The following is a 47831-nucleotide window of genomic DNA, read 5'->3' on the forward strand; positions in this document are numbered from 1 at the left end:
GACCCGCGACTCCGGCGAAATGGACCGCCTCCGCCAGACCCTGGACGACGCCGGCGATGGCGATCTGGTTGACCATCTTGGTCAGTTGACCTGCCCCTGACGGGCCCATGTGTTTGACGGCCTTCGAATAGGCCATGATCGCAGGCTCGGCTGCCTCGAGCGCGGCTGCATCGCCGCCGGCCATGACACTGAGCTGGCCGTTCTCGGCCCCGGCCTGGCCGCCGGAGACCGGCGCGTCGATGAACGCGTGGCCCCGCCCGGCCGCCAGGGCCGACATTTCGCGCGCGACTTTCGCCGAAGTCGTCGTGTGATCGACGATGATCGCGCCCGCATTCAAATGCGGCAGCGCTTCGGTCACGACCTGACGCACATCGTCGTCGTTGCCAACGCACAGGAACAGCAGATCCGCCCCGGCCGCCGCCTCGGCGATCGTCGCCGCGAAGCGGCCGCCATTGGCCTGTGCCCACGACCGCGCCTTGTGCGCGGTGCGGTTGAAGCCGACCACCTCATGTCCTGCATGAACCAGATGCCGCGCCATCGGCCCGCCCATGACGCCCAGGCCCGCGAAACCGATCTTCATTCTTCAGGCTCCGGAGCGACACCGTATCGGCCGCGATAATAGACAAGGGCAGCGCCGGGCGCGGTTTCAAAACTCCGCACGGCGCCGACGATGGTCAAGTGGTCGCCCATGACGATTCGCTCGGTCGCGACGCAGTCAAGCCGCGTCAGGGCGTTCTTCAGCCGCGGAGGCTCGGCGCTGGAGCTGTCGAACTCGTCCGACGACAGGCGGCAGACGCCCCAGGCGAACCGGTCCGACATCTCGCGGTCCTCGGCTGGTAACATATGCACGGCGAACCGGTCGGCAGACGCGAAGGCGTTGTGTCGGTCGGAGGCGCGGTCAAGGCACCACAGCACCAGCGGCGGCTTCAGCGACACCGAGGTGAAGGAGTTGATCGTGATGCCGAAGGGCCCCTCCTCCGTGTGCGCGGTCACCACGCACACGCCGGTCGCAAAACCGCCCAGCGCGCGGCGGTAGGCCTGGATGTCGAACGCGGGATCGGAAGGCGTGCTCACACCGCGACGACTAGGCGACGGCCCGCCCCGGGGCAAGACCGGGTGATATGGGAAACGCCGTCTTAACCTTGCGCCGTCCATCGTCAGCCGGAGTTCGACTGTCGAGGCCGCGTCCCATGTCCATGAGCGATCGCCCGATCCTCATCAAGAAGGTGAAGAAGGTGGTTGGCGGCGGCCACCATGGCGGCGCATGGAAGGTGGCCTATGCCGACTTCGTGACGGCGATGATGGCCTTCTTCCTGCTGATGTGGCTGATCAACACGACCGACCCGGAACAGAAGCGCGGCATCGCCGAGTATTTCGCGCCCGCCAGCGTTTCGCAGACCACATCGGGGTCCGGCGGGATACTGGGTGGGACGTCGCTGGGCGACGACGGCTCCAAGGGTTCGGGATCCCAGTCCGTCATCAGCGAGCTGGCGCCGGAGGCGCCGCAGGACGCGCCGCCGGAAGCCGGCCAGAGCCAGAACCTGGCCGCCGCCAGCGAAGAGGCGCTTCGCGAGGAGATCGCGCGGCGCGAAGCCGCGGAGTTCTCGTCGGCCGCCGAATCGCTGCGCCAGGCCATGCAGTCGATGCCCGAACTGGCCGAGCTGTCGAAACAGCTGATCATAGACCAGACGCCCGAAGGCCTGCGTATCCAGCTGGTCGATCAGGAAGGGCGTTCGATGTTCGAGCAGAACTCGGCTCGCCCCAACCCCAGGGCCCAGTTGCTGCTGCGGACGATCTCGAAGGTCATCACCCAACTGCCCAACCGGATCTCGGTGACGGGCCACACCTCGGCGGCCCCGGGATCTAGCCGTGCGACCGGGCCCAACGACTGGACCCTGTCCTCGGCGCGCGCCAACGCCTCGCGGCTGATCCTGCAGGCCGCGGGTGTTGACGCGGATCGAGTCTACCAGGTCTCGGGCAAGGCAGGCTCCGATCCGCTCTATCCCGACGACCCGACCCTGGCCGGCAACCGCCGCATCGCCATCGTTCTGTTGCGCGAGGCGCCGGTCCTGCCCACGGACACCAGCCTGTGACCGCCCGCCCCGCACGCGCGTGTGGGGTGAACGGGCTTGCCCCGCGAGGCGACGCGGGCGCAAATCATCCCATGACGGAACGGCTGCCAAATTGTCGGCGAAATTGGATGCGGATCTGACGCCGTGACCTTTGTTCCCCAGCGCCAACTTCGCTTCTACATGACCTCGGTGGCCCCCTGCCCCTATCTGCCGGGACAGACCGAGCGGAAGGTGTTCGCCAATCTGCCGTTCAGCGAGGGCGCTCACGTCAATGACGAGCTGACCCAGGCGGGGTTCCGCCGCAGCCAGAACATCGCCTACCGCCCGGCCTGTGAAGCCTGCGACGCCTGCGTCTCGGTGCGGCTGCCGGTGCCGGAGTTCGCCTTCTCGCGGTCGCAACGCCGCGTGCTGAAGCGCAACGCCGACCTGTCGCGCGATCTGGTCGAGGCCGAGGCCACGACCGAGCAGTTCGACCTGCTGCGGCGATACCTGAACGGCCGCCACCCCGGCGGCGGGATGAGCGCCATGAGCTGGCTCGACTATGTCGCCATGGTCGAGGATACGGCCGTCCGTACGCACCTGATCGAATACCGCCTGCCCTCGCCGGACGGCGGCCCGGGCGATCTGGTGGGCGTGTGCCTGACCGACCTGCTCGGAGACGGGCTGTCGATGGTCTACAGCTTCTTCGAGCCGGCGATGGAGGCCCGCAGCCTCGGCCGGTTCGCCATTCTGGACCATGTGCGGCAGGCGGCGGCGGTGAACCTGCCGTTCGTTTACCTGGGCTACTGGGTCCGGGGCTCACGCAAGATGGACTACAAGGCAGATTTCCGGCCGATGGAGCAGCTGACGCGGCTAGGCTGGGAGCGGCTGGTCGATCAGCCCGCGGCGGGCACCGAGGTGTTGTAGTCGGGCGGCGTCGGAGCGAAGGCGCCGCCGCTCCAGGGGCCCGGGTCCACCCCTCCCCCGAACCGGATCAGGGCGTCGACCCGCTTCTGGATGGGCGGATGGGTGGCGAACAGGCCTTCGAGGCCGATGCCATTCGGCTGGTTGTCCAGGAACAGCTGCTGCAGTTCGTCCGGGCCCTTCAGTGACGAGCGGCCCTCGACCTTGCGCAGGGCCGAGATCATGGCGTCGGGGTTCTTGGTCAGCTCGACCGCGCCGGCGTCGGCCACGTACTCGCGGGTCCGGGACAGCATCATGCGGATGACAATGGCGAGGGCGAAGCCGACGGCGGCGAAAGCCAGGCCGATCAGGATCAGCGGCATGGCGTTCTTGTTGTCCCGCCGGCCGCCGCCGCGCGAATAGATCAGGCCCCGGAACACCAGTTCGGCGATGACGCTGATGATGCCCGCGAAGATCGAGGCGATCACCATGGTCCGCACGTCCTTGTTGATGACGTGCGTCAGCTCGTGAGCCAGCACCGCCTCGAGCTCGTCCCGGGTCAGGGTGTTCACCAGACCCCGGGTGACGGTGACGCTGTACTGGCCCTCGTGCAGGCCGGTGGCGAAGGCGTTGAGGCTGTCGTTATCGATCACGCGCAGGGTCGGGGTGCGCAAGCCACGTGAGATCGCGAGGTTTTCCAGCAGGTTGTAGAGGTCCGGCTCAGATTTCCTCTCAACCTTCCGGGCCCCCGTCATCAGGTCGATCATGGTCTGGCTGCCGAAGTACGAGATGGCGAACCAGATGCCCGCGACGACGAAGGCCAGGGGCACGGTGCCGCCCAGCCAGGAGGCGGCCAGGGCCATGTCGTCGCCCAGGCCGCGGCCCGTGCCAGGCAGGAAGCCCAGCCCCATCAGGATCAGCTGCACCCCGTAGATGATGAAGATCATCAGGACCGGGAAGGCGGCCAGCAGCAGGACCGAGCGGGTGTTGTTCGCCCAGATGTGGGTCTGGAGCCCGACGGCGGCCATCAATACGATCCCCTACGCCGTGAAGCTGACCTTGGGTGGGGCCGCGGTCATCGTGGCGCGCTCGCCTTCGCCCAGGTCGAAGAAGGGCTTGTCGTGGCCGAAGCCGACCATGCCCGCGAACAGGACGGTCGGGAACTGGCGCCGGACGGCGTTGAACTCGGAGACGGCGTTGTTGAAGAAGCGGCGGGCGGCGGCGAGCTTGTTCTCGATGTCCGACAGCTCGCGCTGGAGCTCAAGGTAGTTGGTGTTGGCCTTGAGGTCCGGATAGGCCTCGGCGACGGCGAACAGGCGACCCAGGGCGCCGGTGAGCATATTCTCGGCCTGGACCTTGTCGTTGACCGAGGTGGCGCCGGCGGCCGCCGCCCGTGCGGCGGTCACGGCGTCGAGAGTGCCGCGCTCGTGCGAGGCGTAACCTTTCACCGTCTCGACCAGATTGGGGATCAGGTCCTGACGCTGCTTCAGCTGCACGTCGATGTCGGCGAACGACTGGTCGGCGCGCTGGTCCAGGGCGACCAGCTTGTTGTAGGCGCCGACGATGACGAACAGCACCACGGCGACGATGACGGCGATGACGATCAGGGTGGTCAGCATGGCGGTCTCCAACCTCGGTCGATGATCGACCGTTCAGCGATTATCGGGCGCCACAACGGCGCTCGATAGTGAAATCGTCGTCACCTGAATTTACGCAACCCCCGCGGGCCCTGCCGCCCGGCTCCGGCGCGTTTGCCCAGCCAGTCCTTCCAGTCGGGCCAGTTGCGTCGGCGGGCGCCGCCGTCGACCCATTCGGGGCCGTGAGCGCTGTCGAAGACCGTGACGTCGGCGAGGCCGCCCTGTTTGTAGGACTGCAGTTTCACGCCCTTGCCGCGGCCCATCTCGGGCAGTTCGGCGATGGGGAAGATCAGCGCCTTGATGTTGTCGCCGATGGCGGCGACGTGGTCGCCCGTGACGCGCAGGGCGGCCAGCATCTCGCCGTTCAGCACCTGCTTTCCGCCGCGCTTCTGGGCCAGCAGTTCGTCCTCGGGCGCGATAAAGCCGTAGCCGGCTCTGGAGGCGATCAGCAGCCGGCCGCCGGGCTGGTGCATGAGCACGTTGACGATCCCGGCCTTTTCGTCGAGCTCGATCATCAGGCGCAGAGGTTCGCCGTGGCCGCGGCCCGAGGCCAGCTTGTCGGCCCCGACGGTGAAGATGCGACCGTCCGAGGCGGCCACCAGCAGCTTGTCGGTCGTATAGCCGGGGACGAGGAAGGCGAGGCTGTCGCCCTCCTTGAACTTGAGCTCGGACGGGTCCTCGACCTTGCCCCTGGCCGCCCGGATCCAGCCGCGCTCGGAGAGGATGACGGTGATGGCCTCGCGCGGGATGAAGGCCTCGACCAAGGCGTAGGCGGACGAGTCCACGGCCTCGGCGATCGTGGTCCGGCGCGGTGAAACCAGCGCCTTGCGCACGGCCTCCAGGTCCTTGCCCACCTGCTTCCACTGTTTGGCCGGCGAGGACGACAGCGATTGCAGCGCCGCAAGTTCGTCAGCCAGCGTCTTGTATTCCTTCTCGATCGTCATTTCCTCGATCCGCGCCAGCTGGCGCAGTCGGGTGTCGAGAATGAAGTCGGCCTGGAGCTCTGACAGACCGAAGCGAGCGATCAGGACGGCCTTGGGCTGTTCCTCCTCGCGGACGATGCGGATGACCTCGTCGAGGTTGAGGAAGACGATCCTCAGGCCTTCCAGCAGGTGCAGCCGCTTCTCGACCCGGTCGATCCGCCACCCGGCGCGCCGCACCAGCACTTCGCGCCGGTGATCGAGGAAGGCCTGCAGACAGGCCTTCAGTCCCATGACCCGCGGCGTGCCCGTGGCGTCCAGCACGTTCATGTTGACCGGGAAGCGGACCTCGAGGTCGGAGAGCTTGAACAGGCTCTCCATCAGCACCTCGGGTTCGACGGTGCGGGATTTCGGTTCGATGACCAGCCGGATGTCCTCGGCCGACTCGTCGCGGACGTCGCCCAACAGGGGCGCCTTCTTGTGCTCGATCAGGTCGGCCAGGTCGGCGATCAGTTTCGACTTCTGCACCTGATAGGGCATCTCGGTGACGATGATGCGCCAGACGCCGCGACCCAGGTCCTCGGTTTCCCAGCGGGCGCGCAGGCGCACCCCGCCGCGGCCGGTCTCATAGGCGTCGAGGATGGAGGCGTGGCCCTCCACGGCCACGCCGCCGGTCGGGAAGTCCGGCCCCGGCACGATCGTGGCCAGTTCCTCCGTGGAAGCTTCGGGCCGTTCCAGCAGCAGATGGCAGGCGTCGATCAGCTCGCCGACATTGTGCGGCGGGATCGAGGTGGCCATGCCGACGGCGATGCCCGACGAGCCGTTGGCCAGCAGGTTGGGGAAGCCGGCCGGCAGGACAATCGGCTCTTCGTCCTGATCGTCATAGGTGGCCTTGAAGTCCACCGAGTCCTGATCGATGCCCTCCATCAGCAGGACGGCGGCGGCGGTCAGCTTGCACTCGGTGTAGCGCATGGCCGCGGCGTTATCGCCGTCGATGTTGCCGAAGTTTCCCTGACCGTCGACCAGCGGATAGCGCTGCGAGAAGTCCTGGGCCAGGCGGACCAGGGCGTCATAGATCGAGGCGTCGCCGTGCGGGTGGTAGCCGCCCATGACCTCGCCGACGACCTTGGCGCATTTGCGCGCCGCCGCCTGCGGGTTCAGCCGCATCTGGTGCATGGCGTACATGATGCGCCGGTGCACCGGCTTGAAGCCGTCGCGCACGTCCGGCAGGGCGCGGTTGGTGATGGTCGACAGCGCATAGGCCAGATAGCGGCGCGACAGCGCCTCGCTCATCGGCTCGTCTATGATGCGTCCGCCTTCCGGCGGCGGGGTGTGAACGGTCATGGGGTCCGAATCGGCGGTCTGGAGCCGGAAGTCTAGCGCGGACCCGCTGGAACGGGAGACGTCTGCGCGTCAGCCTGTGGGCAAGCGTCCCCGGGCGCCGCGCACGGCCAGATCGTCGAGCCGGATCGCCTGTTCCAGCCGGACCGCGCCGGCGACGTCACGGATTTCGGCCAGGACGGTCGGCCGGGCGGCGTCCCAGCCCATGGTCAGCAAGCCGAAATTCTGGTCCCGATACGCCTCCCCCACCCGTCGCGCATTGGGCGGCAGAACGGGCCAGACCTCGGTGAGGCCGGACGAGGTGATGTCCCACAGCGGATAGGGGGTGTTGACGTCCAGCCGCGAAATCTCGGCGTAATGGGTGTCGCCCGACAGGCAGATCAGGCGGTCGGCCCGGCGCTCGCGGATGGCGGCGATCAGCCGCTGATGGTCGTGGGCGAAATTGATCCAGCCTTCCCAGCCGGGAAAATCGGCCACGACCTGCAGGCTGGATCCGAACAGGCGAAGATCGGCCGGGACCGACAGTTGTTCTTCCAGCCAGCGCCACTGGGTCTCGCCCAGTTGGGTCGCCATGGCTTCCGGGTTGCGGGCATAGGGGCCGGGCGTCGGCTCGCCGGCCTGGGCGCGCTTTTCGACCCAGTCGTGATAGTTCTGATCGCCCAGCTCGAGCGGGATCAGCGGGGTGCGGTTCCAGCGCAGGTCGGGCAGGATGACCTGCACCCGGCGTCCTGGCGGGCCGAAGACGTGGGCCGTATAGATGCCGTCGCGCGACCGGCGCGGGCTGTCGGCGGGCTCGCCGAAGAAGTCCAGGAACAGCCGGCGGCTCTCCTCCTTCATCGGATAGTCGACGCCGGCGTCATTCTCGCCGTAGTCGTGATCATCCCAGATGGCCAGGATCGGCACGCTGGCCTTCAGCCGCTGGAAGCCCGGCTGGGCGGCCAGTTCGGCGTATTTGCGGCGCATCACCTCTGGATCGCGGGTGTCCAGATAGACGTTGTCGCCGAGGAAGATGAACAGGTCCGGCCGGGTCGCGAGGACGGCGTCCCAGATCGGCTGGGGCTTGTCGCTCCTGGCGCAGGAGCCGAAGGCGATCCGGGTCAGGGTGCGTTCCGCCTGCGGGTGCGGATCGGGCGCCGCCCGGGCGGCGCCGGCGATCAGACCTGCGCCGGCTGTTGCAGCCATCAGGCCGCGTCTCGAGAGACCGTTCATCTCGTCATCCTTGAAACTGGAAAAGCAGACGGGGCGCACCGTCTCGATGCGCCCCGTCCTTGTACGCGATCAGAAATGACGGCGCAGGGTCACGAACGCCTGACGGGGCGCGCCCGGCAGGAAGGTCTGGCGACCGGCGCTGTTCTGGAAGCCGCCCGAACCGACCGTCGAGATGTGGTCTTCATCGAACAGGTTGGTCACGTTGAACTGGACTTCCGTCCCGTCCAGCCAGTCGCCGCGACCGATGAAGCGATAGCCGGCGGTCAGTTCGAACAGGGTGTAGGAACCGACCGATTCATCGTTCAGGTAGCTGGAGAAGCGTTCGCCGGTGAAGGCTCCCGCGACCGTGCCGTAGAGGCTGCCGTTGTCGTAGGTGAGCTCGGCCCGGGCCAGGGTCTCGGGCGTGTTCACCACGGTCTTGCCGGCGGTGGCCGCCACCAGCGCTCCGGTGCCGTCACGAACGTCGTCCTCATAGGTCGAGTCGTTGTAGCTGAACGAACCGAAGGCCGACCAGTTATCCGCGAACGACCAGACAGCGGCGGCTTCGAAGCCGCGGCTCTGGACCGAACCGACGTTCTGGATGCCGCTGCCGAGGCCCAGGATCGGGGCGCCGAGGGCGACGCCCAGCAGGCGATTTTCGAACTGGACGTCATAGACGGCGACCGAACCCTGAAGCTGGTCGAAGCGGAAGCGCCAGCCGGCCTCGAGGGTCCTGGAGCTTTCCGGCTCCAGAGTGGCCTGCAGGGCCGCGAAGCCGGCCGCCGTGGCCGAGAACGGACCGGACGTGGCCGAGGACTCATAGGCCCGCAGGTTTTCGGCATAGGAGGCGAACAGCTGGTGATCGCCGTTGACGTCCCAGGCGACGCCGACCTGGGGCAGGAAATTGTCTTCCGCCTTGATCGAGCCGGTCTTGTTGGCGCCCGTGACGGTCGTGGCCGTGTTCTCGACCGACAGCGACTTGAAGCCGGCGTTCAGCGTCAGGGCCTCGGTCAGCGACCAGCTGTCCTGGACGTACAGGAGCCGGGTCTCGGTCTCGAAGTCGTATTCCCACTGGGTGAAGAAGGGGTGGGCGAAGAACTCGAGCGAGTCGCGCGTGTTGGCCACGCGGGACAGGCCATAGAAACGACGGGCCTGGTTGAAGTCGTTGCTCTCCAGCCAGAAGCCGGCCTCAAGCGCATGGGCGCCCAGGTCCAGATTGGCCGAGCCGATCACGCCCCTGCGGTCGATGTCGTATTCGGTCGTGCGGACCGAAATCGGACTGGGGTTGGTGATCGGCGCGCCGTTCTCGTCGGGCGCGCCGACCGGCGTGGCGACATAGGGCGACCACCACAGACCCTGGCCTTCGTTCTTGTGGCCATAGCCGGTCAGCGAGAACGACAGCATGTCGTTGACCGGATAGTTCAGCGTCAGGGCGCCCAGGGTGTCGTCGCGCAGGCCCGCCGCGTTGAAATAGGCGTCGTCGACGGTCGCGATCGGCGTCGGATAGACCGTGCCCGCCGCCGCGTTGGTCACCGGCGCGCCGGTGTCGCCGCGGTTGTTGGCGATGTCGGCGATCAGCACCGCAAGGGCGTAGTCGCCCGAGACGTTGTCCCAGTCACGGCCGAGGCGCGCGATCTGCGCCAGCGACATGTCCTGGTAGTCGTTCTCGCGGCGCTCGGAGCGGTTCACGAAGCCGGTGATCTCGCCGCGGCCGATCGGCTGGACCAGGCTGAAGTTGATCTGCTGCTGGTTCTGCTCGCCGACGCCCTTCCACTTGTCCATGCTGTGGTCGACGACGGACAGCGACAGGGCGGTGTCGGCGGGGCCGAAGGCGCCCGAGTCGATGCGGACGAAGCCGCGCATCGTGTCCTCGCTGCCGTAGGTCCCGGCCAGGTCGAAGCCGAAATCGTCGGCCGGACGACGGCTGATGAACTGAATGGCGCCGCCCAGATTGCTGCTGGAGGCGGTGCCGAGCGCGCCCGAGCCCTGGGCTACGTCAACGCGGGCCACATTCTCGGAGATGATGGCGCGCGAGATGTGCAGGCCGTTGTGGGCACCGTAGCTCATGTCGCCCAGCGGCAGGCCGTCCAGGGTGAAGCCGAGCTGGTTCTGATTGAAGCTGCGCAGCACGATGCGCGCCGACCATTCATAGTTTCCGAAAGCGTCGGCCGACTGGAAGCTGACGCCCGGCAGGCGTTCGATGGCCTTCAGCGGGCTGGTGCCCGGGGCCTCGACGGCGATGGCGGCCTCGGTGATCGACGCCTGCTGGCGGCTCTGACCGCGCCCGAAGACGATGACGTCGTCAAGGCTTTCCGCAGGGTCGGGTGCGGCGACAGCAGCCTGCGCCAGGGCCGTGTCCGGCGCCAGCAGGCCGCAGGCGAGGGTGATGGCGAGCAGCGACGCTCCCGCCAGGATGCGGTGGTTGGTCAAGTTGAGCCCTCATTTGGATTTGGCGCGACAGCGCGGATCGCGAGCTAGGGCCGGCTCGCGACGGTACGGTAACCGACGTCCCGCGTTTTCGTGACGAGTGGCTCTCGGGGCGTCAAAGTCGGTCCGCCGTGGCCTTCCGGCTACGCTTGATCCGTCCACGCCTCATTCGCCAGCCGCTCCAGCATCCAGACCCGCGCCGGCGGCAGGGGCCGGTTGTGCGCGTGGAAGACGAACTGCTCGAGGAAATGCCCTGTCAGGGCCAGCCCGTCCCTGACATCGTTCCCGGAAAGCCCCGCCTGGGCTCCGAGCATGAAGGGCGGCAGCCTGAGCAGTTTGTCAGCATAGGGAGCGCCGGCCTCGCGGCTGACCGCGCGGCCGGTGCGGGGGCTGACCCAGACGAGGTCGTCCATGGTTCCGGTGACGGCGCAGCGAGACAGGTCGAGGCCGAAGCCAAGGTCCTCCAGGAGCCCCGCCTCAAAGCGCACGAAGATGGCGGGCCAGACCTCAGGCAGGGCGAAGGCGGCCATCAGCGCCTCGAACGCCAGAAAGGCGCCTGGGTGCGGTTCGCGTTCAGGCAGCGCCCCTTGCACCACGGCGGCGGCGGCGGCGAGGCCGGTCAGGGCCAGCGGATCGTCGAACAGGGCGCTGGGCCCCTCCCCCACCGGCTCCAGCCGGGCCGAACCGAGGTGGTCCGAGGTCCGGGCGCGATACTCCACCGTGACCCGCGCTCCGGCCTGGAGGAAGGGCTTCATCTTGCGCGAGGCCCCGCCAGCGACATAGGCGGCGCGGCGGCCGTGCTCCTCGGTCAGCAGTTCGACCACGACGCCCGTGTCGCCATGGGCGCGGGCGGACAGGACGAAGGCGTCGTCGGTGAAATCCATGCCGCGGTGTTAGCGGTCGCGGCCGGAGTTGGCCATACGTTCCGTTTTTCGGGTCGCTTCCCGCCTATTCGGCCGCCGTCCTTATCCGCGCCGTCATGTCCCGCGCCAGAGCGTTCGGGATCGGAAAGGTCAGGGCGTAGAGGGCGATCCGCCAACGCCCGTCCTCGCCACGCACCAGAACCCCCGTCCCCCGGCTGGTGCCGTAGCCGGCGCTGTCCAGGGCCTCGTCAAACCAGACCACGCAGCGGCAATCCAGTGGAGCGAGGGTCAGGGAGCGGGAGCGCGGAGTGTAGGTCCAGCCCCTGCCCCGGGCGAAGTAGGGCTCGGCATAGGCCCGGAACCCGGCGATGGACCAGCGCTCGGTCACGTCGGTGCCGATATAGGTCGCGTCGGGCGTGAACAGGCCGAAATAAGCCGCCCCGTCCGCCGTCGAGGCCGCCTGATGCAGGGCGTCGAGAGTCGCGGCGGCGGCGGTTTCCTCGGGCGTGTCGGCGGCCTCGCCCGGAGCGTCGACGACGGGCGTGGCGGCCTCGAAGGCCTTGATCTCGGCCGTCATGACGTTGGCGAGGTCGTTGGGGATAGGATAGCTGAGAGCGTAGCGCAGCACGCGCCAGTCGTCGCCGGAGCGGACCAGCATCCCCTCGCCTCGCGCCGTGCCGTAGGTCGTGCTGTCCAGAACCTCGTCGAACCAGGCGACGCAGGCGCACGGGTCGGGGGCCATGGTGACGTGGCGTTCGCGGGCCGAGTAGGTCCAGCCTTCCCCGCGGGCGAAGATCGGCGCGGCGAAGGCGAGGAAGGCGTCGCGGTTCCAGCGCTCGGAGGTTTCATTGCCGACCCAGACCAGGTCCGGCGCCAGACGGGCCGCCCAGGCGGCGGAGTCCGCGCGGGCCGCGGCGGCGTGCATCTGGTCCAGCGCAGCGGCGGCCTGCTGCTCTGGCGCGGTCTGGAACGAAAGCGCCGCAAGGGCTGTGAGGAACAAGGACATGGGAGCCTCCGGGGCGTCTGTGTGTCCACGCTAGGCGACCCGGGGGCTTTGGGAAACCGCGGAAGCCTCGCGCCGCGCGCTGACGGGCGTCACGCATTTTATTTAACCGTCCGGTTGACAACCCTCTCCGTTCAGTTCATTTAACCTCCAAGTTAGATACGAAGCAGGCCCATGCAGACCGATCCGCTGAGCGCCAAATTCGCCGCCTTGGCCGACCCGACCCGCCGGGCCATCCTGGCGCGGCTCTGCGAAGGCGAAGCCAGCGTCAACGAGCTGGCCGAACCCTTCGACATGAGCCTGCCGGCCGTGTCGAAGCATCTGAAGGTGCTGGAGAAGGCGGGGCTGATCAGCCGGGGCCGCGAGGCCCAGTGGCGGCCGGCCCGGCTCGAACCCATGGGGATGAAGGGCATCGTCGAGTGGCTGGAGCACTACCGCCGCTACTGGGACGCCAGCTTCGACCGCCTCGACGCCTATCTCAAGAAAATCCAGAAAGGAAACCCCCATGGCCCAGGAAACTGACGGCAATCCCTGCGACACCGACGGCGTGGCCCATCAGCACGCCCTTGTCCTGCGCCGCGTTCTGGACGCCACGCCCGAGCAGATATGGAAGGCCTGGATGACGCCGGAACTGCTGCAGCAGTGGTTCGCGCCGCGCCCGTGGACGATTTCGGACGTCAAGGTGGATCCCCGTCCCGGCGGCGTGTTCAACTTCATCATGCACGGCCCGGACGGCGAACGCTTTCCCAACAGTGGCGTTTTTCTCGAGGTGGTTCCGAACCGCAAATGGATCACGACCGACGCCTTGACCCCGGACTGGCAGCCCGCCGGCCAACCGTTCATGGTGGCCACGGTCGAACTGACCCCGAGGGACGACGGCAAGACCGACTATGTCGCCACGGCGCGCCACTGGAACGCCGAGACGATGAAGCAGCACGAGGCCATGGGCTTCCATGAAGGCTGGGGCACGTGCGCCGACCAGCTGGCCGGGTTGCTGAAGACGCACTGACCCGGACCCGCTGAAGAGCCCGCCCGATGACCTTCGTCGACACCGCCGCGCCCCGGCCCACCCTGCAGATGCGGCGCTTCTTCGACGCACCGCGCCAGCTGGTCTGGCGGGCCTGGACGAATCCCGAGGTCATGGTGCTGTGGCTGGGTCCGGTCGAATGGCCGGCGGTCAGCGCCACCCAGGACCTGCGGGTCGGAGGACGGTGGCGCGCCTGCCTGCGCTCGCCCGACACCGGCCAGGATCTGTGGCAGGGCGGGATCTACCGCGAGATCGTTCCCAACGAGCGGCTGGTCTTCACCTTCCAATGGGACGAGTCGCATGAGGACGGCCCGCCCGTCGACACCCTGGTCACCGTCCAGCTCAGCGATGCGCCAGACGGCGGCACCCTGATGGACTTCACCCACGAGGGCCTGAAGTCGGAGGTCAGCCTGGCCGGTCACAAACATGGATGGACCAGCACCTTCGAGCGGCTGGAAGCCTTCCTCGCCCGCGACACCAACCAGTAACGCCCTACCTGGCGTCCAGCATTCGCTTCAAATCATTCAAGGAGGAACGACGATGAAAATCGTGACCAGCCTCAGCTTCCGCGGCCAGTGCCGCGAAGCCTTCGAGTTCTACGCAAAGGTCCTGGGCGGCGAGATCACCGCCGCCCACCCCTATGGCGACGGCCCGCCCGACATGCCCATCGGTCCGCAATACAAGGACTGGCTGATGCATTGCTGGCTGCAGGTCGGCGATCAGGCGATCATGGGGGCCGACATGGACGTCGACTGGGCGCCCGGGGTCGACAAGCCGAAAAACGGCTTCGACGTCACCCTGCACACCGAAGACAAGGCCGAGGCCCGGCGCTGGTACGACGCCCTGGTCGAAGGCGGCAAGCCGACCATGCCGTTCGGCGAGACCTTCTGGTCGCCGGGCTACGGCGGACTGACTGACCGGTTCGGCGTGCCGTGGATGGTCAACACCGTGCCGGCGGCTGACTGGAAGCCGGGCTCATGAAGGCCTCGCCCTCCGTCTGGACCGGCCGGGCGCTGAGCGGGCTGTTCGTCGTATTCATGCTCGCAGCCTCGATCGCGCCGAAATTCCTGATGTCCGGCATGGTCTTCCCCATCCGGAGGATCGTAGCATGACCGTCGCCGCCTCCATTCCGGAGTCCCTGACCCGGCTCAACATCGTCCGCGAGTTCGACGCACCGCGCGCGCTGGTGTGGAAGATGTGGACCGATCCTGCCCACGTTGGCGTGTGGTTCGGCCCCGAACATTTCACCACGCCGGTCGTCCGGATGGATGTCAGTCCCGGCGGCGCCATTCACATGGTGATGCGGGGTCCGGACGGGAGCGAACACCCCTTTGACGGCCGCTTCATCGCCCTGGACGAACCCGAGCGGCTGGTGATGCGGACCTGGATCACCCTGCCCGACGGCGACGTCTGGTTCGAGGTCGAACACACTGCGCGGTTCGAGGAGATCGACGGCCGCACCCTGATGCGATTCCAGGCCGTGGTCGTCGAGGCCCGTGACGACGCCATCGGCCCGCTCAGCGGCATGGAGACCGGCTGGACCGGCAGCCTGAACAAGCTGGCGGCGCATGTTCGCGCCGTGGCGGCCGCGGGAGGCTGATCTGCTGAAGGGACCAATCGCGGAGAATCCCGACGCCTATGTGGCGGGTCTCGAAGGATGGACGCGGCAGCCGGTCGAGGCCCTGCGGGCCGGCGTCCGAACCGTCGATGGCCTGACCGAGGCCGTCAAATGGGGCCACCTGGTCTACCTCTCGGACGGTCCTGCCCTGCTGATCCGGGCCGAGGAGGAGCGGATCGTGTTCGGCTTCTGGCGGGGCCAGCGACTGCGCCAGATCGAACCGCGGCTCAGGCCCGGCGGCATGTACGAAATGGCCTCCGTCATCCTGAGGGAGGGCGAAACCATCGACTCCAAGACCGTGATCGCCCTGACCCGGGCGGCCGTGACCCTGAACGCCGATCTCGGCGACCCCACCAAAACCTTGAACAAGGAGAAGACCTGATGACCCGACTGCCATTCAACCGCTTCGCCATTCTGGCGGCGGCCTCGGTGCTGGCCATGACGACGGCGGGTGCGCCGGCCGTGGCCCAGACTTCGACACCCGCCCCTGCCCCCGCGGCGACGCCCACGGCCCAGGCGGCTCCGCGCGAAGCCTCCGCCCCCGTCGAGGGCGGCGAGGTTCGCTATTTTGTTCACGGCGACCTGAACTCCGACAAGACGCCGGTGGTGGTGCTGCATGGCGCCTTCATGTCGTCAGACGCGATGAAGCCGCTGACCGATCGGCTTGGGGACCGACCCCTGATCGTCGTTGACCAGCGCGGCCACGGCCGAACCGGCGACCTGCCCGGACCGATCACCTATGAGAACCTCGCCGATGACATCGCCGCCGTGCTGTCAGACGCCGGCGTCCCCAAGGCGGACGTGGTCGGCTATTCGATGGGCGCCGGCGCGGCCCTGCAGCTGGCGCTGCGTCATCCGGAGCGCGTCGACCATCTGGTCCTGGCCTCGGTCAGTTTCAACGAGGCGGGCAACCTGCCGGGCTTCGCCGGGATGATGGACGGAATCACTCCCGAGGTGTTCGCGGGCTCGGCCATGGAGCGGGAGTTCAAACGTCTGGCCCCGAACCTCGACGCCTTCGCGTCCGTGGTCAACAAGATCAAGGTCATGGACCGCGGCCAGGACTGGTCCGCCGAACAGATCCGCGCCCTGACCTCGCCGACCTTCATCATCATCGGCGACCATGACATCGTGATGCCGGAACACGCCGTCGAACTGTACCGGCTGCGCGGCGGCGGCGACACGGCGCGGGCGTCCCAGCCCTTCCTGAGCGAGGCCCCGCCGGCCCGTCTGGCCATCCTGCCAGCCAGCTCGCACATCGAGGTGTTCGGGGATCCGGCGCTGCTGGCGGCGATGATCCTGCCGTTCCTCGACGACGCCACCCGCCCGATACCGCCGGGCTTCTTCTAGGCGATCGGCGAGGAGCCATGACCATGCGCAGGATCAGAGCCGCCACCTTCATCAGCCTGGACGGCGTCATGCAGGCCCCGGGCGGACCCACCGAGGATCCGCGCGGGGGTTTCGCCCATGGCGGCTGGGTGGCCCCCTTCTGGGATGACGCCCTCGGCGAGCTGATGGGCGACGCCATGGGCGAGGATTACGACCTGCTGCTGGGCCGCAGGACCTATGAGATCTTCGCCGCCTACTGGCCGCACCAGGACGACGAGATAGGCCGCACCTTCAACGCCGTCAGAAAGTACGTCGCCGCCGGACCCGACACGCCGCTGGACTGGGCCCCCAGCCACCGGCTGGAAGGCGACCTGGCCGGGACGGTGCGGGCGCTGAAGGCCACCAAGGGGCGCGACCTGCTGATCCAGGGATCGAGCGAAGTCATTCACACCCTGCTGGCGAACGACCTGATCGACCAGCTGACGGTCCTGACCTTCCCGGTCGTGCTGGGCCGCGGCAAGCGGCTGTTCGATGACGCGTCGCGCCCGCACGCCTGGACGCTTGTGAGCAGCAAGGCGACGGGCACGGGTGTCATCGTCGGCACGTACCGCCTCGCCGGCGAGGTTCCCACCGGGACATTCGGCCCCGACACACCCGGCGAAGCCGAACTGATGCGACGAGCGCGCTGGGCCAGCGAGGACTGACAACGGTCCGCCTACGCAGTCTACCGGGCTGGCCATGGCGGGTCAGGGCGCCTAGACCGGACCCATGGCCTCCTCCCGCATCCGCTCAGCCGCCCTGCAGTCGAAGATCATGAGCGCGGAGGACGCCGCCGCGCTGATCCCGCCCAACAGCACCGTGGGCATGAGCGGCTTCACCGGTTCGGGCTATCCGAAGGTGGTCGCCCCCGCGCTGGCCGCGCGAATCGAGGCCGAGCACGTCAGGGGCAATCCGTTCCGCCTCAAGGTGTGGACCGGCGCCTCGACGGGGCCAGAGCTCGACGGGGCGCTGGCCAGGGCCGACGGCATCGAATTCCGCCTGCCCTACAACTCCGATCCGATCGCCCGCGAAAAGATCAACAAGGGCGAGATGGAATATCTCGACATGCACCTGAGCCAGGTGGCGCCGATGGCCTGGCAGGGCTTCCTCGGGCCGCTGGAGACGGCGGTGATCGAGGTGTCGGGCATTCGGGAGGATGGATCGCTGATCCCCTCCTCCTCCGTCGGCAACAACAAGACGTGGCTGGACCGGGCCGAGCGGGTCATCCTCGAGGTCAACTCGTGGCAGAACGAGGCGCTGGAGGGGATGCACGACATCTACTACGGCACCGCCCTGCCGCCGGACCGCGTGCCGATCCCGCTGATCCGGACCGATGACCGCATCGGCCAGCCGACGTTCCGCTGCGACCCGTCCAAGGTCGTCGCCGTGGTGGAGACCCACGCCCCCGACCGCAACGCGCCGTTCGCGCCGCCGGACGCCGCCGCCACGGCGATCGCCGGCCACCTGCTGGAGTTCCTGTCGCACGAGGTCAAGCTGGGCCGCCTGCCCGCCTCGTTGCTTCCGCTGCAGTCCGGCGTCGGCAACATCGCCAACGCGGTCCTGACCGGGCTGGTCGACGCCCCGTTCGAGAACCTGACCGCCTACACCGAGGTCATCCAGGATGGCATGCTGGACCTGCTGGACAGCGGCCGGCTGCGCGTCGCCTCGGCCACCGCCTTCTCGCTGAGCCCCGAAGCCGCGGCCGACCTGAACGCGCGGATGGCCGAGTTCAGGGACCGGATCATCCTGCGGCCGCAGGAGATGTCGAACCACCCCGAGCTGATCCGCCGACTGGGCTGCATCGCCATGAACGGCCTGATCGAGGCGGACATCTACGGCAACGTCAACTCGACCCACATCATGGGCTCGCGCATCCAGAACGGCATCGGCGGCTCGGGCGACTTCGCCCGCAACGCCTTCATCTCGGTGTTCATGACGCCGTCGACAGCCAAGGGCGGCAATATCTCCGCGATCGTGCCGCACGCCAGCCACGTCGACCACATCACCCAGGACGTCCAGGTCATCGTCACCGAACAGGGCCTGGCCGACCTGCGCGGCCTGTCGCCGAAACAACGGGCGAAAGTCATCATCGCCAACTGCGCCCACCCGGATTTCCGGGACCGGCTACAGGACTATTACGACCGGGCGCTGAAGGGGTCGTACGGCCTGCAGTCGCCGACCCTGCTGACCGAGGCGCTGTCATGGCACCAGCGGTTCATCGACACCGGCACCATGCGGATCTGATGGTCAGCGCGCCATCGTGGTGGGGACGTCGCGGCCCAGCGCCTCGGCCATTCCCTGCTGCGACAGCAGGAAGACCGCGTCGCGCTGATGGAAATTATTGGACAGCACGATCACCGTGACGTCCTCGTCCGGCTGCCAGGTCATCAGATTGCGGAAGCCCGACCAGCTGCCGGTGTGGAAAATCTGACGGTCCAGGAAGGGCGGCGAGACGCGCTGGCCGATGCTGTTGACGAAGACCCCGAAGCCCCAGTCGCGACGCTGACGGCCCCGTTCGGGCGGCGCGCTCTCAGGCGCGTGGTCGGCGATCATCATGGCGTAGCTGCGAGGGGTCAGCAGCTGGCCGCGATGCAGGGCCCGCTCCCAGACCAGCAGGTCGTCCAGCGTCGAATACAGGGCGCCGGCGGCGAAGATGATGCTGACATTGGCGTCCGGCTGGGGCGACGGACCGCCGCCACCAAGGTTGGCGTAGCCCATGACCACGTCCGACAGGCCGTCGTCGTAGCCGGTGTCAGCCATGCCCAGCGGCTTGAAGAAGGCCTGCTGCAGATAGTCGTGGAGCGGCATGCCCGAGGCCTTTTCGACCACGGCTCCGAGCAGGTTGTAACCGGCATTGTTGTAGCGAACCTTGGTTCCGGGAGAGAACTGGAGGCCGTATTGTTTTGACTCTTCAGTCAATTCCTCCGGTGTCGCGGGCGTGACGCGGCGAATGCCCCAGGCGGGGCGGGCCATCAGGTCAGGCACGCCCGAACTGTGCGACAGCAGATGGTTGAGGCGGATCGGCTCCCACGCCGCCGGACACGGCTGGATCCATTTGCACAGGGGATCATGGGTCGACAGCACGCTCTCGTCCTGCAGCCTCAGGATAGCGGCGGCGGTGAACTGTTTGCTGATCGAGGCGAGGCGGAAACGCGAGTTCAGTTGCAGCGGCGCGCCCTGGCTGCGGTCGGCGAAACCGTGGACCTGCCGGTACAGGACCTGATCGCCGCGCGCGACCAGAACGCCGCCGGTGAACTGGCCCGAGCCGCCCCAGCGATCAAGCTGGGCCTTCAGGGCCGGCAGGGTCTCGACCACCTCGACCGGCGGTCGCGGCGGCAGGGGCCTGGAGGCGGGTGAGACGGCTTCAGGCCGGACACTGGCCCAGGCGACGAGCGCCGCCGCCACGAGCAGCAGGACAGCCAGAACGACGATCACAAGCCGGGGATGCCCCCCGGCGTTTCTGGGTACGTTGAACACTTGTACTAGACGTCGAAATCCAGCCCGAACTGGGCGTAAAGGGCGCGGGAATCCTGCCATTTCGGGTCGACCTTGACCGTCAGGAACAGGTGGACGGGACGGTCGAGCAGCTCGGTCAGCTCCTCACGCGACTTCTGGCCGATCCATTTCAGCGTCTGGCCGCCCTTGCCCAGCACGATGGGCCGCTGGCTCTCGCGCTCGACATAGATGGTCTGTTCGATCCGGGCCGAGCCGTCGGCCTTGTCCTCGAACGCGGTGGTCTCGACGGCCGCCGAATAGGGCAGTTCCTCGTGGACGCGCAGATAGACCTTCTCGCGGGTGATCTCGGCGGCCAGAACGCGCATCGGCACGTCGGCCGACTGGTCTTCCGGATAGAGCCAGGGCCCCTTGGGCATGGCGCGGGCCAGGCGCTGCTTCAGGTCGTCGACGCCGTCGCCGCTGAGCGCCGAGATCATATAGACCTCGGAATAGACGCCGGTTTCGAACATGGCCTGCGAAAGGGCCAGCAGGGTGTCGCGGCGCATGCCGTCGATCTTGTTCAGGGCCAGGATGACCTTGGTCCCCGTCGCCTTGAGATTGGCGATGATGGTCTCGGTGTCCTCGGCCGAGCGGCGGTCGGCGGCCTGGCCTTCCTTGCCTTCGGAAGCGATATGCGAGGCGGCGTCGATCAGGTGGACGACCACGTCGGCGTCCGAGGCGCCGCCCCAGGCCGAGGCGACCATGGCCCGGTCCAGACGTCGGCGGGGGGTGAAGATGCCGGGGGTGTCGACCAGCACGATCTGGGCGTCGCCCTCGATGGCGATGCCGCGCACGGGAAAGCGCGTGGTCTGGACCTTCTGGGTGACGATCGAGACCTTGGTTCCCGTCAGACGATTGACCAGAGTGGACTTCCCGGCGTTCGGGGCGCCGATGATGGCGGCGAAGCCGGCGCTCTGGTTTTCAGGGTTGGTCAAATCACGCCTTCACGCTGCAGCAGGCCGATGGCGGCCGCTTTCTCCGCGTCCTGACGCGAACGGCCTTGCGCGGTCAAGGGCGGATATCCTGTCACGCTGACTTCGACGGTGAAGGTCGGGGCGTGATCCGAGCCCTTGCGTTCGACGATACGGTAGACGGGCAAAGGCTTTGCGTGGGCCAGGGCCCACTCCTGCAGGGCCGATTTCGGATTGGTCAGGGATTTGCGCGGCGGAGCCGACAGTTCGTCAGCCCACGTCCGGTCGAACACGGCGCGGGCGGCGTCGATGCCGCCGTCGAACCAGGCCGCGGCGAGGATCGCCTCCATGGCGTCGCCCAGAACGCCCTCGCGCCGGCGGCCGCCCTGCTTGGCCTCGCCCGGCGACAGGCGCATGGCGTCGCCAACTCCGACGGCCTCGGCCACGCGGGCGCAGGCGGACTTGTCGACGAGGGCGTGGAGGCGTGAGGACATCTCGCCCTCGTCGGCGTCGGGATAGTCGCGCATCAGACGGTCGGCGACCAGCAGGCCCAGCACCCGGTCGCCCAGGAATTCGAGCCTCTGGTTGTCGGCGAACAGCCGACCGCGGGCGTCCCGTTCCGCCCCCTCCCCCACGCTGGCGTGGGTGAGGGCGAGATCCAGCAGGGCCGGATCCCTGAAGTCGTGTCCGAGTCGGCGTGTCAGCGCCCGGACAGCCTCGGCCCGTCGGTCCGAGGACCTGGCAGCCATCAGTCGAGGACGGTGAAGAACCGGCTCGGACGGATCTTCTGGAACCAGCTGATCGGGTTCCACAGCGAGGCGCCCGGCGACCAGGAGAACAGGATGATCTCGGCCTTGCCGATCAGGTTCTCTTCCGGCACCAGGCCGACGCCCTGGGACTGTTCGACGCGGCTGTCGATCGAGTTGTCGCGATTGTCGCCCATCATGAAGTAGTGGCCGGCCGGAACCTCGAACACCGGGGTGTCGTCCAGGTCATTGCCGGGTCCGAAGTCCTGGATGGTGATCGTCTTGCCTTCCGGCAGGGTCTCGCGCATCCGCACGATCGGCATGCCGTACATATTGGTCACGTCGGCGCCGCTGACCACGACGTCGCGCACGGGCTGGCCGTTGATCTGCAGAACGTTGTTGATCATCTGGATCCGGTCGCCCGGCAGGCCGATCAGGCGTTTGATGTAGTCTGTCTTGTTGTCGCGCGGCAGTTTGAACACCACCACGTCGCCGCGTTCCGGCGCCTGGGCGAGGATACGACCGTCGAAGATCGGCGGGCTGAACGGGATCGAGTGTTTCGAATAGCCGTAGCTCCATTTGGAGACGACGATGTAGTCGCCCTCGTAGAGGTTGGGTTCCATCGAGGCCGACGGAATGGTGAAGGGCTGGAACAGGATCACGCGCAGGACGAAGGCGATCAGCAGGGCGAAGAAGATCGTCTTGACGAACTCGAAGCCCTCTCCGCTGGATCCGCCGCCGGACTTCTTCTTGCCGCCCTTGCCGCGGGCGTAGACGGGGGTGCTGTCGACGTCCTCGAACGGCGCGTCCCCGGCGTCGCTCCAGACCGGCTTGGGGGCCGCAGCGGCCGCGACGGCCGCCCCGCCAGCGGCTGCGGCGACGGGCGCGGCATGGCTGTCATGGGCATGGTCGTCGACGTGGGCGGCGGCAGCATGATCGTCGTGGCCATGGGCGTGGTCATCATGACCGTGCGCGTCGTGGCCATGGGCCTCGGCGGCCGGATGGGCGGCATGGTCGTCATGGCCATGGTCGTCGTGGCCATGGTCGGCATGGCCGGGGTCGTCGTGGCCATGGTCGGCATGGCCGGGGTCGTCGTGGCCATGGTCGGCATGGCCGGGATCGTCGTGACCGTGGCCGTGAGCCTCCGTGGCCGCATGGTCATCATGACCGTGGGCGGCAGGCGCGTGATCCTCGTGCCCGTGCGCCCCGTGCCCGTGCGCCTCGTGACCGTGATCGCCATGGGCGTGATCCGCCGGAGCGGCAGGGTCATCATGGCCGTGACCATGGGCGTCCGCCACGGGATGGGCGGCGTGGTCGTCATGACCCGCGTGGCCGTGGTCGTCGTGCGGCTTGTGCTCGTCGCTCATCTCGGTTCGGTCCCCAGCCGCTGTTCCGCGGTCATTGCGGCGAAATCGGTATAACGTGATCAAGCCATCGGCAAGGCTTCGATCACCACGAAGGCGAGTGCGTACGGATGCTCGTCGCTGAGCGTCAGATGTAACCGCGGTTCGTGACCGGGCGGTGTCAGCCTTGACAGGTGTTCAGCCGCATGACCGGTCAGGGCCAGGGTCGGCTGTCCCGAGCGTTGGTTCACCACCCCCATGTCGCGCCAATAGACATCGGTCCGCATGCCTGTGCCGAGGGCCTTGGCGCAGGCCTCCTTGGCCGCGAACCGCTTGGCGTAACTCCAGGCGGGGTCGGGCTTGCGGTCGGAACGGGCCTGCTCCAGCTCAGTAAAGCAGCGCTGTTTGAAACGGTCGCCGAAGCGGTCAAGTGACGACTGGATGCGGCGGATGTCGCACAGATCCGCGCCAACGCCGATGATCACGCGGCCCCCGATCCGGCGCTGTCCATGGCCAGGCGCATGCGGTGGATGGCGGGCGTCAGGCCCGTGAACACCGCATCGCCGATCAGGAAATGGCCGATATTGAGCTCGCGCAGTTCGGAAATGGCCAGCATGTGGGCGGCGGTGACATAGTCCAGGCCGTGACCCGCGTGGACCTCGAGGCCCAGGTTGAAGGCGCGCGTGGCGGCGGCCTGAAGCCGTTCGAACTCCACAGCGCGGTCGTCGCCGGACAGATGGCAGTAGCGGCCGGTGTGCAGCTCCACGACCTGGGCGCCGACGGCGTGGGCGGCCTGGACCTGTTCGAGGCTGGGTTCGATGAACAGCGACACCCGGATGCCGGCGTCGGCCAGAGCTTTCACGACGGGTTGGATGCGGACTTCGTGACCCGCGACCGCCAGCCCGCCCTCGGTCGTCACCTCCTCGCGCCGTTCGGGCACCAGGCAGGCGGCGTGCGGGCGATGGCGCAGGGCGATGGCCAGCATCTCGTCGGTGACGGCCATCTCGAGGTTCAACGGCCGCCCGGCTTCGGCGCACAGCTCGCTGAGCGCGGCGATATCGGTATCGGTGATGTGGCGGCGATCCTCGCGCAGATGGGCGGTGATGCCGTCCGCGCCGGCGGCCAGGGCCTCGCGCGCCGCCCGCACCGGATCGGGATGGACGCCGCCGCGGGCGTTCCGCACCGTGGCGACGTGGTCGATATTGACGCCGAGGCGGACCCGTCCAGCCATCCGTCGCGCTCCCTACTTCGCCAGCCGCCGGCTGCCGGGATCCTCGACCGGCAGGACGGCGAGTTCAGGCGGCAGGGCGTCGGCGGGGTATGCGGGCACATCCAGCGTCGCCAGGGCGACCAGCGGCACGCCGACGTCGGCGCGTCCGCCCGAACGATCGACGATGCAGGCCGCCGCGACGACGTCGCCGCCGGCCGCCTTGATGGCCGCGACGCATTCGCGCGAGCTCAGGCCCGTGGTGACGATGTCCTCGACCATGACGACCTTCTGGCCGGGTTCGACATGGAAGCCGCGGCGCAGTTTGAATTCGCCGCCCTCGCGCTCGACGTACATGGACGGCACGCCCAACCAGCGTGCGGTCTCATAGCCCGGGATGATGCCGCCGACGGCGGGGGAAATCGCCACGTCCACGGGGCCCACGGCCGCCGTGATCTTCTCCGCCAGCGCCTTGCACAGGCGGGCGCAGCGTTCGGCGTCCATGAAGACGAGGTTCTTCTGCAGGAAGACGGGGCTGTGCAGGCCGGAGGACAGCACGAAATGGCCTTCGCGCAGGGCGCCGGCGCCGCGGAATTCGTCGAGTACGTCGTCTGAGGTCATGGCGGCTGTCATAGCGGGCCCAACCGTCGCCGCAAGAGCCTAGCCCCGCGCCCGCTCGACCGTATCGACCGACGGATTGGTTCGCAGGGCGGCCATAATGGCGGTGGCGTGTTTGGCGTCCTCGACCTCCATGTCGATGTCGACGTCGAAGAAATCCTGCTGCCGGTGGCTCATGACCAGGTTCAGGATGTTGCCGCCGGCCTCGCCGATGATGGTGGCGACCTGGCCGAGGACGCCGGGCGCGTTCTTGATGGTGGCGCGGATGCGGGCAGAGGCGACGGCCCCCTGCTCGGCCTGGGGCGTCCATTGCAGGTCCTGCCAGACGGAATCGTCGTCAGCGTAGTCGGCCAGGCGCTGGCAATCGATGGTGTGGACCGTCAGGCCGGCCTCAGGTTCGAGGATGCCGACGATGCGGTCGCCGGGCACGGGCGAGCAGCAATGTCCGAAATGAACGCTGACGCCCGGCGTCAGTCCGCCGCCGCGCACGAAGAGGCGCGCGTGTTCATCGCCGATGCGCCTGCGGTCCGGTCCAGCCTTCAGCCGGCCTTTCAGCGCCGGGAACAGGGTCTCGCCGACCTTGGCCGCGGACAGACGACCGCGGCCGATGGCCTCGAACAGATCGTCTTCCGAAGCGAAGGACAACGTCTCCAGCATCGCCTTCAGCGACACCTCCGCCAAGGCCTTGCCGGCGCGGGACAGGGTCTGGTCCAGCGTCGCCCGGCCGAGCTTCTGGAACTCGCCCCGTTCGGAGGTGCGGATGTGGCGTCGAATGGCGGAACGAGCGCGGCCCGTGATGGTCAGGGAGCGCCAGTCGACCGGGATTTCGCGTTTTGAGCCACGCACGATCTCGATCACGTCGCCGTTCTGCAACTGGGTGCGCATCGGCTTCAGTTCGCCGTTGATCTTGGCCCCGACGGCCGTGTCGCCGACCTCGGTGTGCACGGCGTAGGCGAAGTCCAGGGGCATGCCGCCGCGCGGCAGGGTGATCAGCGACCCCTTCGGCGTGAAGACGAAGACCTGGTCGAGGTACATTTCCAGCTTGGCGTGCTCGACCCAGTCCTCGCCGCCCTCGCCATGCTCGATGACCTGCACGAGATGGCGCAGGTTCTGCAGGGGGTCGCGGCCGCCGTCCTTCTCCATGGCCTCCTTGTCGAAGCCATAGGACTTGTTCTTGTAGGCCCAGTGCGCCGCCACCCCGTCCTCGGCGACGCGGTCCATGGCCTCGGTGCGGATCTGCATCTCGATGCGAAGGCCGGACGGGCCGACAACAGTCGTGTGCAACGACCGGTAATTGTTCGACTTCGGTGTCGAGATGAAGTCCTTGAACCGCTCGGGCACCACGGGCCAGGCCCGGTGTATGACGCCCAGGGCGCGGTAGCAGTCATCCTCGGCCTCGACCAGGACGCGGAAGCCGTAGATATCCGACAGCGACGAGAAGCCGACCGACTTGCGCTGCAGCTTGCGCCAGATCGAATAGGGCGTCTTCTGGCGGCCGAAGACCTGGGCCTTGACCCCGGCTTCCGACAGCACCCGCTCGACCTCGCGGGATACGCCGTCGATGGCGCGTCCATGTTCCAGCTTCAGCGCCTCCAGGCGGCGCTCGATGGCGGTGCGGGCGGTGGGGTTCAGGTGTTCGAACGCCAGCTCCTCCAGTTCGGAGGCGATCGAATGGATGCCGATCGAACGGCCCAGCGGGGCGTAGACTTCCAGGGTCTCGCGGCTGATGCGTTCGCGCTTCTCTGGTTTGACGTGCTTCAGCGTCCGCATGTTGTGCAGACGGTCGGCCAGCTTCACCAGCAGGACGCGGACGTCCTTGGAGATGGCGAGGATGAATTTGCGCAGGTTCTCGGCCTGGCGCGTGTGTTCGGCCTGAAGCTCCAGCCGCGACAGCTTGGTCACGCCCTCGACCAGTGAGGCGACTTCCTCGCCGAATCGCTGGGCGATGTCGTCGCGGGTCGCCGAGGTGTCCTCGACCACGTCATGCAGGAGGGCGGTGACGATGGTGGCGGTGTCGAGCCGATAGTCGGTCAGGATGCCCGCGACCTGGATCGGATGGGCGAAATAGGGATCGCCCGAGGCCCGCAGCTGCGAGCCGTGCATCTTCATCGCATAGACATAGGCGCGGTTCAGCAGCGCCTCGTCCGCGGTTGGATCGTAGGCGCGGACCGCCTCGACCAGCTCGAACTGGCGCAGGACCTTCGAGCGCGGGTGGTCGGTGGGGTCCACGTGAGGACGCGGACCACCAGGGTCGTTCAGATTGGCGGGTTCGGGCGCCGGCGCGGGCTGCCGCGCCGGCAGGATGGTGATACCGTTGGCGGGTTCCGCCGTCAGTAGCGTTCCTCCTGGCCGCCGTCGCGGTCGCTTTGCAGCGCGCGGATCAGCTCGGCCTCGGCCATGTTCATGTGCTGGGGTTCAGCCAGCAGGCCCACGATTTCGGCCTCGTCCTCGGCTTCGGTGCGCTCATCGACGCGTTGCAGGGCGACGATGACCGTCTCGCGCAGTTCCTCGGGCGCGACGGTCGAATCGGCCAGTTCGCGCAGGGCCACGACGGGGTTCTTGTCGTTGTCCCGATCGAGGGTCAGCGGCGCGCCGTTGGCGATGGCGCGGGCGCGGTTGCCCGCCAGCAGAACCAGGCCGAACCGGTTCGGCACCTTCTCGATGCAGTCTTCGACAGTGACGCGGGCCATGAATATCCTCGGGCGCGGGGGAGAACCGCACAAACTATAGGGTTAGCCCGAATTGTGCAACGCCGCATGGGCGAGAATGAGGCGTCAGCGCTGGGGAGCGGCGTCGATTCCGACGGACGCCGACGCCGCCAGACTCGCGGCGGTCCCGCCGGCGGGGTGCCGCCACGCCGGCGCGATCTCGGCCAGGGGGCCCATGACGAAGCGGCGGACCGCCGCACGCGGGTGGGGAACGACCAGCCCGTCAAGCTCGCTCGTCAGCCGGCCATAGGCGATCAGGTCCAGATCCAGGGTCCTCGGCGCGTTGGCGGCGCCGCGCTGGCGGCCGAACACCTCCTCGATCCGGCCCAGCGCCGCCATGAGCGCATGAGGTTCATGTTCGGTGCGCACGATCACCACGCCGTTGAGGAACGGCGGATCGCCCGGATCGGGCCAGGCCGCCGATCGCCACCACGACGAACGGGCGACGACGTCGATTCCTTCCGAGCGGAACCGCGCCAACGCCGCCTCCAGCGCCTCGCGGCAGTCGGCCCAGGCCCCCTTGTCATTGCAGCCCAGCGCGACGATGACAGCCGAGTCCAGATCGAGCGCGCCGTCTATTTCGACGGAGGCGCGGACCTCTATTTCGCCGGAGTCCTTTTCCATGACGCCTTATCCGACCGAGCGCATCGCCCTGTTCATCGACGGGGCCAATCTGTATTCCGCGGCCAAGGCGCTGAACGCCGATCTCGACTTCAGGAAGCTGGTCGAGATGTATCGCAGCCAAGCCGTTCTGGTTCGGGCGTATTATTACACGGCGGTGATCGAGGGCGAAGAGTTCTCGCCGATCAAGCCGCTGGTCGACTGGCTGGACTACAACGGCTTCACAGTGGTGACCAAGCCGGTCAAGCGGTTCACCGACGCCCAGGGCCATACCCGGACCAAGGGCAATATGGACATCGAGATCGCCGTCGACATGCTGGAGTTCGCCCCGCACATCGATCACGCAATCCTGTTTTCCGGCGACGGCGACTTCCGTCGTCTGGTGCAGGCCGTGCAGGCCAAGGGCGTCCGGGTCACGGTCGTCTCGACCACGAAAACCCAGCCGCCGCAGATCGCCGATGAACTCAGGCGTCAGGCCGACGCCTTCGTCGAGCTGAGCGACCTGTTGCCGGACATCGGCCGTCCGCGCGCGGCGGCTGCGCAGCCGACCAGCCGGGTGTTCGAGACGGATCACCGCGAATGAGCCTGAATCCCGAGCCGCCCCGCGACTGCCCCCTGTGTCCGCGTCTGGTCGAGTACCGGCGCGAGAACCAGGGCCGGAATCCCGACTGGTTCAACGGCCCTGCCCCCTCGTTCGGCGACCCCAACGCGCGTCTGCTGGTCGCCGGATTGGCCCCGGGGCGCACCGGGGCCAACCGCACGGGCCGGCCCTTCACCGGGGACGGCGCGGGCTGGATTCTCTACGAGACGCTGATCAGGACGGGCTTCGCCACCGGGGTGTACGAGGCGCGGCCCGACGACACCCTGCGGCTGGTGGACTGTATGATCACCAATGCGGTGCGCTGCGCTCCGCCCGGCAACAAGCCCCTGCCCGTCGAGGAGGCGACGTGCCGGCCGTTCCTGACGGCGCGCCTCGCCGCCCTGCCCCGACTGAAGGTCATCGTCACCCTGGGTGACGTCTCGCGACGCAACGTGCTGAAGGCGCTCGGCCTGAAGGGCACGGCGGCGCCCCCGGGGCACGGCGTCGAGGCGACGCTGGGCGGCTATGTGATCCTGAACAGCTATCACTGCTCGCGGCTCAACACGAACACCGGCCGGCTGACTCCCGCGATGTTCGAGGCGGTGTTCCGGCGGGCCCGTGAACTGATCGATCTCGCCGAGGTCTGAGCGCCTGTCTACCCTTGGTTGATGGAGACCGCTGTTCGTGCAATCCTCGACTATTGTCCTGGGGTCCCTGGAGGTCCGGTCATGCTCGCAGTCGCGCTCGCGGTGTCCCTGTTGGCGGCATCGCCCGATCCCGGCCTCACCGCCGACATGCAGATTCAGGAGCCGGCGGGAGCCGGTCCGGTCGCTCTCGAGGACGTCGTTGTCGAAGGCCGGCGGCTCGATGATCTGACCAGCGATTTCGTCTCCGAGGTGGCCATTCCGGCGCGAGGCCGCGGTCTGGCGCGCTGGCGGGACGGAGTCTGCGTCGGCGTCGCCAATCTGAAAGCCGAGACGGCGCAGTACATCGTGGACCGCGTGTCGACGATTGCGGAGGACCTGGGACTCAAGCCAGGCGCACCCGGCTGCGACCCGCGAATCCTCGTGATCGCGACCACGGACGCCAACAATTTCACCCGCGACTTCGTGGCCAATCGCCCGCGGTTGTTCCGGGTTGGCGGCGCCGGCATGGATCTGGGACGCAACGCCCTGCGCAAATTCGAGTCCACCGACCGTCCCGTGCGTTGGTGGAATGTCAGCGTTCCGATCGACAGCGAGACCGGAGACATCGCAGTCCGCATACCCGGCTATATCAGCGGAGACGGGACCGGCGAAATGTCGGCGCTTCAATATGCGCCCAACATCTCCGTCTTCGCCGCCTCGCGGCTGAGCACCCAGATCGTCGACGACACCATGCGGTCGTTCGTCATCGTCGATGTCGACCGTCTGAACGGCGTATCGCTGGAACAACTGGCCGACTACATCGCCTTCATCTCGCTGGCCCAGATCAACCCGGAGGCCGACACCTCGGGCTATGTCTCGGTGCTCAACGTCTTCGATGACCCCGGGCAGGCCGACGGCCTGACGAATTGGGACAGGGCCTATCTACTGGGCCTCTACGACACGGTGCGCACCCGCCTGAACCACGCCAGCCAACGAACCGAGATCGTCAGTTCGATCCTGCGCGTCCACGGAGATCTGGCGGCGGCCGAGGACGCCGCAGCGGAGTAAAGGCGCCTCATCGCCGACCGTCACCGGTCCTGACTGTGGCTCTCCTGCCACGCGAATCACTGGCCTCCGGGTGTAGCCTCGTTCCCAGGAACAGTGCTGCCCAGCTTGCGTTGATCGAACAGCTTTGGAGGCTGTGATGCGTAGGTCGAACGGGGCGTTCACGCCCCAAGAACGGAAGACGGCGATGTGGGCCCTGCTGATGGCGGCCCTGCTAGCTGCGATGGGGCTGATGACCCAGCAATACAGTCAGCCGTCGGTCGGTCCCGGCGGCGTCGACGCCTATACGACCGCCTCGACTCCCGGCGTGCTGGACGCCCAGCCCGTGATGGACATGGCGCTGCCCCAGGCCTGATCCGGTCCTGATCCCGGGCGGCCTGTCAGCCCCGGTCCTTCATCAGCCGGGCCTTGTCGCGCTGCCAGTCGCGCTGGGCCGTGGCCTCGCGCTTGTCATGCAGCTTCTTGCCCTTGGCCAGGGCGATCTCGATCTTCGCCTTGCCCGCCTCGTTCAGGTACAGCTTGACCGGAATGATGGTCTGACCGTCGCGCTGGACCGCGCCGATCAGCTTGTCGATCTGCTTGCGGTGCAGCAGCAGCTTCCGGTGCCGGCGCGGCTCGTGGTTGAAGCGGTTGGCCTGTTTGTAGGGCGGGATGTCGGCGTTCACGAGCACGATCTCGCGCCCCTCCACCGCCGCATAGCTCTCGGCGATATTGGCCCGGCCGTCGCGCAGCGCCTTGATCTCGGTGCCCAGCAGCATGATGCCGGCCTCGATATAGTCCTCGAGGAAATAATCGAATTTCGCCCGCCGGTTCTCGGCGATGATCTTCATCTTGGGAGCCGTGGACGCCATCAGCCGACGCCCGCCTCCGACATGGCGCGGTCGATGGCCGGCTTGACCGAATCGGAGGTGGGAGCCAGGGGCAGGCGCACCTCCTCGCTGCAAAGCTGAAGCCGCGACAGGGCGTATTTCGTGGGCGACGGAGAGTTGTCGAGGAACAGGCCCTTGTGCAGGCCGATCAGCCGGTCCTGCCAGTCGCGGGCCGTGGCGTAGTCGCCGGAGGCGGCGGCCTCGTGCAGCGCCACCATGGCCTCAGGGGCGACGTTGGAGGTCACCGAGATCACTCCGACCCCTCCGTGGGCCTGATAGCCGAGGTAGCTGGGGTCGTCGCCCGAGATCAGGTCGAACTGCTGGTCGCGGATGTTGGCCCGCATCCAGCTGACCCGGGCCAGGTCGCCCGTCGCGTCCTTTATGCCGACGATGTCCGGATGCTTCGCCAGCCGCGCCACGGTCTCATTGGCCAGGTCGACACCCGTGCGGCCGGGCACGTTGTACAGCAGCACCGGCAGTTGGACCGCCTCGGCGATGGCCTCGAAATGCAGGGCCAACCCCTCCTGCGAGGGACGGTTATAGTAGGGCGTGACGACCAGGGCGCCGTCGGCTCCGACGGTCTTGGCGTGGCGGACCAGATCAATGGCCTTGTCCGTCGCGGACGAGCCCGCGCCGGCGATGACGCGAATGCGGCCAGCGGCGACCTGGACACACAGTTCGACGACACGCTTGTGCTCGTCCAGATGCAGGGACGCGCTCTCGCCCGTCGTGCCCATGGGCACGACGCCGTGGATTCCGGCTGCGATCTGGCGTTCCAGCAGCCGGGTGAAGGCGGCTTCGTCCACCTTTCCGTCACGAAGTGGTGTGATCAGGGCGGTGATCACGCCCTTGAACAAGGGGGCGGTCATTGAGAGAGATGGTCCTGCGTGGAAATGGCGACGTTCGCCGCGACAAGCGCAGGAGGGTAGGTTGCCGGTCGCCCGACCGCAACCGCGACGCATGGAGTTCGGACACGCAATGATCGCTGCCAGCCTCGCGGCCGCCCTGGCCCTTCTCGCTCCCGCGCCCGAGTCCCTGCTGCCGCAGGAGACCCCCTACAGCGCCGTTGCGTCCGGCCCGGTCAGCAACCAGCCGCGCACGCTGAACGATCAGGACACGGCTCTCTTCCGCCAGGGACTGGCCGCCGCCCGGAATCGCGACGTCATGGGCGCCCGCAACGCGGCTGCGCAGATCGGCGACCCGACCGCGCGCAAGCTGGTCGAATGGGCCCTGCTGGACACCTCAGCCGAGCAGCTGCCGTACAGCGACCTGGCCGTCGCCCAGACCAGTTTCGCCGGCTGGCCCCGGGCCGAAGGCCGCCGCGTCGCCGTCGAACGCGCCCTGGATCTGGCCTCCCCGGGGGCGGATGCGGTCATGAACCTGTTTTCCGCCGCCCCGCCCTCGACCGTCCAGGGCGCCATCGCCCTGGCCGACGCCCTGGAGCAGCGCGGACGTCAGGACGAGGCCCGCGCCCTGATCACCGACTGGTGGCGGACGCGGTCGTTCGACGACGCGGCCCAGACGCGCATTCTGGACCGGTGGGGCCGCTGGCTGACCCGGGCCGATGACGAGGCGCGGCTGAACATGCTGCTGCTGGGACCCCATGGCCCGGCGACGCGCGCCATGGTCTCGCGCGTATCGTCCGACCGTAGGGCCGTCGCCAACGCCGCCATGGCGCTGCGGACCGCCTACAGCCCGGACGCCGTCGTGGCCGGCCTCAGCCCGTCGCAGGCGATGGATCCCGCCGTCGTGCTGGAACGGGTCCGCATCCTGCGCTCGCAGAGCCGCCAGTCCGAGGGCTTCGCGCTTCTGCGCGCCCTGCCAGCCGCGCCCTCGCACACCGAGGGCCAGAACACCCTGTGGAGCGAACGCCGCAACTATTTCCTCGACGCCCTGCAGCAGCGCAATTGGCGGGCGGCCTATGACGCCATGGCCGGCCACGGCTTCCCGTCGGGCGACCGCAAGGTCGACGCCGAGTTCTTCGCCGGCTGGGTGGCGTTGGTGAAGCTGAACGACCCGGCGCAGGCGACGCGCCATTTCGAGGCCCTGCGCCAGACGTCCTCGACCCCGATCACCCAGGGCCGCGCCCTCTACTGGCTGGGCCGCGCCGCGGAGGCGCAAGGCGCGACGCCCGCCGCGATCCAGTATTACCAGGCCGGGTCACGGCACATCCAGACCTTCTACGGCCAGCTGGCGGCCGAGAAGGCGGGGATGACCTCGATCACCCTGCCCGGCGATCCCGCGCCGTCCGGCGCCGATGTCGCGGCGTTCGAGGACAACGAAGTCGTCCGCGCCATGCGGATTCTGGGCGAGACCGGCGAGACCAGCCTGTTCCGCGTCTTCGCCTATCAGCTGGACGACGACCTGCCGGGCGGATCTCAGCTGGCCCTGCTGATGGACATGTCGCGCAACTACGGCGAGGGTTTCACCGCCATGATGGTTGGCCGCGCCGCCAGCCAGCGCGGCTTCCTGATGCCCGAGCGCCAGTATCCCATCCGCCTTGCGCCCCCGGTCGCCGGGGCCGCGCCGCTGGAGTTCACCCTCGCCATCACGCGTCAGGAATCCAGCTTCGACCCCCGCGCCCGCTCCGGCGCCGATGCGCGCGGCATGATGCAGTTCCTGCCATCGACAGGCGCGGCCGTGGCCCGACAGCTGGGCCTGCCGTTCTCGCAGGACCGGCTGTGGGATCCGGACTTCAACATGACGCTGGGCAGCTATCACCTCGGCGACCTGACCCGGAATTTCGGCGGATCCATGCTGCTGACGACGATCGGCTACAACGCCGGGCCGGCCAGGCCTCCGCAGTGGATCGCCCGGTGCGGCGACCCGCGCGCCGGCAGCGTCGATCCGGTGGACTTCATCGAGTGCGCGCCCTTCACCGAGACCCGCAACTACATGATGCGAGTCATGGAAAACATGCAGGTTTATCGCGCGCGGCTGAATGGCGGATCGGCGCCGTTGCGGCTCTCGGAAGACCTGAGACGCGGCGCGCCCGCCGGGCCCGCTCCCTACACCGCCTACGCACCCGGGACCGATACGGCAGCGACGCCCTATCCGGCTGACTGACGCCGACCGGCCGCCAGCAGCGGTCCTTCGGGGCCGGTGACCCAGCGACCCGACAGACCGAACACGCGGGCCATGACGCCAGGTGACAACGCCTCCATCGGGGCGGCGTCGGCGACGACCTTCGCCTGATCCAGCACCACAGCCCGATCGGCGAACCGCGCCGCCAGGGTCAGGTCGTGCAGGCTGACCAGGACCGCCTGCCCGCCCCGGGCGCGCGCGCGAAGGCGCTCCAGCACCATCAGCTGGGCGTCCGGATCCAGCCCGGCGATCGGCTCGTCGACGAGCAGGCCCCGCGCGCCGGTCGCCAGGGCCCGGGCCAGCAGCACCCGGGCGCGCTCGCCGCCGGACATGTCGGCCACCCCGCGATCTGCGAGATGGCCGGCCTCGACCTCCTCAAGCGCGTCGCGCGCGCGCGCCCGGGCGTCGGTCGCCTGCAGGAAGGGCGCGCCCAGCGCGGCGACCTCGATCGCCGGCAGGTTCCAGGCGATACGGCGTTCCTGCGGCAGATAGGCTGCCCGCTCCGCCCGACCCGCCGGCGACAGGGCGGCCACATCCTCGCCCTGCAGCCGGGCGCGACCTCCGGTCAGAGGCAGCAGTCCGGCCAGGGCCCGGATGGCGCTCGACTTGCCGGCGCCGTTCGGCCCGACCACGGCGACAATCTCTCCGGCGGCGACCGTCAGATCGACCGCGTCCAGCACGATGCGGCCGCCCAGCGAGGCCGTCGCGTCGATCAGGGCCAGCGTGCTCACAGCCGCCACTCCCGCGCCGCCCGCCAGGCGATCAAGGCGAACAGGGGCGCGCCGACAAGCGCGGTGAAGACGCCAAGCTTCAGCTCCTGATCCGTCGGCGTCAGGCGCGCCAGCAGGTCGGCGATCACAAGCATCAGTCCGCCGGCCAGCGCCGAGGGCGTCAGAAGCCGGCCCGGATCGCCGCGCACGGCGCTCCGCACCAGATGGGGCGCGGCCAGCCCGACAAAACCGATGACCCCCGCCACGGCCACGGCCGCGCCCGTCGCCAGTGCGGCGGCCAGCAGGGCCAGCAGCCGCATCCGCGCCATCGGCAGGCCCGAGGTCCGGGCCGTCTCCTCTCCCAGGCTCAGCATTCGCAGTCCCGGCGCGGCGAGGGCGGCCAGAACGGCGGAAACCAGTACGGATGGCGTCACCCACGCCACATCGATCCAGCTGCGGTTCTGCACCGAGCCCAGCAGCCAGCCCATCACCTCGGCGGTCGCGATCGGCGACGGCGACAGGTTGAAGATCAGGGCCGTGGCGGCGCCCGCGAAACTCGACACCGCCACGCCGAACAGGATCAGCGCCTCGGGCGAGCGGACCCGCGCCGAGAACAGGATCAACAGCGCGCCTGCCAGTCCCGCCCCGACGAGAGCCGAGACCTCGACCGCCCCTGGAACCGCCGCCCCGCCCAGCACGATCGCCGCGGCCGCTCCCAGGGCCGCGACGGCCGACACGCCCAGCACGCCGGGATCAGCCAGTGGATTCCTCAGCAGCCCCTGCATGACCGCGCCCGCCAGCCCCAGGGCGGCGCCGACCATCAGGGCGGTGACCACCCGCGGGGCACGAACCTGCCACAGAACCTCGCCCGGCCCGGACGCGGGATCCGCGAAGGCCTGCGTCCACTGCCGGCTGTCGAACACGCTTTCACCCAGCAGGACGGCCCCGACGACCGCCGCGAGGATCAGCAGCGCCAGGCCGAGGGTCAGACGCGACGGCCTCACGCCCCGGCCTTCAGCATCGCCGCGGCGTCGGCGGCGAACCAGGCGGGACAGGTCAGGGCCGTCGCGGGCAGATTCGCGGCCACCCGTCCGCGCGCGAGACGGCGCAGGACCGGATGGCGTCCCGCACCCCGCCAGTCCGCGCGGGCCTGCTCGAAGAAGCCGAGGACGAATCGCGCCGGCGGCATCAGGACCATCCGTTCAATGCTGACCGGCGCGAAGGACGGCCGCTCGGCCGCGTTGGCGAAGCCGGCGGCCGAGAGGATGGCGTCGATCAGCGTCCCCTTCCCGGCCGTGAACCCGCCGGCCGTCAGATACAGGGCCCGCGGTCTCGCCGCCTCGGCGCCCCCGGGGCGCGATGGCAGGGCGGCGTCCATGCGGGCGATCATGGCCTCGCCCCGATCGGCCACGCCCAATCCGTTCGATACCGACCGAATATCGGCGCGGATACCGTTGAAATCCGTCGCATCGTCAATGGCGACGACCCGGACGCCGTCCGCCTCCAAACGCGCCAGAAGGCGGGGCTCTCCACCCCAGTAACGGACCACCACATCGGGCCGGAAGGCGATCGCCGCCTCCAGCGTCGGCCGGACCCGGCGGCGCCCGGCGGCCGCCTCTCTCATCCAGGCGTCCGGGTCATCGGCGCGGGGCGACAGGGCCAGTTCGGCGTCAGGCGCGAGGGCCAGCGCATATTGATCAGCGCACTGATCCAGCGACAGGACCCGCAGCGGACGCGCCTCGGCGCCGCCCGGCGCGACCAGGATCACGCCGGCGAGAACCGCGGCCCGAAACCTCATGACTTCAGCAGACCCGCGACCAACCCGTCCAGCAGCGTCGTGACCAGCGTCTCGCGGTCCACCCAGTCGAAATAGGGCTTGGTGATCATCAACGACACCACGCCATGGACTCCGGCCCACAAGGCCTGGGCCGTGGTCCGTGCGTCGCCACGCAACAGCCCGGCCGCCTCCACTTCCTCGACAGCCTTTTCGAACGACCGGAACAGTTCGTGCCCCAATTCTCGCGCCGCTGACTGGGCCCCTTCGCGCAGTTCGATAGGACGGGTCATATAGGCCAGACGGTAGGCGTTGGGGTTGGCGAAGCCAAAGTCCATATAGGCCCGCAACATCCGCCGCAGGCGGGCCTCCGGCTCGTCGGGATGGCCGCTCACGGCCTCGTTGGCCTCCAGCAGCGAGGAGAAGGCCCGGCTGCAGATCTCGTGCAGGATCTCGCTCTTCTCCGAGAAATGCATGTAGAGCGCGGTCGATGAGAGGCCGACTTCATCCGCGATCTTGCGGATGGTGGCCCCCTCATAGCCGTGCTCGACGAATATCCGCTCGGCCGCTGCGAGGATTTCCGCGCGGCGCGCATGGCCCTCGCCCTTCGGCTTTCTCTGCGAGCGGGGATTGAAGGTCACGGCGGTCAAAACGCGCACTCCGAACGTCGGTCCTGCATAGCGGCATTCCCCGGCCCGCGCCAACCACTTGCCCCGGGGGACTCGTCACGATAACCATGCGTTGTGGAACGGTTGGGGATAAACAATCTTGAGGATCGCCCGCGCGACGCCACGCGCCATGGGCCGCCGCTCGACCAGAGCGCGGCCATGCGCGGTTTCGCGCCTGTACAGCTCGCAGCCGTCGTTGCCTTCGCGGCCACTGTCGGGGCGCTGGCCTGGTTCCAGCCGGAGCGGTTCGGAAGCGGCGTCGTTCTTGCCGGAGCCTGGGGTTTTCTCGCCGTGGCCTTCTGGCGCGCGGCCCTGATCCTGCTCAGCGCCACAGCCCCGCCTCCCCCGCCCGAGCCGGTGGTCTGGCCCCGTTATACGGTCGTGGCGGCGCTGTATCAGGAGGCCGAGATCGTCAGCCAGCTGATCGGCCGTCTCTCGCGGATCGACTACCCTGCCGACAGGCTGCAGGGGCTGCTGGTGCTGGAGGCCCACGATCACGACACCATCGCCGCCGCCCTCGCGACCCCCCGGCCGGACTGGCTGGAGGTCTTCGTGATCCCGCCCGGCAAGCCGCAGACCAAGCCCCGCGCGCTGAACTGCGCCCTCGCCCAGGCCACGGGCGAACTGCTGACGGTCTATGACGCCGAAGACGATCCGGACCCGCTCCAGCTTCGGGAAGCCGCCGCGCGGTTCGTCGCGGACCCGACGGGCCGGCTGGCCTGCCTGCAGGCGCCCCTGCGCATTCGCCGGAGCCGGACCCCGGATGCCTCGCCCTTCCTCGACCGGCAGTTCGCGGCCGAATACGCCAGCCTGTTCGAAACGGCCCTGCCCGGCATCGCGCGCCTGGGCCTTCCGTTCCCTTTGGGCGGGACCAGTAATCACTTTCGCACCGATGTGCTCAGCGCCGTGGAGGGCTGGGATTCCTGGAACGTGACCGAGGACGCGGACCTCGGGTTCAGACTGTGGAGGCGGGGTTGGCGGCTGGGCGTCCTCTCGCGACCGACGTGGGAAACGCCGCCCGGCGGCCTCGACAACTGGCTGCCGCAGAGAACGCGCTGGCTGAAGGGCTATATGCAGACTTGGGGCGTGCACACCCGCGAACCCTGGCGGCTGGGCGGGCGAGGCGCGGCGGCCCTGGTCATGACGGTCGGCGCGGGGCTGGCGTCGGCGGCGCTGCACGGATTGTCGCTGGCCTGGGTGGCGGCGACGGTTCTTGTCGCCCTGATGGCCGGCCTGCCGCCCGAGACGCCCGCCCTGGCCCTCAGCGTGCTGGTGTTGGGAGCGGCGTCCGCATGGCTGTCCTGCGCCATCGGCGCCCGGCGGGCGGGCGTGCCCTATGGCCCCTCCGACATGATCGCCGCGCCGGCCTACTGGGCCCTGCTCAGCCTCGCCTTCGCCCACGCCGCCTGGCGTCTGGTCCTTGATCCCTTCGCCTGGGACAAGACCCGCCATCGCCGCGATGCGCCGGCCGGGGCGGCTGAAACGCACGACGTGCTGGACGAGACAGCGCCTCTCCGCCTATCAGCCCTTCATGCCGCCGCGCCTGAACCCGTCGCCTGAGACCCTGGTCACCCGCGCCTGGGCCGATTACGCCCTGCTGGACAGCGGCGGCGGCCGCAAGCTGGAGCGCTATGGCCGCCATACCGTGGTCCGGCCGGAGCCCCAGTGCTTCTGGTCGCCACGCGATCCCTCGGCCTTCGACGCCGCTGACGCCGTGTTCGATCCGACCGACGAGGACGAGAGCGGCCGCTGGCGATTCGCGGGCAATCCGATCGACACCTTCCCCCTGGCCTGGCGCGACGTGCGCTTCACCAGCCGGTTCACGCCGTTCCGGCACCTGGCCTTCTTCCCCGAGCAGGCCGCGAACTGGGAATGGCTGGACGGGCGCATCCGAACCCTGCGCAAGCCGAAGGTCCTGAACCTGTTCGGCTACACCGGCGTGGCCAGCCTGGCCTGCGCGGCGGCGGGCGCGGAGGTGACCCATGTCGACGCGTCCAAGAAGTCGGTCGCCTGGGCGCGTGAGAACGCAGAACTGTCCGGCATGTCCGACAAGCCGATCCGCTGGATCGTCGAGGACTGCCGCAAATACGTGGCCCGCGAGGTGCGGCGGGGCTCGAAATACGACGGGATCATCCTCGATCCCCCCAAATACGGGCGGGGCCCGACCGGCGAGGTCTGGCGGCTGTTCGAGGATCTGCCCGGCCTGCTGAAGGACTGCGCCGCCCTGCTGTCGGACGATGCGTCCTTCCTGCTGCTGAACGCCTATGCGGCGCGCATCTCCGGCCTGTCGCTGTCGCACCTGATGGCCGAGGCGACAGCCGACAGGAGCGGGACGATCGACTGGGGCGAGCTGGCCCTGGCCGAGGATGGGCCGGGCGGGCGCGCGATCGGCCTGAGCTTCTTCGCGCGGTGGTCAGCGTGATCGACCGCCTGATCACCTCCCTGACCAATGACACGGTCAAGGCCGTGCGGGCCCTGCACATGCGCAAGGAGCGCGAGGCGACGGGGCGGTTTCTGGCCGAGGGGCTGAAATTCATCGGCGAGGCGCTGGATCAGAACCGCGCCCCGCGGCTGCTGCTGGTCGGCGAGGACGCCCGGCCGCATCCGATCCTCGACCGCGCCCGCGAGGCGACGCGGGCGGGCGGCGGCGAGGTGGTCGTCGTGACCCACGCCATCCTCGAGAAGATCAGCCGGCGGGACAATCCGCAGACCGTGCTGGGCGTCTTCGATCAGGTCTATACGCCGCTGTCCACGATCCAGCCGGGCTCCGCCCCGGCGTGGGTGGCGCTGGAACAGGTGCGTGACCCCGGGAACCTCGGGACGATCATCCGCACGGCGGATTCCGCCGGCTGCGGCGGGGTGATCCTGATCGGCGACTGCGTGGATCCCTATTCGGTCGAGGCGGTGCGGGCGACCATGGGCTCGGTCTTCGCCGTGGCCATCGCCCGAACCACGCCGGCCGAGTTCCTGGCCTGGCGTCAGAGCTGGCCGGGCAGCGTCATCGGCACCCGGCTGGACGCGACCGAGGGCTATCGCGACGCGGCGATCCAGCATCCGGCCCTGATCCTGATGGGCAACGAACAGGCCGGCCTGACCGACGCCCTGGCCGAGGCCTGCGACGTCAACGTCAAGATCCCCATGCGCGGTCGCGCCGACAGCCTGAACCTGGCCGTGGCGACGGGGATCATGGTCTATGCGGTGACCGACGCGGCCTAGAAGCTGCGCCCGTCCACCCGCTGGGCGGTCCAGCTGAAGGGTTCGATATCAGTCAGGGTGCGGATGTTGACCGCCACCATCTCCTTGCCGTCGGCCGTCGAGCCGCGCGCGAACGACTGGACCCCGCAGGTGTCGCAGAACAGATGGCGGATCTTGTGGGTGTTGAACAGATATTCGGTCTGGGGCCCTTTCGCCGTCAGGCGGAAGGCGTCCGGCGAGACGAAGTTGAGCACCAGTCCCTTGCGGTGGCAGTGAGAGCAGTTGCACTCGACCAGCCCTTCCAGGTCGGTGTCGACCTCATAGGCCACCGCGCCGCAGTGGCAGGAGCCCTCGTGAGTTTTGGCGTCAGCCATCACGCATCCTCCAGCAGTACGACCCCGGGCGCCGATTTCAACGCGCCCCTGAGGGCGCCGTCCAGCCGGTAGCGGCCCGGCAGTTTCAGTTCGACCTCGCGGCGACCGTCCAGCGAGGCGATCAGGGAGACCTCGCCGCCCTTGCCCGGAGACTTGGCCTTCTCGAGCCGCGTCCGCAGGGCCCCGGCGTCGGCGGATCGGGCCGAGACGTGGATGCGCAGGCCCATGGCGCCGTCGTCGATGAGCGTGTCGAGACGCGAGGCGTCGTCGCCGAAGAAACGCACCTCGCCGTCGGCCGACTTGGCGCGCACCCGGACCATGATCGAGGCCCCGACCTCCAGCACCTCGCGGCATTTGCGCAGCTGTTCGGGCGGGAACAGGCATTCGAACTCGCCGGTCGGGTCGGAAAAGGTGACGAAGGCGAATTTCTCGCCCGATTTGGCGCTGGCCCGCTCCTGACGGCGGCGAACCACGCCGGCCATCAGGAAGGCCTCGTGGCCGCTTTCGGCCAGGGCCGTGGCCTCGGCGACGAAGGTGACGCGCTTGCGCTTCAGGGCCGGGGCCATGTCCTCCAGCGGGTGGCCGGACAGGTAGAAGCCGACGGCGGCCAGTTCCTGATCCAGCTTTTCGGGACCGACCCAGGGCTCGACCGGCTTGAGGCGCGGGCGGGCGGCGCCGGCCTGATCGCCGCCGAACAGGGACACCTGGGACGAGGCGCGCTCGGCCGCCACGCTCTGGCAATAGGCCATCAGGGTGTCGGCCTGTTCGAACAGCTGGCGGCGGTTGGGATGGAAGCTGTCGAAGGCGCCGGCGCGGGCAAGGTTCTCCAGCGCCCGCTTGTTGACGCTGCGTGGGTCGACGCGTTCGAGGAAGTCGAAGATGTCGGTGAAACGGCCGCCGGTCTCGCGCACCTCGACCAGATGCTTCATCGCCTCCAGGCCGACGTTGCGGATGGCGCCCAGGGCGTAGAGTACGGCGCCTTTTCCGTCGTCCCAGGCCACGTCGAAATCGGCCGAGGACCGGTTCACGTCCGGCGACTTGATCGGCACCTCGAAGCGGCGACAATCTTGATAGAAGACAGCCAGTTTGTCGGTATTGCTGAGATCGAGCGACATGGACGCGGCCATGAATTCGACCGGGTGGGTCGCCTTCAGCCAGCCGGTCTGGAAGCTGATCAGGGCGTAGGCGGCGGCGTGCGACTTGTTGAAGCCGTAGCCCGCGAACTTGGCCACCAGATCGAAGATGCCGCCCGACTGTTCCTCGGGCACGCCCTTTTCCGACGCGCCGGCGATGAAGCGGGCGCGCTGGAAGTCCATCTCCTCCTTCTTCTTCTTGCCCATGGCGCGGCGAAGAAGGTCGGCCTCGCCGAGGCTGTAGCCGGCCAGGACCTGGGCGATCTTCATCACCTGCTCCTGGTAGATGATGACGCCATAGGTCTCGGTCAGCACCTCGGTCAGGGAGGGGTGCAGATAGTCCACCTGCTGCCGGCCGAATTTCCGGTCGATATAGGTGTCGATCATCTCCATCGGCCCGGGCCGGTAGAGGGAAATCAGGGCGGTGATCTCCTCGATCGAACCGCAGCGCATCTTGCGCAGGGTGTCGCGCATGCCCTGGGATTCCAGCTGGAACACCCCGACCGTCTGGCCCGAGGCCATCAGCTCATAGGTTTTCGGATCGTCCAGCGGCAGGCCGTTCCAGTCGGGGGCGGCGCCGCGCCGTTCCAGATACTGGCGCGCGCGGTCCAGCACGGTCAGGGTCTTGAGGCCGAGGAAGTCGAACTTTACCAGACCGGCGGCCTCGACCCATTTCATGTTGAACTGGCTGGCCGGGATGGTCGAGCGCGGGTCCTGGTACAGGGGCGCCAGCTCGATCAGGGGCCGGTCGCCGATGACGATGCCGGCGGCGTGGGTCGAGGCGTTGCGGTACAGCCCCTCCAGCTCGAGCGCCGTCTCCAGCAGGGTGGCCACGGCCTTGTCGGTGTCGCGCGCCTCGCGCAGGCGGGGCTCGATCTCGATGGCCTGGGCCAGGGTCACGGGATTGGCGGGGTTGGCCGGCACCATCTTGGCGAGGCGGTCGACCTGGCCCAGCGGCATCTGCAGCACCCGGCCGACGTCGCGCAGCACGGCCCGCGCCTGCAGGGTGCCGAAGGTGATGATCTGGGCCACCCGGTCCTTGCCGTAGCGCGCCTGGACGTAGTCGATCACCTCTTCCCGCCGCTCCTGGCAGAAGTCGATGTCGAAGTCGGGCATGGAGACGCGTTCGGGGTTCAGGAACCGCTCGAACAGCAGGCCGAACCGCAGCGGGTCGAGGTCGGTGATGGTCAGGGCCCAGGCCACCAGCGAGCCGGCGCCGGAGCCCCGCCCCGGCCCCACGGGGATGCCGTGGTTCTTGGCCCATTTGATGAAGTCCGACACGATCAGGAAATAGCCGGGGAAGCCCATCTGCTGGATGACGCCGACCTCCCATTCGAGGCGGGTCCAGTAGTCTTCCTCGGGGGCCGCGGGAGTCACCGCCTGCAGCCTCGCCTTCAGCCCCTCGCGGGCCTGATGCATCAGTTCGTCAGGCTCGGAGCGGCCTGCGCCGGCGTCGAAGCGCGGCAGGATGGGCGCCCGCGTGGGGGTGAGGAAGGCGCAGCGACGGGCGATCTCTATGGTGTTGTCGCAGGCCTCTGGCAGGTCGGCGAACAGCGCCCGCATGGCCGCCGCCGGCTTGAACCAGTGCTGATCGGTGACGCGGCGCCGGTCCTCCTGACCGGTGAAGGCGCCGTCGGCGATGCACATCAGGGCGTCGTGGGACTTGGCCTGGGCCGCCCTAGCGTAGTGGACGTCGTTGGTGGCGACAAGGGGTGCGTCGTTCGCATACGCCCACTCGACGAGCCCGCGCTCGGCCTGGCCCTCGCTGGCGAGGCCGTGGCGTTGCAGCTCGACATAGAAGCGATCGCCGAACACCCGGGCCATCTCGGCGAGGGCGACGGCGGCCTCGTCGGGTCGGGACTGGACGAACAGGGGATCGACGGGGCCGTCGGGGCCGCCGGACAGCAGGATCAGGCCCTCGGACCGTTCCTCCACCATGGTCCACGGTACGCTGGGCTCGTCCATCGACCCGGCGTCGAGGAAGGCCGAGGATGACAGGGCGCAAAGGTTCAGCCAGCCGGCCTCGTTCTGGACCAGCAGAACCACGGTCGGGACCCTGGCCCAGCGCTCGTTGATCTTGCCGCCGATGCCGGTGACAGGAATGGCGCAGGCCACCAGCGGCTGGACGCCCGCCCCCCTGGCCGCCTCGCTGAACTCCAGCGCACCGAACAGATTGGCCCGGTCGGCCACGCCCACCGCCGGCATGCCCGCGTCAGCCGCCAGGGTCGGGACCTTGCCCGCCTTGATCGCGCCCTCCAGCAGCGAATAGGCCGAGCGGACGCGGAGGTGAATGAAGCCTTGGTCCCCTGCCCCGCTCACTGTCCGCCGCCTCCACTCATGGTTCGATCAGACCCCGACTCGCCCGCCGATCAAAGCCGCCAGAGTCCGCTGAAAAACAGCGGGCATTGCGGACTCACCGGACCCAGACGCTCCGAAAAAGTCAGCCGTCAGGCGGCCGGAAGCGCCAACGCGACCTGCCAGCACATCCAGACGAAACCGCCGCACGACGCAAGCGACAGCGTCTCCCTCATCCAGCGCGCCATGATCTTGTCCCCAGATTGCGTGTTCTGTCTATGTTCTATGTTCGTGTTGTGTTCTCGTCAAGCGAATTTGGGGATAAGGCCAGGGGCCGGAACAGCTGCAGAACAGGCACCACGCCCGGAGCCAGGTCCTCACGGCCAGATCAGCTTGGTCTAACGGGGCGAATATTTTCGGGTCACGCAGCACCCCATACGTTGGCGCTCTTGGCGTCGTAGAAGGAAATCTGAAGCGGGTAGCGCAGGGACCTCAAGCCGCTCAGTTCCTGTGCCCGATTCATTATGCGCTCGTTGTCTGCGGACAGTGGGTCTCCATAGATTCCAATATAGAGATGAGGGAATTTCCCTCGCGCCAGCCTATTCAGGATGTGGTCGTCATTGGCCGCCAGCGAGTGGCCGAAAATGAAAAAGCAATGGTTGCCCCTTCCGGCGTTGACAGTCAGTTGTTTGAATCCTTGGTAGAGATAGGCGTTGTGACGAATTTTGTCCTTTTTCTGCGCGCTCGATCCCTCCGCAACGAACAATGGGAATGCGTTGCCTTCGATCGCGGAGCGCGCTTGCTCAATGAGCGGCTCCTGTTTTCGCACCCACGTATATTTCTTCAGTTCTGCTCCAGAATCGAAGAGATGCAACGCGCCGTGTAGGAAGTGAATGCACGCACTATGTGCTGCCGTTTCGCCCTGCCAAACCACATAGTCTGCGTCAGGTGCATCTTCGTCATTACCGAAGCCATCGGTCTTCTCAATAAGCACGGGCGCGCTGAATGGCATGTCCTCATGCATGAGCGTCCAGTAGAGAAGAAGATCATAGTTCAAACTATAGATTTGTCCGCCGCCAGGCATGGCGAAATGCGCCAAGAACGACCTGCAGGCCCAAAACTTTGCGTCCGAAATCTCCCCTGGAATACGGGGGTGGTTCGCCGCAATCGTCTGAAGCAAGATTTCTTTAAGCGCGGCCGCGTGCGCTATCATGAGGACCTGCGGATCTGCGCTGGCATCGATGTAGGCAGGTAAAATTTGAGCAGCGTTTTCGAGGGATCTGATCGCGATCTCAAAATCCTGCGTCCCGAGCGCCTCGAAAACCTTGATGACTTCCGGTACTGCGGAAAAGTCGGCCTGTGCGAAGAGTGAGCCGTAGTGAAAAATGTCAGCTCTGCAGGCGATACTGAACCCATTGCCGAGCAGAAGATGGCGCTTGGCGTATTGCTCAGAGTGGGCGATCGCCTCTTCGAATGACAGCAGAGCCATAAATTCGTTTCCCGGTGGATTGGCTAGTACGCCAGCTCTCGGATGCCGTCCAAAAGCACCCTCGTGGCCCGGCAATCGTCCTCATTGTAGTCTAGGATTCGAGCCTTCACGGCAGGGTCTCGCTCCCGAACCCAGCGATCGAACCACTCGATCGACGCCGCCCCGGAAGGATTGTTGTCGCGCCATGCGAAACCCAGGTACTTGGCTAGGGTCTTGATGGATTGATCGTTGGTTGGCCATTCGGTCGCGCGGGTGACCACATCGTTGTAGAGGTCAATCGTACGGGCCGGATCGAAAAGCTGCTCGATTTCGTCGGCCGAACAGACGTCCGGATACCGGGCCTGGAGCTTCCGATAGATAGTCCGCTCGTACTTCGAGTAATACCAGATCGTCGCGCCGGGCACGCTGTTTAGGTACGCAATCGAATCCGAGAAAGCGGCGCGCTCGGCGTCGGGACTTTCGTTCTCAGTGAAGAAAGCGACGAATCGTTCGGTCGCATTGTCGCCGCCCCGCCGCTCGACGATTCCGTGCAGGTAAGTGAAATCTCGAAGGGGGTCGACCTCGATATCGAAGAAGAACTCGACCTCTGAGACAGGGAGGGCGATGGGGGCTTTGAGATACGGTTTCGCGTCTGGATCGGTGAGCAGCCGAGCCCGCGCATGGAACGTCTTAAGCCGTTCGGCTCCGACGCCCTTAAAGACCGTCTTGCCCTTCTCGATGAACGCCTCCGGATCGATCGCCGCCAGCGCTGAAACGGTATCGATGGTGTCGTGCATGGCGTCGCGGATGGCCCGCCCCAAAACAGGGATCAGGGTCAGGTCGTCGTCGGCCCGCAAGACGGCAACGCACTTCGAATACCAATGACAAAGCTTACAGGAGCTCGCTAGCGCGCCCTTGGGGCTAACGTTTTTCGAAACGATCGCCTGGGCCGTGGTCAGGGAGGCTTGATACTCATCCCATAGACTTAGCGGCGTTTTCGGGCCGCGCGCCGCAGTCAGATCGTACCGAACCTCACGACCTTGCACGTCCAGGATCACGCCATAGCGACCGGCGGAAAAGCCCAAGCGCTCCAAGACATCGACGTAGAGAGCAAGCTGCACGGCATAGTGAAGTTTCGGCTTGCCGTCGTGATCATCCTCGCCGCCTTCTTCGCCACGGCCTGACTTGATATCGATGGGAGTATACGCTCCGTTCTCGAAACGCAGCAGATCCGGAATGCCAACGAGTTCTGCCGCCCTTATGCGGCCCGCGTAGATGAGCGGTTCGCTTCGCCGCATGGCATCAAGCGTTAGCCGCTCATTTTCAGCAGCATCCTTCACTCCGGACAGATCGAGCACGGTGAACCGGCCGCTGGCCAGGACCTCGCTCTCGTAAAGCGTTCCTCGCTCCCAGAGCATGCTGACGAAAGGGCTTACCTCGTCGCGTTCGGCAGGGTCTCCAAACAGATCGCGCTCAACGCGCTTTGGGCATTGGACGAGATTGTAGAGCAGCGAAGCAGTGATTGCGGGTTCCATAGCTTGACCATACACGGCGAACCCGTCCGTGAAACCCAAGGCGGGTTCGTCCCTAAGTCGAGCCAGCATCAGGCAGGGTCGGCTCTTGAATGTGAGCCTCGCCTGTAGGTGAAAACCGAAGGTGGTTGAGTGGGTCCGTACGGTCTGCGACGGCGAGCGCCCAGTCTGACCATTTCGCGAGGTGCTCGGGCTCGACGTCTCGACCGCTCGCGTTCTCCAAAACTGTTTTGACCAGGGCTCGGATATCCGAGGCCGCTCTCAGATCTGACGCCATGCTCAGGAGCGAAGCGCGCCGCGCTTCTTCTTCCTTCAACCGGCGCTCTCGGTCCAACCGAACGGCCTCCGCGCGCTGCTCAGCCAAGAGCTTTGTCATTTTCACGCGGTGTTCGCAGGCCCGCACGTAGGCGCTTTGAGCTGCACCCGGTTTCGAGGACACCAAGATAAGGTGTTTTTGGAGCTGGAG

At 67.7% G+C, this 47831-nt stretch carries 49 protein-coding genes and 1 pseudogene (1 of these 50 cut by a window edge); 20 read left to right on the top strand and 30 right to left on the bottom strand.

Annotated elements, in window-relative coordinates:
• Both PSV23_RS11870 and PSV23_RS11875 read right to left on the bottom strand, forming a co-directional pair.
• Window positions 1–580: the 5' portion of an NAD(P)-dependent oxidoreductase gene (locus PSV23_RS11870; protein ID WP_300469190.1), read on the bottom strand. The gene continues 290 nt to the left of window position 1, outside the view; the window shows 580 of its 870 coding nt (coding positions 1–580); the start codon lies at window positions 578–580; the stop codon falls past the left edge of the window.
• Window positions 577–1074, bottom strand: coding sequence for a flavin reductase family protein (locus PSV23_RS11875; protein ID WP_300469192.1), 498 nt, complete (start codon window positions 1072–1074; stop codon window positions 577–579). The genes PSV23_RS11870 and PSV23_RS11875 overlap by 4 nt, the downstream gene beginning before the upstream one ends.
• Before the next feature lie 116 nt (window positions 1075–1190).
• Between PSV23_RS11875 and PSV23_RS11880 the strand changes: the two genes are divergently transcribed.
• Window positions 1191–2093 (top strand): flagellar motor protein MotB, encoded by a 903-nt coding sequence (locus PSV23_RS11880; protein ID WP_300469194.1) that lies wholly within the window; start codon window positions 1191–1193, stop codon window positions 2091–2093.
• A 123-nt stretch (window positions 2094–2216) separates the two neighbouring features.
• Complete coding sequence (locus PSV23_RS11885) at window positions 2217–2978, top strand: arginyltransferase (RefSeq protein ID WP_300469196.1); 762 nt, start codon at window positions 2217–2219, stop codon at window positions 2976–2978.
• On the opposite strand, the gene PSV23_RS11890 is transcribed toward PSV23_RS11885, so the two are convergent.
• From PSV23_RS11890 to PSV23_RS11920, 7 genes are all read right to left on the bottom strand, one after another.
• Complete coding sequence (locus PSV23_RS11890; protein WP_300469197.1) at window positions 2948–3982, bottom strand: M48 family metallopeptidase; 1035 nt, start codon at window positions 3980–3982, stop codon at window positions 2948–2950. The two genes, PSV23_RS11885 and PSV23_RS11890, sit on opposite strands and share 31 nt — an antisense overlap.
• Before the next feature lie 12 nt (window positions 3983–3994).
• Complete coding sequence (locus PSV23_RS11895) at window positions 3995–4573, bottom strand: LemA family protein (protein ID WP_300469199.1); 579 nt, start codon at window positions 4571–4573, stop codon at window positions 3995–3997.
• Window positions 4574–4653: 80 nt separating this feature from the next.
• Complete coding sequence (gene parC, locus PSV23_RS11900; RefSeq protein ID WP_300469200.1) at window positions 4654–6855, bottom strand: DNA topoisomerase IV subunit A; 2202 nt, start codon at window positions 6853–6855, stop codon at window positions 4654–4656.
• Window positions 6856–6924: 69 nt separating this feature from the next.
• Window positions 6925–8061, bottom strand: coding sequence for an alkaline phosphatase D family protein (locus tag PSV23_RS11905; protein WP_300469202.1), 1137 nt, complete (start codon window positions 8059–8061; stop codon window positions 6925–6927).
• 69 nt (window positions 8062–8130) lie between these two features.
• Entirely contained in the window at window positions 8131–10470 is a 2340-nt protein-coding gene (locus PSV23_RS11910) for a TonB-dependent receptor (protein WP_300469204.1), read from the bottom strand.
• 140 nt (window positions 10471–10610) lie between these two features.
• Window positions 10611–11351, bottom strand: coding sequence for a DNA repair protein RecO (gene recO, locus PSV23_RS11915; protein ID WP_300469205.1), 741 nt, complete (start codon window positions 11349–11351; stop codon window positions 10611–10613).
• A 64-nt stretch (window positions 11352–11415) separates the two neighbouring features.
• Complete coding sequence (locus PSV23_RS11920) at window positions 11416–12336, bottom strand: nuclear transport factor 2 family protein (protein WP_300469207.1); 921 nt, start codon at window positions 12334–12336, stop codon at window positions 11416–11418.
• Between the two features lie 171 nt (window positions 12337–12507).
• Between PSV23_RS11920 and PSV23_RS11925 the strand changes: the two genes are divergently transcribed.
• The 10 genes from PSV23_RS11925 to PSV23_RS11970 all read left to right on the top strand — a co-directional run bounded on the left by PSV23_RS11925 (window position 12508) and on the right by PSV23_RS11970 (window position 18587).
• On the top strand, window positions 12508–12855 hold the full coding sequence (locus tag PSV23_RS11925) for a metalloregulator ArsR/SmtB family transcription factor (protein WP_300469209.1): 348 nt from the start codon (window positions 12508–12510) through the stop codon (window positions 12853–12855).
• A complete protein-coding gene (locus tag PSV23_RS11930) occupies window positions 12839–13342 on the top strand; it encodes an SRPBCC family protein (protein WP_300469211.1) in 504 nt (167 codons plus the stop codon). Before PSV23_RS11925 ends, PSV23_RS11930 begins: the two co-directional genes overlap by 17 nt.
• 26 nt (window positions 13343–13368) lie before the next feature.
• Window positions 13369–13848, top strand: a complete 480-nt coding sequence (locus PSV23_RS11935; RefSeq protein WP_300469212.1) for an SRPBCC domain-containing protein — start codon at window positions 13369–13371, stop codon at window positions 13846–13848.
• Between the two features lie 52 nt (window positions 13849–13900).
• Entirely contained in the window at window positions 13901–14341 is a 441-nt protein-coding gene (locus PSV23_RS11940; protein ID WP_300469214.1) for a VOC family protein, read from the top strand.
• Entirely contained in the window at window positions 14338–14472 is a 135-nt protein-coding gene (locus tag PSV23_RS11945; RefSeq protein WP_300469216.1) for a hypothetical protein, read from the top strand. The genes PSV23_RS11940 and PSV23_RS11945 overlap by 4 nt, the downstream gene beginning before the upstream one ends.
• Window positions 14469–14960 (top strand): SRPBCC domain-containing protein, encoded by a 492-nt coding sequence (locus tag PSV23_RS11950; RefSeq protein ID WP_300469219.1) that lies wholly within the window; start codon window positions 14469–14471, stop codon window positions 14958–14960. Before PSV23_RS11945 ends, PSV23_RS11950 begins: the two co-directional genes overlap by 4 nt.
• On the top strand, window positions 14929–15360 hold the full coding sequence (locus PSV23_RS11955) for a DUF1801 domain-containing protein (RefSeq protein WP_300469221.1): 432 nt from the start codon (window positions 14929–14931) through the stop codon (window positions 15358–15360). The genes PSV23_RS11950 and PSV23_RS11955 overlap by 32 nt, the downstream gene beginning before the upstream one ends.
• Window positions 15360–16325 carry an alpha/beta hydrolase gene (locus tag PSV23_RS11960; RefSeq protein ID WP_300469223.1) on the top strand — a complete coding sequence of 322 codons (966 nt, stop codon included), beginning with the start codon at window positions 15360–15362 and terminating at the stop codon, window positions 16323–16325. The genes PSV23_RS11955 and PSV23_RS11960 overlap by 1 nt, the downstream gene beginning before the upstream one ends.
• A gap of 23 nt (window positions 16326–16348) precedes the next feature.
• Complete coding sequence (locus tag PSV23_RS11965) at window positions 16349–17008, top strand: dihydrofolate reductase family protein (RefSeq protein ID WP_300469225.1); 660 nt, start codon at window positions 16349–16351, stop codon at window positions 17006–17008.
• 64 nt (window positions 17009–17072) lie between these two features.
• The gene (locus tag PSV23_RS11970) at window positions 17073–18587 is read left to right on the top strand and encodes an acetyl-CoA hydrolase/transferase family protein (RefSeq protein ID WP_300469227.1); all 1515 of its coding nucleotides are present in this window, start codon (window positions 17073–17075) and stop codon (window positions 18585–18587) included.
• Window positions 18588–18590: 3 nt separating this feature from the next.
• Here the strand turns inward: PSV23_RS11970 and PSV23_RS11975 are convergent, their stop codons facing one another.
• The 10 genes and pseudogenes from PSV23_RS11975 to folK form a co-directional block, all read right to left on the bottom strand.
• On the bottom strand, window positions 18591–19778 hold the full coding sequence (locus PSV23_RS11975; protein ID WP_300469230.1) for a serine hydrolase domain-containing protein: 1188 nt from the start codon (window positions 19776–19778) through the stop codon (window positions 18591–18593).
• A 47-nt stretch (window positions 19779–19825) separates the two neighbouring features.
• On the bottom strand, window positions 19826–20773 hold the full coding sequence (gene era / locus PSV23_RS11980) for a GTPase Era (RefSeq protein WP_300469232.1): 948 nt from the start codon (window positions 20771–20773) through the stop codon (window positions 19826–19828).
• Window positions 20770–21498, bottom strand: coding sequence for a ribonuclease III (gene rnc / locus PSV23_RS11985; RefSeq protein WP_300469234.1), 729 nt, complete (start codon window positions 21496–21498; stop codon window positions 20770–20772). The genes era and rnc overlap by 4 nt, the downstream gene beginning before the upstream one ends.
• Window positions 21498–22229 (bottom strand): annotated as a pseudogene (gene lepB / locus PSV23_RS11990) (signal peptidase I); the annotation flags it as partial. The pseudogene lepB and the gene rnc, both read right to left, overlap by 1 nt.
• 692 nt (window positions 22230–22921) lie before the next feature.
• Window positions 22922–23323: a holo-ACP synthase gene (gene acpS, locus PSV23_RS11995; protein ID WP_300469236.1), complete on the bottom strand. Its 402-nt coding sequence runs from the start codon at window positions 23321–23323 to the stop codon at window positions 22922–22924.
• Entirely contained in the window at window positions 23320–24069 is a 750-nt protein-coding gene (locus PSV23_RS12000) for a pyridoxine 5'-phosphate synthase (protein WP_300469237.1), read from the bottom strand. The genes acpS and PSV23_RS12000 overlap by 4 nt, the downstream gene beginning before the upstream one ends.
• Window positions 24070–24081: 12 nt before the next feature.
• A complete protein-coding gene (gene pyrE / locus PSV23_RS12005; RefSeq protein WP_300469239.1) occupies window positions 24082–24666 on the bottom strand; it encodes an orotate phosphoribosyltransferase in 585 nt (194 codons plus the stop codon).
• Between the two features lie 39 nt (window positions 24667–24705).
• Window positions 24706–26892, bottom strand: coding sequence for a bifunctional (p)ppGpp synthetase/guanosine-3',5'-bis(diphosphate) 3'-pyrophosphohydrolase (locus PSV23_RS12010; RefSeq protein WP_300469242.1), 2187 nt, complete (start codon window positions 26890–26892; stop codon window positions 24706–24708).
• 101 nt (window positions 26893–26993) lie between these two features.
• Window positions 26994–27353 (bottom strand): DNA-directed RNA polymerase subunit omega, encoded by a 360-nt coding sequence (gene rpoZ, locus PSV23_RS12015; protein WP_292064166.1) that lies wholly within the window; start codon window positions 27351–27353, stop codon window positions 26994–26996.
• An 84-nt stretch (window positions 27354–27437) separates the two neighbouring features.
• Entirely contained in the window at window positions 27438–27995 is a 558-nt protein-coding gene (gene folK / locus PSV23_RS12020) for a 2-amino-4-hydroxy-6-hydroxymethyldihydropteridine diphosphokinase (protein WP_300469245.1), read from the bottom strand.
• On the opposite strand from folK, the gene PSV23_RS12025 reads away from it, so the two are divergent.
• The 4 genes from PSV23_RS12025 (at window position 27994) to PSV23_RS12040 (ending at window position 30618) form a co-directional block, all read left to right on the top strand.
• Window positions 27994–28575 carry an NYN domain-containing protein gene (locus PSV23_RS12025; RefSeq protein WP_300469247.1) on the top strand — a complete coding sequence of 194 codons (582 nt, stop codon included), beginning with the start codon at window positions 27994–27996 and terminating at the stop codon, window positions 28573–28575. The two genes, folK and PSV23_RS12025, sit on opposite strands and share 2 nt — an antisense overlap.
• Window positions 28572–29219 carry a uracil-DNA glycosylase gene (locus PSV23_RS12030; protein WP_300469249.1) on the top strand — a complete coding sequence of 216 codons (648 nt, stop codon included), beginning with the start codon at window positions 28572–28574 and terminating at the stop codon, window positions 29217–29219. The genes PSV23_RS12025 and PSV23_RS12030 overlap by 4 nt, the downstream gene beginning before the upstream one ends.
• Before the next feature lie 81 nt (window positions 29220–29300).
• Window positions 29301–30266, top strand: coding sequence for a hypothetical protein (locus tag PSV23_RS12035; protein ID WP_300469251.1), 966 nt, complete (start codon window positions 29301–29303; stop codon window positions 30264–30266).
• A 136-nt stretch (window positions 30267–30402) separates the two neighbouring features.
• Window positions 30403–30618, top strand: coding sequence for a hypothetical protein (locus PSV23_RS12040; RefSeq protein ID WP_300469253.1), 216 nt, complete (start codon window positions 30403–30405; stop codon window positions 30616–30618).
• Between the two features lie 25 nt (window positions 30619–30643).
• On the opposite strand, the gene smpB is transcribed toward PSV23_RS12040, so the two are convergent.
• Window positions 30644–31093, bottom strand: a complete 450-nt coding sequence (smpB, locus tag PSV23_RS12045) for an SsrA-binding protein SmpB (RefSeq protein WP_292028137.1) — start codon at window positions 31091–31093, stop codon at window positions 30644–30646.
• Window positions 31094–31113: 20 nt separating this feature from the next.
• The gene (gene dapA / locus PSV23_RS12050) at window positions 31114–32001 is read right to left on the bottom strand and encodes a 4-hydroxy-tetrahydrodipicolinate synthase (protein ID WP_300469255.1); all 888 of its coding nucleotides are present in this window, start codon (window positions 31999–32001) and stop codon (window positions 31114–31116) included.
• A 109-nt stretch (window positions 32002–32110) separates the two neighbouring features.
• Here dapA and PSV23_RS12055 point away from each other — a divergent pair, with 109 nt between their 5' ends.
• Window positions 32111–34198 (top strand): transglycosylase SLT domain-containing protein, encoded by a 2088-nt coding sequence (locus PSV23_RS12055; RefSeq protein WP_300469257.1) that lies wholly within the window; start codon window positions 32111–32113, stop codon window positions 34196–34198.
• Here PSV23_RS12055 and PSV23_RS12060 read toward each other — a convergent pair.
• The 4 genes from PSV23_RS12060 to PSV23_RS12075 are packed head-to-tail and all read right to left on the bottom strand — an operon-like array spanning window position 34183 to window position 37341.
• Window positions 34183–34947 (bottom strand): ABC transporter ATP-binding protein, encoded by a 765-nt coding sequence (locus PSV23_RS12060; protein ID WP_370461059.1) that lies wholly within the window; start codon window positions 34945–34947, stop codon window positions 34183–34185. The two genes, PSV23_RS12055 and PSV23_RS12060, sit on opposite strands and share 16 nt — an antisense overlap.
• Window positions 34944–35930 carry an iron ABC transporter permease gene (locus tag PSV23_RS12065; RefSeq protein ID WP_300469261.1) on the bottom strand — a complete coding sequence of 329 codons (987 nt, stop codon included), beginning with the start codon at window positions 35928–35930 and terminating at the stop codon, window positions 34944–34946. The genes PSV23_RS12060 and PSV23_RS12065 overlap by 4 nt, the downstream gene beginning before the upstream one ends.
• Window positions 35927–36724, bottom strand: a complete 798-nt coding sequence (locus PSV23_RS12070; protein ID WP_300469264.1) for an ABC transporter substrate-binding protein — start codon at window positions 36722–36724, stop codon at window positions 35927–35929. Before PSV23_RS12070 ends, PSV23_RS12065 begins: the two co-directional genes overlap by 4 nt.
• A complete protein-coding gene (locus tag PSV23_RS12075) occupies window positions 36721–37341 on the bottom strand; it encodes a TetR/AcrR family transcriptional regulator (RefSeq protein WP_366524242.1) in 621 nt (206 codons plus the stop codon). The genes PSV23_RS12070 and PSV23_RS12075 overlap by 4 nt, the downstream gene beginning before the upstream one ends.
• Before the next feature lie 186 nt (window positions 37342–37527).
• On the opposite strand from PSV23_RS12075, the gene PSV23_RS12080 reads away from it, so the two are divergent.
• Genes PSV23_RS12080 through PSV23_RS12090 form a run of 3 tightly spaced genes read left to right on the top strand, consistent with a single transcriptional unit; the run spans window position 37528 to window position 40584 of the window.
• Window positions 37528–38928, top strand: coding sequence for a glycosyltransferase family 2 protein (locus PSV23_RS12080; RefSeq protein WP_300469268.1), 1401 nt, complete (start codon window positions 37528–37530; stop codon window positions 38926–38928).
• Window positions 38900–39790 (top strand): class I SAM-dependent methyltransferase, encoded by an 891-nt coding sequence (locus tag PSV23_RS12085; protein WP_300469270.1) that lies wholly within the window; start codon window positions 38900–38902, stop codon window positions 39788–39790. Before PSV23_RS12080 ends, PSV23_RS12085 begins: the two co-directional genes overlap by 29 nt.
• A 59-nt stretch (window positions 39791–39849) precedes the next feature.
• Window positions 39850–40584 (top strand): TrmH family RNA methyltransferase, encoded by a 735-nt coding sequence (locus PSV23_RS12090; RefSeq protein WP_370461061.1) that lies wholly within the window; start codon window positions 39850–39852, stop codon window positions 40582–40584.
• Here the strand turns inward: PSV23_RS12090 and PSV23_RS12095 are convergent.
• From PSV23_RS12095 to PSV23_RS12115, 5 genes are all read right to left on the bottom strand, one after another.
• Window positions 40581–40937: a GFA family protein gene (locus PSV23_RS12095; RefSeq protein WP_300469274.1), complete on the bottom strand. Its 357-nt coding sequence runs from the start codon at window positions 40935–40937 to the stop codon at window positions 40581–40583. The genes PSV23_RS12090 and PSV23_RS12095 overlap by 4 nt on opposite strands.
• Entirely contained in the window at window positions 40937–44389 is a 3453-nt protein-coding gene (gene dnaE, locus PSV23_RS12100; protein WP_300469276.1) for a DNA polymerase III subunit alpha, read from the bottom strand. The genes PSV23_RS12095 and dnaE overlap by 1 nt, the downstream gene beginning before the upstream one ends.
• A 397-nt stretch (window positions 44390–44786) precedes the next feature.
• Complete coding sequence (locus PSV23_RS12105; RefSeq protein ID WP_300469278.1) at window positions 44787–45854, bottom strand: DUF4917 family protein; 1068 nt, start codon at window positions 45852–45854, stop codon at window positions 44787–44789.
• A 23-nt stretch (window positions 45855–45877) separates the two neighbouring features.
• A complete protein-coding gene (locus PSV23_RS12110) occupies window positions 45878–47437 on the bottom strand; it encodes a TM0106 family RecB-like putative nuclease (RefSeq protein ID WP_300469280.1) in 1560 nt (519 codons plus the stop codon).
• On the bottom strand, window positions 47421–47831 hold a 411-nt coding region (locus tag PSV23_RS12115; protein WP_300469282.1), incomplete at its 5' end, for a hypothetical protein. The genes PSV23_RS12110 and PSV23_RS12115, both read right to left, overlap by 17 nt.

Source organism: Brevundimonas sp. (assembly GCF_029946145.1).
Lineage (GTDB): Bacteria > Pseudomonadota > Alphaproteobacteria > Caulobacterales > Caulobacteraceae > Brevundimonas.

What these genes read in the sequence shown, in the direction of transcription:
- PSV23_RS11880 (WP_300469194.1), top strand. Translation starts at nt 1,191, where the DNA reads ATGTCCATGAGCGATCGCCCGATCCTCATCAAGAAGGTGAAGAAGGTG.
- PSV23_RS11890 (WP_300469197.1), bottom strand. Translation starts at nt 3,982, where the DNA reads ATGGCCGCCGTCGGGCTCCAGACCCACATCTGGGCGAACAACACCCGC.
- PSV23_RS11895 (WP_300469199.1), bottom strand. Translation starts at nt 4,573, where the DNA reads ATGCTGACCACCCTGATCGTCATCGCCGTCATCGTCGCCGTGGTGCTG.
- parC (WP_300469200.1), bottom strand. Translation starts at nt 6,855, where the DNA reads ATGACCGTTCACACCCCGCCGCCGGAAGGCGGACGCATCATAGACGAG.
- PSV23_RS11905 (WP_300469202.1), bottom strand. Translation starts at nt 8,061, where the DNA reads ATGAACGGTCTCTCGAGACGCGGCCTGATGGCTGCAACAGCCGGCGCA.
- recO (WP_300469205.1), bottom strand. Translation starts at nt 11,351, where the DNA reads ATGGATTTCACCGACGACGCCTTCGTCCTGTCCGCCCGCGCCCATGGC.
- PSV23_RS11920 (WP_300469207.1), bottom strand. Translation starts at nt 12,336, where the DNA reads ATGTCCTTGTTCCTCACAGCCCTTGCGGCGCTTTCGTTCCAGACCGCG.
- PSV23_RS11925 (WP_300469209.1), top strand. Translation starts at nt 12,508, where the DNA reads ATGCAGACCGATCCGCTGAGCGCCAAATTCGCCGCCTTGGCCGACCCG.
- PSV23_RS11930 (WP_300469211.1), top strand. Translation starts at nt 12,839, where the DNA reads ATGGCCCAGGAAACTGACGGCAATCCCTGCGACACCGACGGCGTGGCC.
- PSV23_RS11935 (WP_300469212.1), top strand. Translation starts at nt 13,369, where the DNA reads ATGACCTTCGTCGACACCGCCGCGCCCCGGCCCACCCTGCAGATGCGG.
- PSV23_RS11940 (WP_300469214.1), top strand. Translation starts at nt 13,901, where the DNA reads ATGAAAATCGTGACCAGCCTCAGCTTCCGCGGCCAGTGCCGCGAAGCC.
- PSV23_RS11945 (WP_300469216.1), top strand. Translation starts at nt 14,338, where the DNA reads ATGAAGGCCTCGCCCTCCGTCTGGACCGGCCGGGCGCTGAGCGGGCTG.
- PSV23_RS11950 (WP_300469219.1), top strand. Translation starts at nt 14,469, where the DNA reads ATGACCGTCGCCGCCTCCATTCCGGAGTCCCTGACCCGGCTCAACATC.
- PSV23_RS11955 (WP_300469221.1), top strand. Translation starts at nt 14,929, where the DNA reads ATGTTCGCGCCGTGGCGGCCGCGGGAGGCTGATCTGCTGAAGGGACCA.
- PSV23_RS11960 (WP_300469223.1), top strand. Translation starts at nt 15,360, where the DNA reads ATGACCCGACTGCCATTCAACCGCTTCGCCATTCTGGCGGCGGCCTCG.
- PSV23_RS11965 (WP_300469225.1), top strand. Translation starts at nt 16,349, where the DNA reads ATGCGCAGGATCAGAGCCGCCACCTTCATCAGCCTGGACGGCGTCATG.
- PSV23_RS11970 (WP_300469227.1), top strand. Translation starts at nt 17,073, where the DNA reads ATGGCCTCCTCCCGCATCCGCTCAGCCGCCCTGCAGTCGAAGATCATG.
- rnc (WP_300469234.1), bottom strand. Translation starts at nt 21,498, where the DNA reads ATGGCTGCCAGGTCCTCGGACCGACGGGCCGAGGCTGTCCGGGCGCTG.
- PSV23_RS12000 (WP_300469237.1), bottom strand. Translation starts at nt 24,069, where the DNA reads ATGGCTGGACGGGTCCGCCTCGGCGTCAATATCGACCACGTCGCCACG.
- pyrE (WP_300469239.1), bottom strand. Translation starts at nt 24,666, where the DNA reads ATGACCTCAGACGACGTACTCGACGAATTCCGCGGCGCCGGCGCCCTG.
- rpoZ (WP_292064166.1), bottom strand. Translation starts at nt 27,353, where the DNA reads ATGGCCCGCGTCACTGTCGAAGACTGCATCGAGAAGGTGCCGAACCGG.
- PSV23_RS12025 (WP_300469247.1), top strand. Translation starts at nt 27,994, where the DNA reads ATGACGCCTTATCCGACCGAGCGCATCGCCCTGTTCATCGACGGGGCC.
- folK (WP_300469245.1), bottom strand. Translation starts at nt 27,995, where the DNA reads ATGGAAAAGGACTCCGGCGAAATAGAGGTCCGCGCCTCCGTCGAAATA.
- PSV23_RS12030 (WP_300469249.1), top strand. Translation starts at nt 28,572, where the DNA reads ATGAGCCTGAATCCCGAGCCGCCCCGCGACTGCCCCCTGTGTCCGCGT.
- PSV23_RS12035 (WP_300469251.1), top strand. Translation starts at nt 29,301, where the DNA reads ATGCTCGCAGTCGCGCTCGCGGTGTCCCTGTTGGCGGCATCGCCCGAT.
- PSV23_RS12040 (WP_300469253.1), top strand. Translation starts at nt 30,403, where the DNA reads ATGCGTAGGTCGAACGGGGCGTTCACGCCCCAAGAACGGAAGACGGCG.
- smpB (WP_292028137.1), bottom strand. Translation starts at nt 31,093, where the DNA reads ATGAAGATCATCGCCGAGAACCGGCGGGCGAAATTCGATTATTTCCTC.
- dapA (WP_300469255.1), bottom strand. Translation starts at nt 32,001, where the DNA reads ATGACCGCCCCCTTGTTCAAGGGCGTGATCACCGCCCTGATCACACCA.
- PSV23_RS12055 (WP_300469257.1), top strand. Translation starts at nt 32,111, where the DNA reads ATGATCGCTGCCAGCCTCGCGGCCGCCCTGGCCCTTCTCGCTCCCGCG.
- PSV23_RS12070 (WP_300469264.1), bottom strand. Translation starts at nt 36,724, where the DNA reads ATGAGGTTTCGGGCCGCGGTTCTCGCCGGCGTGATCCTGGTCGCGCCG.
- PSV23_RS12080 (WP_300469268.1), top strand. Translation starts at nt 37,528, where the DNA reads ATGCGCGGTTTCGCGCCTGTACAGCTCGCAGCCGTCGTTGCCTTCGCG.
- PSV23_RS12085 (WP_300469270.1), top strand. Translation starts at nt 38,900, where the DNA reads ATGCCGCCGCGCCTGAACCCGTCGCCTGAGACCCTGGTCACCCGCGCC.
- PSV23_RS12090 (WP_370461061.1), top strand. Translation starts at nt 39,850, where the DNA reads ATGCGCAAGGAGCGCGAGGCGACGGGGCGGTTTCTGGCCGAGGGGCTG.
- PSV23_RS12095 (WP_300469274.1), bottom strand. Translation starts at nt 40,937, where the DNA reads ATGGCTGACGCCAAAACTCACGAGGGCTCCTGCCACTGCGGCGCGGTG.
- PSV23_RS12105 (WP_300469278.1), bottom strand. Translation starts at nt 45,854, where the DNA reads ATGGCTCTGCTGTCATTCGAAGAGGCGATCGCCCACTCTGAGCAATAC.
- PSV23_RS12110 (WP_300469280.1), bottom strand. Translation starts at nt 47,437, where the DNA reads ATGCTGGCTCGACTTAGGGACGAACCCGCCTTGGGTTTCACGGACGGG.